At 43.7% G+C, this 57,671-nt stretch carries 39 protein-coding genes, 5 tRNA genes and 1 pseudogene (1 of these 45 cut by a window edge); 7 read left to right on the forward strand and 38 right to left on the reverse strand.

Translation table 11 applies throughout. The features are described from left to right. Positions 1-208: 208 nt before the first annotated feature. From rlpA to miaB, 18 genes are all read right to left on the reverse strand, one after another. Positions 209-1,162 (reverse strand): endolytic peptidoglycan transglycosylase RlpA, encoded by a 954-nt coding sequence (gene rlpA / locus Xbud_RS01870; protein WP_099134461.1) that lies wholly within the window; start codon positions 1,160-1,162, stop codon positions 209-211. A gap of 12 nt (positions 1,163-1,174) precedes the next feature. Then, positions 1,175-2,287 carry a peptidoglycan glycosyltransferase MrdB gene (mrdB, locus tag Xbud_RS01875; protein ID WP_099134462.1) on the reverse strand — a complete coding sequence of 371 codons (1,113 nt, stop codon included), beginning with the start codon at positions 2,285-2,287 and terminating at the stop codon, positions 1,175-1,177. Between the two features lie 17 nt (positions 2,288-2,304). Beyond that, a complete protein-coding gene (mrdA, locus tag Xbud_RS01880) occupies positions 2,305-4,251 on the reverse strand; it encodes a peptidoglycan DD-transpeptidase MrdA (RefSeq protein WP_099134463.1) in 1,947 nt (648 codons plus the stop codon). A 36-nt stretch (positions 4,252-4,287) separates the two neighbouring features. Beyond that, on the reverse strand, positions 4,288-4,758 hold the full coding sequence (rlmH, locus tag Xbud_RS01885; RefSeq protein ID WP_099134464.1) for a 23S rRNA (pseudouridine(1915)-N(3))-methyltransferase RlmH: 471 nt from the start codon (positions 4,756-4,758) through the stop codon (positions 4,288-4,290). Positions 4,759-4,760: 2 nt separating this feature from the next. Beyond that, positions 4,761-5,087, reverse strand: coding sequence for a ribosome silencing factor (gene rsfS, locus Xbud_RS01890; RefSeq protein ID WP_099134465.1), 327 nt, complete (start codon positions 5,085-5,087; stop codon positions 4,761-4,763). A gap of 99 nt (positions 5,088-5,186) precedes the next feature. Beyond that, positions 5,187-5,858: a nicotinate-nucleotide adenylyltransferase gene (nadD, locus tag Xbud_RS01895; protein ID WP_099134466.1), complete on the reverse strand. Its 672-nt coding sequence runs from the start codon at positions 5,856-5,858 to the stop codon at positions 5,187-5,189. Continuing rightward, positions 5,842-6,909: a DNA polymerase III subunit delta gene (holA, locus tag Xbud_RS01900; protein ID WP_099134467.1), complete on the reverse strand. Its 1,068-nt coding sequence runs from the start codon at positions 6,907-6,909 to the stop codon at positions 5,842-5,844. Before holA ends, nadD begins: the two co-directional genes overlap by 17 nt. Beyond that, entirely contained in the window at positions 6,906-7,451 is a 546-nt protein-coding gene (lptE, locus tag Xbud_RS01905) for an LPS assembly lipoprotein LptE (RefSeq protein ID WP_099134468.1), read from the reverse strand. The genes holA and lptE overlap by 4 nt, the downstream gene beginning before the upstream one ends. 67 nt (positions 7,452-7,518) lie before the next feature. After that, positions 7,519-10,113, reverse strand: coding sequence for a leucine--tRNA ligase (gene leuS, locus Xbud_RS01910; protein WP_099134469.1), 2,595 nt, complete (start codon positions 10,111-10,113; stop codon positions 7,519-7,521). Positions 10,114-10,307: 194 nt separating this feature from the next. Next, positions 10,308-11,033 carry an amino acid ABC transporter ATP-binding protein gene (locus Xbud_RS01915; RefSeq protein ID WP_099134470.1) on the reverse strand — a complete coding sequence of 242 codons (726 nt, stop codon included), beginning with the start codon at positions 11,031-11,033 and terminating at the stop codon, positions 10,308-10,310. Beyond that, positions 11,033-11,707, reverse strand: a complete 675-nt coding sequence (gltK, locus tag Xbud_RS01920) for a glutamate/aspartate ABC transporter permease GltK (protein ID WP_099134471.1) — start codon at positions 11,705-11,707, stop codon at positions 11,033-11,035. The genes Xbud_RS01915 and gltK overlap by 1 nt, the downstream gene beginning before the upstream one ends. A 2-nt stretch (positions 11,708-11,709) precedes the next feature. Next, complete coding sequence (locus Xbud_RS01925; RefSeq protein ID WP_099134472.1) at positions 11,710-12,450, reverse strand: amino acid ABC transporter permease; 741 nt, start codon at positions 12,448-12,450, stop codon at positions 11,710-11,712. Positions 12,451-12,537: 87 nt separating this feature from the next. Further along, on the reverse strand, positions 12,538-13,425 hold the full coding sequence (locus tag Xbud_RS01930; protein WP_099134610.1) for a glutamate/aspartate ABC transporter substrate-binding protein: 888 nt from the start codon (positions 13,423-13,425) through the stop codon (positions 12,538-12,540). 509 nt (positions 13,426-13,934) lie between these two features. Beyond that, a complete protein-coding gene (gene lnt, locus Xbud_RS01935) occupies positions 13,935-15,476 on the reverse strand; it encodes an apolipoprotein N-acyltransferase (protein WP_099134473.1) in 1,542 nt (513 codons plus the stop codon). Between the two features lie 10 nt (positions 15,477-15,486). Then, positions 15,487-16,365 (reverse strand): CNNM family magnesium/cobalt transport protein CorC, encoded by an 879-nt coding sequence (corC, locus tag Xbud_RS01940; RefSeq protein WP_099134474.1) that lies wholly within the window; start codon positions 16,363-16,365, stop codon positions 15,487-15,489. 132 nt (positions 16,366-16,497) lie between these two features. Beyond that, complete coding sequence (gene ybeY / locus Xbud_RS01945; RefSeq protein ID WP_099134475.1) at positions 16,498-16,965, reverse strand: rRNA maturation RNase YbeY; 468 nt, start codon at positions 16,963-16,965, stop codon at positions 16,498-16,500. After that, positions 16,962-17,939: a PhoH family protein gene (locus Xbud_RS01950; protein ID WP_416778747.1), complete on the reverse strand. Its 978-nt coding sequence runs from the start codon at positions 17,937-17,939 to the stop codon at positions 16,962-16,964. Before Xbud_RS01950 ends, ybeY begins: the two co-directional genes overlap by 4 nt. Positions 17,940-18,068: 129 nt before the next feature. Next, on the reverse strand, positions 18,069-19,499 hold the full coding sequence (gene miaB, locus Xbud_RS01955) for a tRNA (N6-isopentenyl adenosine(37)-C2)-methylthiotransferase MiaB (protein ID WP_099134477.1): 1,431 nt from the start codon (positions 19,497-19,499) through the stop codon (positions 18,069-18,071). Between the two features lie 213 nt (positions 19,500-19,712). Between miaB and ubiF the strand changes: the two genes are divergently transcribed. Further along, positions 19,713-20,900 (forward strand): 3-demethoxyubiquinol 3-hydroxylase, encoded by a 1,188-nt coding sequence (ubiF, locus tag Xbud_RS01960; protein ID WP_099134611.1) that lies wholly within the window; start codon positions 19,713-19,715, stop codon positions 20,898-20,900. Positions 20,901-20,979: 79 nt separating this feature from the next. Here ubiF and Xbud_RS01965 read toward each other — a convergent pair whose 3' ends face one another. The 10 genes and pseudogenes from Xbud_RS01965 to nagB form a co-directional block, all read right to left on the reverse strand. Further along, positions 20,980-21,354, reverse strand: a complete 375-nt coding sequence (locus tag Xbud_RS01965) for a helix-turn-helix domain-containing protein (protein ID WP_099134478.1) — start codon at positions 21,352-21,354, stop codon at positions 20,980-20,982. A gap of 3 nt (positions 21,355-21,357) precedes the next feature. Beyond that, positions 21,358-21,660 (reverse strand): type II toxin-antitoxin system HigB family toxin, encoded by a 303-nt coding sequence (locus Xbud_RS01970; protein ID WP_099134612.1) that lies wholly within the window; start codon positions 21,658-21,660, stop codon positions 21,358-21,360. A 182-nt stretch (positions 21,661-21,842) separates the two neighbouring features. Continuing rightward, a tRNA-Gln gene (locus tag Xbud_RS01975) sits at positions 21,843-21,917 on the reverse strand. A 13-nt stretch (positions 21,918-21,930) separates the two neighbouring features. Continuing rightward, positions 21,931-22,007, reverse strand: a tRNA-Met gene (locus Xbud_RS01980). 40 nt (positions 22,008-22,047) lie between these two features. After that, positions 22,048-22,122: transfer RNA gene (locus tag Xbud_RS01985), tRNA-Gln, on the reverse strand. Positions 22,123-22,197: 75 nt separating this feature from the next. Then, positions 22,198-22,282, reverse strand: a tRNA-Leu gene (locus Xbud_RS01990). 5 nt (positions 22,283-22,287) lie between these two features. After that, a tRNA-Met gene (locus Xbud_RS01995) sits at positions 22,288-22,364 on the reverse strand. A 154-nt stretch (positions 22,365-22,518) separates the two neighbouring features. After that, positions 22,519-23,742 carry a DNA-binding transcriptional regulator NagC gene (gene nagC, locus Xbud_RS02000; RefSeq protein ID WP_099134479.1) on the reverse strand — a complete coding sequence of 408 codons (1,224 nt, stop codon included), beginning with the start codon at positions 23,740-23,742 and terminating at the stop codon, positions 22,519-22,521. Between the two features lie 90 nt (positions 23,743-23,832). Then, a pseudogene (gene nagA, locus Xbud_RS02005) lies at positions 23,833-24,978 on the reverse strand (N-acetylglucosamine-6-phosphate deacetylase); the annotation flags it as partial. Positions 24,979-25,006: 28 nt separating this feature from the next. Beyond that, positions 25,007-25,813 carry a glucosamine-6-phosphate deaminase gene (gene nagB, locus Xbud_RS02010; RefSeq protein WP_099134481.1) on the reverse strand — a complete coding sequence of 269 codons (807 nt, stop codon included), beginning with the start codon at positions 25,811-25,813 and terminating at the stop codon, positions 25,007-25,009. A 333-nt stretch (positions 25,814-26,146) separates the two neighbouring features. Between nagB and nagE the strand changes: the two genes are divergently transcribed. The 3 genes from nagE (at position 26,147) to Xbud_RS02025 (ending at position 33,161) form a co-directional block, all read left to right on the forward strand. Then, a complete protein-coding gene (gene nagE / locus Xbud_RS02015; RefSeq protein WP_099134482.1) occupies positions 26,147-28,174 on the forward strand; it encodes an N-acetylglucosamine-specific PTS transporter subunit IIBC in 2,028 nt (675 codons plus the stop codon). Positions 28,175-28,565: 391 nt separating this feature from the next. Next, positions 28,566-30,233, forward strand: a complete 1,668-nt coding sequence (gene glnS / locus Xbud_RS02020; protein ID WP_099134483.1) for a glutamine--tRNA ligase — start codon at positions 28,566-28,568, stop codon at positions 30,231-30,233. Between the two features lie 234 nt (positions 30,234-30,467). Beyond that, positions 30,468-33,161: a beta-N-acetylhexosaminidase gene (locus Xbud_RS02025; protein ID WP_099134484.1), complete on the forward strand. Its 2,694-nt coding sequence runs from the start codon at positions 30,468-30,470 to the stop codon at positions 33,159-33,161. 115 nt (positions 33,162-33,276) lie between these two features. Here Xbud_RS02025 and fur read toward each other — a convergent pair whose 3' ends face one another. The 10 genes from fur to Xbud_RS02075 all read right to left on the reverse strand — a co-directional run bounded on the left by fur (position 33,277) and on the right by Xbud_RS02075 (position 46,983). After that, positions 33,277-33,726, reverse strand: a complete 450-nt coding sequence (gene fur, locus Xbud_RS02030; RefSeq protein ID WP_099134485.1) for a ferric iron uptake transcriptional regulator — start codon at positions 33,724-33,726, stop codon at positions 33,277-33,279. 206 nt (positions 33,727-33,932) lie between these two features. Then, positions 33,933-34,466, reverse strand: coding sequence for a flavodoxin FldA (fldA, locus tag Xbud_RS02035; RefSeq protein ID WP_099134486.1), 534 nt, complete (start codon positions 34,464-34,466; stop codon positions 33,933-33,935). Between the two features lie 174 nt (positions 34,467-34,640). Next, complete coding sequence (ybfE, locus tag Xbud_RS02040; RefSeq protein WP_099134487.1) at positions 34,641-34,931, reverse strand: LexA regulated protein; 291 nt, start codon at positions 34,929-34,931, stop codon at positions 34,641-34,643. A gap of 256 nt (positions 34,932-35,187) precedes the next feature. Beyond that, positions 35,188-35,778 carry a TetR/AcrR family transcriptional regulator gene (locus Xbud_RS02045; protein WP_099134488.1) on the reverse strand — a complete coding sequence of 197 codons (591 nt, stop codon included), beginning with the start codon at positions 35,776-35,778 and terminating at the stop codon, positions 35,188-35,190. 47 nt (positions 35,779-35,825) lie between these two features. Further along, positions 35,826-38,939 (reverse strand): efflux RND transporter permease subunit, encoded by a 3,114-nt coding sequence (locus Xbud_RS02050; protein ID WP_099134489.1) that lies wholly within the window; start codon positions 38,937-38,939, stop codon positions 35,826-35,828. 1 nt (position 38,940) lies between these two features. Beyond that, positions 38,941-40,047 carry an efflux RND transporter periplasmic adaptor subunit gene (locus tag Xbud_RS02055; RefSeq protein WP_099134490.1) on the reverse strand — a complete coding sequence of 369 codons (1,107 nt, stop codon included), beginning with the start codon at positions 40,045-40,047 and terminating at the stop codon, positions 38,941-38,943. A gap of 242 nt (positions 40,048-40,289) precedes the next feature. Next, positions 40,290-41,255 (reverse strand): GlxA family transcriptional regulator, encoded by a 966-nt coding sequence (locus Xbud_RS02060; protein ID WP_099134613.1) that lies wholly within the window; start codon positions 41,253-41,255, stop codon positions 40,290-40,292. 101 nt (positions 41,256-41,356) lie between these two features. Then, entirely contained in the window at positions 41,357-43,516 is a 2,160-nt protein-coding gene (locus Xbud_RS02065; RefSeq protein ID WP_099134491.1) for a type I secretion system permease/ATPase, read from the reverse strand. A 1-nt stretch (position 43,517) separates the two neighbouring features. Then, positions 43,518-44,873, reverse strand: coding sequence for an HlyD family type I secretion periplasmic adaptor subunit (locus Xbud_RS02070; protein WP_099134492.1), 1,356 nt, complete (start codon positions 44,871-44,873; stop codon positions 43,518-43,520). After that, positions 44,866-46,983 (reverse strand): peptidase domain-containing ABC transporter, encoded by a 2,118-nt coding sequence (locus tag Xbud_RS02075; protein ID WP_099134493.1) that lies wholly within the window; start codon positions 46,981-46,983, stop codon positions 44,866-44,868. Before Xbud_RS02075 ends, Xbud_RS02070 begins: the two co-directional genes overlap by 8 nt. Positions 46,984-47,482: 499 nt before the next feature. Between Xbud_RS02075 and rtxH the strand changes: the two genes are divergently transcribed. The 3 genes in view from rtxH to rtxA are tightly spaced (at most 34 nt apart) and all read left to right on the forward strand, a layout consistent with a single transcriptional unit that may run on beyond the window. Further along, on the forward strand, positions 47,483-47,827 hold the full coding sequence (gene rtxH, locus Xbud_RS02080) for a protein RtxH (RefSeq protein WP_099134494.1): 345 nt from the start codon (positions 47,483-47,485) through the stop codon (positions 47,825-47,827). A 34-nt stretch (positions 47,828-47,861) separates the two neighbouring features. Then, entirely contained in the window at positions 47,862-48,323 is a 462-nt protein-coding gene (rtxC, locus tag Xbud_RS02085; protein WP_099134495.1) for an RTX toxin-activating lysine-acyltransferase RtxC, read from the forward strand. A gap of 27 nt (positions 48,324-48,350) precedes the next feature. Beyond that, on the forward strand, positions 48,351-57,671 hold the 5' portion of the coding sequence (rtxA, locus tag Xbud_RS02090) for an MARTX multifunctional-autoprocessing repeats-in-toxin holotoxin RtxA (RefSeq protein ID WP_169923009.1). 4,827 nt of this gene lie beyond the right edge of the window; 9,321 of the gene's 14,148 nt are visible here — the first part of the coding sequence; its start codon is at positions 48,351-48,353; its stop codon lies off the right edge, out of view.

The following is a 57,671-nucleotide window of genomic DNA, read 5'->3' on the forward strand; positions in this document are numbered from 1 at the left end:
AGGTTGCTAATGATAAATCACAAACGGCGATTATTCCTATTTCTCTGTACTGAATATACTCCGCTAATCACATTGAGCAATTTAGACCCGTTTGCCCTGGTTGGAAGAGATGAAGATTTGCACTTTTTTACTTGGTTTTTTCTCCCCGCTGATACTAATCAGAATAACAAGTATCAGCAGGACGCAGGCTAATCAGAGAACAATGCAATCAAGGAGCAACAATAAAGGAAGATTGGTGCATTTGGTCAGTTAATTTCTTTTGCATTTGGGCTGCCTGCTGGCGGCTGCTGAAAGGCCCCAATTGAACGCGGTGAACATGATTAAACTGGGTCACACGTCCCGGTACATTAAAGCGTTGACTTAATGATTGCTGCCATTCTTTGGCTTTTTGTTCAGAACTGACAGCACCAACTTGTACCATATAACCAGAGGAAGTGGCTGAGGCTGATTCAGGGGATGTTTTCTCTGATGGTACAGCAGGTTGATTTTCTGTATTTCCAGACAGATTCTGGTTTGAGCTATTCTGTTCAGGAGAATCCGGTGTCATGTTTGTGACAGCCCCTGTTGATGGAGAATTAAGGACAGGTCTGTCAGGTAAAGCATAGCTTTGTTTGACAATAGTTGAACCAGCTGTTCCCAAACCAGAAAGTGAACCATCAGGGGCAACCTGAATGCCATCCAGTTTCACCCGACTTTGCGGCATCAAATTCAGCCGTTCGGCAACAGCGCGTGATAATTCAATCACTTTGCCTGGTTTATTGTAGGGGCCGCGATCATTAACTCTGACGATTATCATGCGTCCATTGCTTAAATTGGTGATGCGTACATAACCTGGTATTGGAAGTGTCGGATGAGCAGCCGTCAATGCATAAGGACTAGTTCGTTCTCCTATTGTTGTCAATTTTCCATTCGCTTCTTCACCAAATATGCTGGCATAGCCTGTTTGAGTAAACTGGGCAGGATCCTGAACGATATGATAGCTTTCTCCACCCCTACTGTAATCCTGGTTGGCACTTGGGTGGTAAGGCTCATATACAGGCTCTGCTCCCAATACATCACGGGTTGGAATTGGCGGAACAGAAGAAGCACCTCTTTCATTGCTTGTTGTACAGCCTGAAATTAGTGCAGCGACTATGCCAAGAATAAGCCATTGTTGACGCATGAAAATTCTTCCTCATAGACTTTTGGATAATAACTTGCGATGAGTATGTATCGACATGATAATGCCGAATCCCGCCATTAAGACAATTAATGCTGAACCTCCGTAGCTAATCAGAGGCAGAGGCACACCGACTACAGGCAAAATACCGCTAACCATGCCGATATTTACGAAGACATAGACAAACAATATTAATATTAGCCCCCCTGCCATGACACGGCCGAAGGTATTTTGTGCGTTGGTGGCAATAATCAGGCCGCGGATGATGATTAATAGGTAAAGTGCCAATAAGGCGAGGACACCGATCAATCCTACTTCTTCCGCTAAGACAGCAAAAATAAAGTCGGTATGACGTTCAGGCAAAAACTCTAATTGTGATTGTGTGCCTTGCAACCAGCCTTTTCCAAATAACCCACCTGATCCAATAGCAATTTTTGATTGAATGATGTGATAGCCTTTACCCAAAGGGTCACTTTCTGGATCTAACAACATCATGACTCTGGCTCGCTGGTAATCATGCATTAAAAAGAACCATAAAATCGGCAGGAAACAGGCAATCAGTAAAACGGCAATAGCAATTAACCGCCAGTTCATTCCTGCCAGAAACAGAATAAATAACCCGGAAACTGCTATCAGGATAGAAGTACCTAAATCAGGTTGTGCAGCGACAAGCAGAGTAGGTAAGAATATCAGTACTAATGCAATCCCTGTATTTTTCAGGGAAGGGGGACAAAGGTCACGATTTATAAAGCGTGCCACCATCAAAGGGACAGCGATTTTGGCAATTTCTGATGGCTGAAAGCGTACAATGCCTAAATCCAGCCAACGTTGGGCCCCCTTACTTATTTGCCCGAAAACATCAACAAGGATGAGCAGCATGACACAGACAATATAAAGATAAGGGGCCCAACTTTCGTATATGCGAGGTGGTACTTGAGCCAGAGCAACCATGACCACTAAACCAATGAGTACCTGCCCGATTTTACGTTCCATCATATCAATGTTTTGTCCACTGGCGCTCCACATAATGAAAAGACTATAGGCCAGCAGTGCCAGAATACATAGTAGCAGTGGAATATCTATATGTACTTTGGTCCAGAAAGGAACTTTTTTCTGCGATTCTGTCATAGCATTACTCAATTATCTTATGTTCTGGTAGCGGGTTTTTGGGTAGATCGTTTTTCGCCAACGGGTTCTGCTGTAGGCGGTTTTCTACTTTTATCAGCTGACTCAGTAGATGAAGTACTTTTATTATTCCTGATTAGAATATGATCCAGAATTTGACGCACGATAGTGCCAACAGGTGTCCCCGCTCCTCCATTCTCCAAAATAATGGAAACCGCAACGGTCGGGTTATCATAAGGAGCAAAAGCAATCATTAGTCCATGATCCCGTAGATGCTCCGCAAGTTTACTCGCATTATAGGTTTCATATCTGAACACCTGCGCCGTACCGGTTTTTACTGCGGCTTTATAAGGAGTTCCGGCAAAAAATCTGCGTGCTGTGCCATTGGGAGCATTGGCAACACCATACATGCCATCTTTGGCAATCTCCCAATACCCAGAATGAATATCTGCGATTGGTTCACTGACAGGAGGCTGATAAGGATGTATATCACCGTTTACGCGCATCCCCAGTAAAAAATGCGGTGTTTTCACCTCGCCGTCATTAATCAGTATCATCAGGGCTTTTACCATCTGCATAGGTGTGGCCGTCCAGTACCCTTGACCGATGCCAACAGATATCGTATCTCCTTGAAACCACGGTTTTTTATAACGATTTTGTTTCCATTCCCGGGTCGGCATGTTACCCGCCGCCTCTTCTTTCAAGTCAATACCAGTCAATTGACCAAAACCAAATTTTGTCATCCATTTGGAGATCCTATCGATACCCATATCATAGGCTACCTGATAGAAAAAGGTATCTGCTGATTCAACAATGGATTTATGCACATTCAAAAGACCATGCCCATAACGTTTCCAGTCACGATAACTCATATTAGAGTTAGGCAATTGCCATCGGCCCGGATCATTGATGGTTGTGTTCTTTGTGATGACACCACTATTTAGTGCTGCAACAGCGATAAAAGGTTTTACTGTTGAGGCCGGAGGGTAAGCACCTTGAGTTGCACGGTTAATCAATGGGCGGTTAGGATTGTTGAGCAGAGCTTTATAATCTTTACTGGAAATGCCATCAACAAACAGATTGGGGTCATAGCTTGGGTTGGATACCATTGCCAGAACTTCGCCGGTACGGGGATCTGTGACAACAACTGCTGCACGACTGGTTGTCAATATCTCTTCAATGTAAGTTTGTAGTTCTAAGTCTATTGACAGATAGATATCTTTACCCGCTTGTGGCGGTTGTTCATGTAACTGGCGAATAACTTTGCCACGGTTATTAACTTCAACTTCTTCATAACCGGGTTTTCCATGCAGAACCGACTCGTAATAGCGTTCAATACCTAGTTTGCCGATATCATGAGTTGCTGCGTAATCTGGCAAAATCCCCTCTTCGTCGAGTCGCTCTACGTCTTTGTCATTAATTTTGGAAACATAACCGATGACATGGGTGAGGGCAGAACCATAAGGATAATAACGGCGTTGATATCCTTTGATTTCCAACCCTAGGAAGCGGTATTGGTTGACGGAGAATCGGGCAACCTGCACCTGAGTCAGTGATGTTTTCAGGGGGACTGAGGTGAAACGGCGTGCGTGTAGCCGCTCTTTTTTGAAATTTTCGATATCTTCATCGGTTAACCCGATAATGGAACGCAGCTCATTTAAGGTTTTATCAAGGTCAATAACTTTTTGGGGCACAATCTCCAACTGGTAAATTGTACGGTTAGCTGCCAGTAGTGTGCCGTTACGGTCATAAATGAGTCCCCGGCTTGGAGCAATGGGAACAAGTTTAATACGGTTCCCATTTGAGCGCGTTTGATAATCTTCGTGGCGGGTGATCTGGAGATTATAGAGATTGGCAATCAGAACCCCTGTTAAAAGGATAATGCCAACAAACGCCACGAGAGCGCGGCGTATAAAAAGGGCTGATTCAGCCGTATGATCGCGGAAAGGGGTTCGTTTATTTTTCATCCCATTACCAGAATTCACGGTGATAGATTACCTAACTTATTCCCGATGATAAGGGTGATTAGTTGTGATGCTCCATGCCCGGTACAAGCTTTCGGCAACCAAAACCCGTACCAGAGGATGTGGAAGAGTCAGTGGAGAAAGAGACCAGCTTTGTTCTGCGGCGGCTTTACAGGCAGGCGCTAAACCTTCCGGGCCACCAATCAGCAAACTGACATTTCTTCCGTCCTGTTTCCAGCGTTCAAGCTGTTGTGCCAACTGGGGAGTATCCCAACGAGATCCGGGGATATCCAGTGTGACAATGCGATTGCCTTTACCGACAACCGACAGCATCTGTTCGCCTTCTTTTTCCAGAATACGTTTGATGTCGGCGTTCTTGCCTCGTTTTCCAGCCGGAATTTCAATTAATTCGAATGGCATTTCTTTTGGAAAACGATGCAAGTAATCAATAAAGCCGGTCTGCACCCAGTCCGGCATTTTTGTTCCTACAGCGACAAGTTGTAACTTCAAACTCAGCTCCAGAGTTTTTCCAGTTCATACATGCGACGGCTGTCTTCCTGCATGACATGTACCATCACTTCGCCGAGGTCAACAACGATCCAATCTGAAATGCCTTGCCCTTCGACACCCAGAGGCATGATGCCTGCTTTACGGCAGACATCAACAAGGTTGTCTGCGACTGACATCAGATGGCGACTTGATGTACCAGTGCAGATAACCATGCAGTCTGTAATGCTGGATTTTCCACGAACATCTATAGAAACAATATCCTGTGCTTTGGAATCTTCAAGTTTATCAATAATAAATTGTTGTAGTTCTGTGCCTTGCAAAAGGATCACCTTAATTTCATCAAATTAGTTGTGTAACGTAGAATAATAGCATGCCCGTCTCTATAAACGTAAGCGGCTCAACGGGGAAATCACATAATGATTTGACTATCAGCTATATAAATTCTGTGAATCAATATAATTTTGTATTGATGGAGGCAGTAAATCATCACAGCTTAATCCTTGTTGATGACGCTGACGAATATCCGTTGCTGAAATGTCTAATAATGGAGTTTTAGCCAGATAAATATAGCCATGTGATTTCTGGCTTAATGAGGCCGGAGTATCAATTTGGTGTTGCTCAAGCCACTTCTGCATTTCCGGGGTTGCCAGTTGTCTTGCATATCCCGGACGGGAGCAGACCAGTAGATGACAGATATCCAATAACTCTGCCCAGCAATGCCATGTATGGATAGATTGCAGAGAGTCTTGCCCTATGATGAATGCCAGCGGACATTGTTCCCCAACTTCCTCGCGGAGTGATTTCAATGTTTCGATGGTGTAAGAAGGTGTCTGACGTTGCAACTCCCGGGTATCAACCGTGAAAAGCGGGTTGTCTTGTACCGCCAGATGCACCATTGCCAACCGTTGTTGAGGAGAAGCTTCGGGTTGAGGACGATGCGGCGGAACATGATTAGGTAACAAAATAACCTGTTTAAGACCTACTTGTTTTGCTAGTGCTTCTACCGGGCGCAAATGACCATAATGGATGGGATCAAACGTGCCACCAAATAAAGCATGGATAATCGGTGAATTTAAGGATGAATTAGTGGTACGAAGCATTCAAAAAGCTCTCTGGTAATATTTTTCCGTGCGTTTTTCCGAGGGTGTTTCCGTATAGTAACAGCATAGAAAGTGTTTCCAGGTCAGCCCAAATCGATTGGCCATAATCCTGTTTGATACGCAGTTCCATCTGGGTTAATAAACGTATAGCCGAGTGTAAATCTTTCAGTGACAGCCGCTGTAATGCCATTGTCAGAAGTGTCCGGCGGTTTTGCCACACTTTATGTTGATCAAACAGTGTTTTCAAAGGTGTCGTTTTTTCCTGGCGCTTAAGTGTCAACAGTAGCATAAGTTCCCGCTGTATCGTGCGGAGTAAAATAATTGCTTCGGTATCTTCTTGTCGCAACTGTTTCAGGATATGCCATGCCCGCGTAAGCTTGCCTGCCAGCAGAGCATCAACCCAATGATAAGGAGCAAAATGTGCTGCATCATTGACTGCGTCTTCGACTCGATGAAGAGTTAGCCGATTATCGGGGTAGAGTAATGAAAGGCGTTCTAACGCTTGAGACAGTGCCAGTAGGTTGCCTTCGTAGCAATAACACAATAATTGGTTCGCTTCATCTTCCAATGACAATCCCATACTTTTAGCGCGTTGTGCCACCCATTGGGGAAGACGATTTTGTTCCGGATTGAGGCAACTGACATAGACACCATTTTTTCCAATTACTTTGAACCATGTGCTGTTTTCTTGCGCTTTGGTCAATTTGTGTCCACGTAGTATCAGCAGAATATCTTCATGTAATAGTTCGGAAAGTTTGGTTAGACGTTCGGCCATTGCCGTATTGGGGCCATTCTCAGGTAATAACAAAGTAATTGACTGACGGCTGGCAAAAAGGCTGAGTGACTGACAGAGGCTGAAGATTTCATCCCACTCAGTGTGATTATCCAACGAGAACGAGAAATGCTCTATAAAGCCGTGCTGTTCAGCCACTCTACGAATGTTGTCCTGACTTTCCTGTAGCAGCAACGGTTCGTTGCCCCATAACAGGTAGCTGCTTCGCAGCCCTTCATTGAGCTGCGAAAGAAGTTGTTCAGGATAGAGTCTGATCATTGTTTTTGTGCAGTTGCTGCTTGCTGTTTTTTAGCAGATTTTAACTGTTCTGTACTCTGAACCGTCAGCAGTTGGCGTATAAGCTGGTGGGCAGCTTGTTCACGCATTTCTTGCTGAACCAGTTCATTTTCTGCATCTTTTGCCAGAGCTTCCAACGGGTTATCGAAGAAAGCGCGATCAACCTTTGCCCGCAATGGGTAGATATTGCCATTTGGCATTAGAACTTGTGCATCAACATTGAGTACTAGCTGGCGTTCTGCTGCTTTACCATCCTGAAATACTGAAACAGTTTCTTTGTTTTCACTTGAACTTAACAGTTTCAGGATCGGAACAGAGGCACTGGCCTGTTCAACAATTTTGACGTCATTCAGACGTAGTTGCTGGCGTACTGCCCGTGCCAGTGGCCCGTATGGATCACTTGAACTCAACTGTAACGTTTGAAGTTCTTTTGGTACTTGTGTTGTGCCACGAAGGTGAAAACCGCAGCCAGCGGTGACCAGCACCGCTAACCCCAGCAACAACGTGAAAATACGATGCCGCATATTTTTTCCTATCAGATTTACTGCCACACTTTTTATCACAAGAATGGCCTCCCATTATCAGTTAATATCAGCTAACGACCAGATTTAGCAATTTGCCCGGAACATAGATGACCTTACGAATACTAACGCCTTCAAGATATTTCGTTACGCTGTATTCTTGGGTTGCCATTTCCTGAACGTACTCTTTTGTGGCATCTGCCGGTACAGTAACGCGGCCACGGACTTTACCGTTAATCTGGATGATGACCAGTTTAGTATCATCAATCATCGCCTGTTCATCAGCCTGCGGCCATTCAGCAACATCAATGTCACTTTCATTACCGAGCGCTTTCCACATAACGAAACAGGCATGTGGAGTGATAGGTGAAAGCATACGCACAATTGCTGTCAGCGCTTCTTGCATCAGAGCACGATCCTGCTCTGTTTCCTGTGGTGCGCGAGTCATTTTGTTCATCAGTTCCATGATAGCGGCAACTGCGGTATTGAATGCCTGGCGACGACCGATATCATCAGTAACTTTAGCAATCGTTTTGTGTAGATCACGACGCAAATCTTTCTGCTCTGCTGTCAAGTTAGCAATATCTAACAGTTGAAGTTCGCCTTTGTCTGCGTTTTTATTAACGTGCTCATGGACCAGACGCCATACACGTTTCAGGAAACGGTTAGCCCCTTCCACACCAGATTCCTGCCATTCCAAAGTTAGCTCTGGTGGTGCAGCGAACATCATAAACAAGCGAACGGTATCTGCGCCATATTTATCAACCATAAGTTGTGGATCGATACCGTTATTTTTGGATTTTGACATTTTACTCATGCCAGTATAGATCAACTCATGACCAGCCTGATCCGTTGCTTTTATGATGCGGCCTTTTTCATCATGTTCAACAATTGCATCGGCCGGTGACACCCAAGCTTTTTCACCGTTGCTGCCGATGTAATAGAAAGCATCAGCCAGAACCATGCCTTGACACAACAAACGTTTTGCCGGTTCATCAGAGTTAACTAAGCCTGCGTCTCGCATCAATTTGTGGAAGAAACGGAAATACATCAGGTGCATGATAGCGTGTTCAATACCGCCGATATATTGATCCACTGGCAGCCAATAGTTAGCGGCAGCAGGATCAAGCATACCTTTGTCATAATCCGGGCAGGTATAGCGTGCGTAATACCATGATGATTCCATAAAGGTGTCGAAGGTATCGGTTTCACGCAGAGCCGATTGACCGTTGATAGTGGTTTTTGCCCACTCAGGATTAGCTTTGATTGGGCTGGTAATGCCATCCATCACAACATTTTCCGGCAGGATCACTGGCAGTTGATCTTCAGGAACAGGTACAACAGTACTATCTTCCAATGTTGCCATTGGAATTGGTGCTCCCCAGTAACGCTGACGGGAAACGCCCCAGTCACGCAGACGATAGTTAACTTTGCGTTTGCCAACTCCCATCTCAACCAGTTTATCTGCGATGGCATTGAAGCCCTCTTCGTGGCTCAGGCCACTGAACTCACCGGAATTAACCAGAGCATTTTTATCGGTGACGGCAGCTTCCTGAACCGTTGGTACGTTACCATCGTTATCCAGAATAACCGCTCTCATAGGCAGGTTGTATTTAGTGGCAAACTCCCAGTCACGTTGGTCATGGGCTGGAACTGCCATAACAGCACCTGTGCCGTATTCCATCAGTACGAAGTTAGCAACCCAGATAGCGATTCGTTCATTGGTTAATGGGTGGATAACGAACATGCCGGTTGACATGCCTTTTTTCTCCATAGTTGCCATGTCTGCTTCGGCAACTTTGGTATTACGGCATTCACTGATGAATTCAGCCAGCTCAGGATTATTTTCCACAGCTTGTTTTGCCAGAGGATGACCTGCGGCTACAGCAACATAGGTCGCTCCCATAAAGGTATCTGGGCGGGTAGTATAAACGGTCAGTTTTTCTTGGCTATCAGCGACATCAAAGGTGATTTCGACACCTTCAGAGCGACCGATCCAGTTACGTTGCATGACCTTAACCTGTTCAGGCCAGTCTTCTAGTTTATCCAGATCATTTAGCAGTTCTTCCGCATAATCGGTGATTTTAATAAACCACTGTGGGATTTCTTTGCGTTCTACCTGGCTGTCACAACGCCAGCAACAGCCATCAATAACTTGTTCATTTGCCAGAACTGTCAGGTCATGTGGACACCAGTTAACAGCAGAGGTTTTTTTGTAAACCAGTCCTTTTTCATACAACTTAGTAAAGAACCACTGTTCCCAGCGATAGTATTCTGGTGTACAGGTTGTGACTTCACGATCCCAATCATAACTGAATCCCAGCATTTTTAGCTGGCCTTTCATGTATTCAATGTTGGAGTAAGTCCACGGAGCCGGAGCAGTTTTGTTTTTGACCGCAGCGCCTTCTGCTGGCAGGCCGAATGCATCCCAACCGATAGGTTGTAGTACATTTTTGCCAAGCATACGCTGGTAACGGGAGATCACATCACCAATAGTGTAATTACGAACATGGCCCATATGTAGTCGGCCAGAAGGATAAGGTAGCATAGACAGGCAATAGTATTTTTCTTTGCTGCTGTCTTCGGTCACTTTAAAAGTTTGCTTCTCTTGCCAATGAAGCTGGACTTGTTGCTCTATGTCTTCTGGACGATATTGTTCTTGCATGGCACCGATAATCCTATGGTGAGTAATAAAGCTACGCTTTTAGCGAGCGTGTTTGTTTATGAAATTTAGGATGACATAGCATAGCGGATAGGAATTGGGGCAACAACACTTGTTATAGGAAGAACACGGAAAATTACTGAATTTAGTCGAGGTTTAAAGTCGGCGGTAAAGTGTTATCCGCCGACAGCGGTAAATTAGTGCAGGATCTTCGCCAGAAAATCGCGGGCACGTTCTGATTTAGGGTTGACGAAGAACTCTTCTTTCTTGCTGTCTTCGACAATAGTGCCTTCATCCATAAATATAACGCGATGGGCAACTTTTTTGGCAAATCCCATTTCATGGGTGACAACCATCATGGTCATCCCTTCGTTAGCCAGCTCAACCATAACATCCAGGACTTCATTGATCATTTCTGGATCAAGGGCGGAAGTTGGTTCGTCAAACAACATGGCGATGGGATCCATGCAAAGCGCACGGGCAATGGCGACCCGCTGTTGTTGCCCACCGGAAAGTTGGGCAGGAAATTTATTGGCGTGATTTGCCAATCCAACACGCTCTAATAGTTTTAAGCCTTTTTCAGTCGCAGTTTGTTTATCACGCTTTAAGACTTTGACTTGAGCCAGTGTCAGATTGTCAATGATCGACAGATGGGGAAACAGTTCAAAATGTTGAAACACCATGCCAACTTTGGAACGTAGTTGAGCCAGATTTGTGCCTTTATCATTTAGTTTCGTTCCGTTTACCCAAATTTCACCTTGCTGGACAGCTTCAAGGCCATTAACTGTTTTTATCAGCGTGGATTTACCGGAACCAGAAGGCCCACAGACTACCACTACTTCGCCTTTTGTGACTTCAGTTGAGCAGTCATTCAGAACCTGAAATTGGCCATACCACTTGGATACATTTTTCAGGGAGATCATCAAATAGTCCTTTTCTTCAAATAGTTAACCAACATGGAAGCGGAAAAACTAATCACAAAATAAACAAAACCGGCAAATAGAACCATTTCAATCTGTGTGCCGTCACGCTCACCGATATTGGCTGCTGTACGGAAAAAATCTGCCAGACTCAATACGTATACCAGAGAGGTATCCTGAAATAATACAATGCCTTGCGTTAACAGTAATGGGATCATCGCACGGAATGCTTGTGGCAGAATGACCAGACGCATGCTTTGCATATGAGTCATTCCCAATGCTAGTGACGCAGATGACTGACCACGAGAAATACTCTGAATACCTGCCCGAATAATTTCGGAATAATAGGCTGCTTCAAAGAGCGAGAACGCTACCATTGCAGAGATTAAACGGATATCAGTTTTTGGTGATATGCCTAGAACATTTTGGACTAAGCTAGGCACAATTAAATAAAACCATAACAATACCATTACCAGAGGTACAGAGCGGAACAGGTTGACATATAAAGTGGCAAACCAGCTCAATACTTTAATGGAAGAAAGTCGCATAACTGCCAGAGTAGTTCCCCAGGCAATACCAATGATAATGGCGATTATGGTAATTTCAGCAGTGATGATTAACCCGTCCAACAACAGGGGCAGGCTGGGAATAATGGAACTCCAGTCAAATTGATACATTTCTATCGTCCTCCCATATTGCCCGGCAACCGTACTTTTTTCTCAAGCATACTCATTGCAAGCATGATCACGAGATTGATACCAACATATGCCAATGTGATTGCTGTAAATGTTTCATACGCATGCGCAGAATAGTCCAGTAATTTTCCGGCCTGGGCGGCCATGTCTACCAAACCGATAGTTGATGCAATTGCGGAATTTTTCACCAGGTTAAGCATTTCTGAGGTCATTGGCGGTGTAATGACACGATAGGCATTAGGTAGCAGGACATAACGGTAGGTTTGTGGCAGGGTCAGACCCATTGCCAGCCCTGCGGCTTTTTGTCCTCGTGGTAGCGATTGAATGGCTGCACGAACCTGCTCGCATACACGGGCCGCAGTGAATAGCCCCAGACAGATTAACGAAGAAAGGAAAAATTGGATATTGGGATCCAAATCCATTTTGAACCAATTACTCAGGTCTTTAGGCAGGAATTCTGGTACAACCAAATACCATACAAAAAACTGGACGATAAGAGGAATGTTACGAAACAGTTCAACGTAACAGGTTCCTAATCCTGCCAGATACTTATTCGGAACAGTACGAAGAATGCCGAAAAACGAACCGACAATAAATGCAATAGTCCAGGCGCAGATAGAAAGAGCAATTGTCACCTGCAACCCAGAAATGATCCACCCAAGATAGGTGGTATTACCAAAAGGGGCTTCTTGCAGAAAGATGCCCCAGTTCCAATCAACTGACATATACATGCTCCCTGAAGCATAAAAAAATGAGGTAGGGAACGACTACCTCATACCCGTCGTGCCAATAAAATCGGGATCTTCGGTTTATTAATTTAGCGATTTATCATTTGGTGATTTAAACAAAACTTTCATCTCATCTGGCAGAGTAAAGTTCAGATTCAAATTTTTAGGTGGAATTGGCTCTTTAAACCAGCGATCAAACATTTTTTCTGCCCGGCCAGAAGTTTGTATTTCTGCAACAGTGTCATTCAGCAACTTTTTGAATTGAGGATCACCCTTGCGCATCAGACAACCGTAAGCTTCTTTGGATTGTGGTTCACCGACGATAACCCACTGATCAGGTTTTTTCGCTTTTGCACGTTCGCCTGCCAGTAGTGCGTCATCGACCATGAAGGCAACAGCGCGGCCTGATTCCAGCGTGCGGAATGAATCGCCATGATCTTTTGCACTGATAATGCGCATTTTCATTTTCTTTTCGTCATTGAGTTTATTCAGCAACATTTCAGAAGTTGTACCTGCGCTTACAACGACATTTTTTCCAGTCAGATCGTCAAATCCTTTGATCCCTGAATCCTTATTAGTCAGCAAGCGTGTGTTGACGATAAAGATGGTATTGGAGAACGCAGCTTGTTTTTGGCGCTCAGGGGTATTAGTGGTTGAACCACACTCAAAATCAAAAGTACCATTTTGCAGCAATGGAATACGATTTTGAGAAGTGACAGGGATCAGCTTAACTTGTAGGTTGGGCGCATTAATTTTTTTCTTAATCGCTTCCACGATTAAATTGGAATGGTCCTGGGCGTAACCGACAACATTCTGTTTACCATCATAATAAGCAAATGGAACAGAAGATTCTCTGTGCCCGACAACAACAACACCGCTGTCTTTGATTTTTTTTAGTGTTCCAGTCAATTCCTCAGCATGGGCAGCCCCTACTGCGCTAAGCAACATCATGGTTAACATCAATTTACGCATATACAGCTCCTTCATCTGGTTGTTTTGCGCAATTTGTTTAGTACAGGTTGTTTTGTACAACGGGTTTTCTAAAACTGCATTGCGCAAAATTGGGTTTGCTTGCACATATTGGTGCTTCTGTTTTTTATAGAAGCGGTTTTTTTAGAAATGATTTTCTGAATTATTTTGTGTATATGTTGTAAAAAAATAATTCATAATGTTACTTTTTTTAAACCATATGTTTTCATTTCGCGAGCCACTTCGCACTAAAAATAGACAATTTTGTTTAAGTGTGATTTTGAGGTGAATAATTTTTAATCTTGCTCACAGTTTGTACTTTTTAGGATTAAATATTTTATTTAGTTATTATTTAATTTGATTTTATCTTTTATTAAAGCATTTCTGATTTCATATTAATTATGATGGGTAATATTTATTGGGGTTATCAAGGGAGGGGGAGAGTAAAAAAATATAAGCCCAGGGAATAAATTAAACCTCTGGACTTATATCGGATATTTTCTGAAATATCGTTAAATGATTAGCGAGATTTGGCGACGGTTGCTTATCAATCCGAATAAAATAAACAACACGGTTATTCCCCAAACCGGCCAATTACCGAATCGGAAATAAGGTGTAATACCACTGGCTGGTGTGACTTTAGCGTCCAATACTTGGCGAGTAAATTGTGGAATTTCGGCTTGTATTGAACCATCTGGTTTGATTACCGCTGTAATTCCGTTATTTGTCCCTCTTAACAGAGGACGACCCAGTTCAAGGGAACGCATACGCGCCATTTGGAAATGTTGCCACGGCCCAATAGAACGTCCAAACCAGGCATCATTGGAAACAGTCAGCAGAAACTCTGTACTGGGTTTGAAGTTATCACGGACTTGCTCGCCCAAAATAATTTCATAGCAGATTGCGGCGGTAATTTCATGTCCCGCAACAGAAAGCTGAGGTTGTATATAATTTCCCTGGCTGAAAGAGGACATTGGCAGGTTAAAGAAGGGAGCCAATGGACGCAGTAATGATGCCAGAGGAACAAATTCACCAAATGGAACAAGGTGATGTTTGTCATAGCGGCTAATCGCCGGATATTGGTAAGGAGTTTTTTCTCCTAACACAATAATACTGTTATAGAACTTGTATCCATCCAGTGTAGGGCGCGCATCGGGAATACCTGTAATCAGGTTAGTGTTATGTTGCCTGAGCAGAATGTCCAGTTTGCTCAGAAAATTATTCTGATTATATTCATAATCAGGTATAGCCGCTTCTGGCCAGATAATAATAGGGATTTTGCCGATAAAAGGCCGGCTATTATCCAGATAAATATCCAGAGTTTTTCCCAATACAGAGGGATCCCATTTTATTTCCTGAGGAATATTGCCTTGTACCAACGCTACTTCGGTTGATTTTTCTGGCATCAGGGTATACCACTGATAATGTCTCATTGGCCACGGCAGCAGTAACAAGATAATGGCGGTGATGGCAGATGAGCGTTTTTTATGAACGGCCGCAAAAACTAACAAACCACTGCTCATCATTAGCAGGAAGGTGATACCTTCTACTCCAAAAATCGGGGCAACTGCTTTCAATGGGCCATCAATCTGGCTATAGCCAAATTGTAGCCACGGAAAACCCGTTAATACCCAACCACGCAAAAATTCAGTGCATTGCCATAATGCAGGGCTGGCGATGATTAACCTCATCCCATTTGAGGTTGGGAAAAAGCGGTTAAGCAGCCCAGCAAACAGGGCGGGATAAAGAGCGAGATAAGCGGAAAGCAGGATCACCAAAAAGATATTAACGGCAGTGGGCATGCCTCCGAAATTTGCGATACTGACATAAACCCAGTTTATACCACTACCAAACAAGCCAAAGCCCCAGCAGAAGCCAATAAAGAGCGCTTGTCGGGTAGTCCGGTTAAGTGTCAGGATTTGCAGACTACAGAGAGAAACAAGGGCTGCGGGCCAGAAGTCAAAAGGTGAAAAAGCCAGTGTTCCACTGGCTCCGAAGAAAAGTGCCAGCAAAGCGCGTAGCCGCTGGCAACTCATTAATGAGGCTTTGTTCATCCAGATCCTATTAATCTCTATCAAGGCCAGGAACTTCAGCATTATCCGGTATTTTGACATGAACCTGGATGATTTTCCGGCTATCTGCCATTGCTACTTTGAAGTGATAGCCATTGATGTTGATGGATTCTCCACGGGAAGGCAGATGTCCAAATGCCTGCATAATCAACCCGCCAATGGTATCAACTTCTTCATCGCTGAAATTAGTACTGAAAACATCGTTAAAGTCTTCGATTTGAGTTAATGCCCGCACTGAATAAGTATGGCGACTCAAGGCACGAATATCGTTATCTTCATCATCATCGTATTCGTCCTCAATTTCCCCCACAATCAGTTCAAGTATATCCTCAATCGTGACAAGGCCGGAAACACCGCCGAATTCATCGATAACAATTGCCATGTGATAGCGTTGAGAACGGAATTCTTTCAGCAGTCGGTCAACCCGCTTACTTTCCGGCACCACGACAGCCTGACGCAGCACTTTATCAATGCTGAAAGGCTCTGTATTCGTACGCATAAATGGCAGAAGATCTTTTGCCATCAAGATGCCTTCAATGTGATCTTTATCTTCACTGATCACAGGGAAGCGAGAGTGGGCTGAATCGATAATTACATCCAGACATTCGTCCAGAGATTGATTGCGTTTTAAGGTAACGATTTGTGAGCGCGGGATCATAATGTCACGCACGCGTTGGTCAGCAATATCCATCACCCCTTCAAGCATTTCTCGGGTATCAGGGTCGATCAGGTCATTCTGTTCAGAATCACGGATCAGTTCAACCAAATCGTTACGGTTTTTCGGCTCACCGTGAAAAATCTGATTAAGAAGTGCAAAAAAGCCTTTCTTAGGACTAGGGTTATCGTTACTAGAAGGATGGTCGTCGCTCATGGCGTTTTAATTAAAATTCCTCATTAATTAAAGTTGAATACCTGTCGTCTTTCAAGTTGTAGCTTTGTTGGCTACATCCTGAGATCTATAGGGTACGATTCGTAATGTTTAACATAAAAATGTTCTTAGGGGTTATTCTTTTTCCGCGAGATAAGGATCAGGATAACCCATTTTTTTCAGGATTTCTGTTTCCAGAGATTCCATTTCTTCCGCTTCTTCATCTTCGATATGGTCATATCCAAGTAGATGAAGACAGCCGTGAACCACCATGTGTGCCCAGTGTTCTTCAACAGTTTTTTGTTGTTCTTTCGCTTCTTTCTCAACAACCTGGCGGCATATAATCAAATCGCCGAGTAAGGGCAGTTCCACTTCGGGTGGAGCTTCAAATGGGAAGGATAACACATTGGTTGGTTTGTCTTTCCCACGATAAGTGAGGTTTAATTCGTGGCTTTCTGCTTCATCAACCAAACGGATTGTCACTTCACTTTCAGCTTGAAATTGTGGCAAAACGCCTTCCAACCATCGTTGGAATAGGACTTCCTGAGGAAGTCCTATTGAGTTTTCACACGCGATTTGTAAATCTAATATAACTGAACTCATTGCGCTTCCTGTCTGCGCTTTTCGTTAAGCGCCTGTTTACGTTTTTGCTCTGTAGCTTCCCATGCTTCATAGGCGATAACGACTTTGGCCACCACAGGGTGGCGAACCACATCTTCGCTATGGAGGAAATTAAAGCTCAGCTCGTCAACTTCCGACAAGACTTCCATCGCATGGCTCAGACCCGATTTCTGGCCTCTTGGCAGGTCGATCTGGGTTACGTCACCAGTAATCACCGCTTTAGAGTTAAAGCCAATACGAGTCAGGAACATCTTCATCTGTTCGATGGTGGTATTCTGGCTTTCATCAAGAATAATAAAAGCATCATTGAGTGTTCGTCCACGCATATAGGCCAATGGAGCGACTTCAATAACATTTCTTTCGATCAGCTTCTCAACTTTTTCAAAACCTAGCATCTCAAACAAAGCATCGTAAAGTGGACGTAAGTAAGGATCGACTTTCTGGCTTAGATCACCCGGCAAAAATCCCAGTTTTTCTCCAGCTTCAACCGCAGGGCGGGTAAGAAGTATCCGGCGAATTTCTTGCCGCTCCAGTGCATCAACTGCTGCGGCAACGGCCAGATAGGTTTTACCTGTTCCTGCTGGCCCGATCCCAAATGTAATATCATGGTCAAGGATATTGGCAATGTACTGCACCTGATTAGGAGTACGGGGTTTTACAACACCCCGTTTGGTTTTGATATTCAAGGCTTTGCCGTAGGCAGGCACGCTTTCTGCTGACTGTTCCAGTACGCGACTTTCTGTGATTGCCAAATGGATCTGTTCAGGTTCAAGATCCGGTATCACGCCACGTACAGGTGCGGTTTCGACATAAAGGTGGCGCAATATGCTTGTTACTGCACTGACACACAGTGGTTTTCCCACCAATTTGAAACGATTGTCGCGGCGGTTGATCTCTACTCCCAGGCGACGTTCAAGTTGTTTCAGATTGTCATCAAGTGGGCCACACAGGCTCATTAATCGCTGATTGTCTGCGGGTTCCAGAAAAATCTCTTGTGTTGCTACTTGTGGGTTTATTTGTGTCACTGATTATCTCTATATTAGGGCCTGTCAAGGCTTGCCAATTTGTTAAAGTTGACCTATTTTTTAGGGCTGATAAATGCCAACGCCGATTTCGTCTTCCTTACGGGTACGGGCAATCACTGACTCAGGAGATTCATGGACACGTAAATCCATTTCATCTTCGGTACGGATCACCTTACCACGCAGAGAGTTGGCATAAACGTCAACAATTTCGACATCAACAAATGTACCAATCATATCAGGCGTACCTTCGAAGTTAACCACACGGTTGTTTTCAGTACGGCCAGAAAGCTCCATGATATTTTTGCGGGATGGGCCTTCAACCAGAATGCGTTGTGTGCTGCCAAGCATGGCGCGGCTATAGCTCATGGCTTGTTGGTTAATGCGCTGCTGGAGCAGATACAGGCGCTGTTTCTTTTCTTCTTCACTCACATCGTCTGGCAAATCAGCCGCAGGCGTTCCCGGACGTGCTGAATAAATGAAGCTGAAACTCATGTCGAAATTAACATCAGCAATCAATTTCATCGTTTTTTCAAAGTCGTCTTGTGTTTCGCCTGGGAAACCGATGATAAAGTCAGAACTGATGAGAATATCAGAGCGCGCTTTACGCAGGCGACGAATAATGCCTTTGTATTCCAGCGCGGTGTGAGCGCGTTTCATCAGGGTCAGAATACGATCAGAGCCGCTCTGGACGGGCAAATGCAGGAAGCTGACCAACTCTGGTGTATCTTCGTAAACAGCGATAATATCGTCAGTAAATTCGATTGGATGGCTGGTGGTGAAGCGTATACGGTCGATACCATCAATAGCTGCAACCAGACGCAGTAATTCCGCAAATGTGCAGATATCCCCGTCAAATGTTGCTCCACGGTAAGCGTTAACATTTTGACCGAGCAAGTTAACTTCGCGCACGCCTTGGGCAGCAAGTTGGGCAATTTCAAATAGGATATCATCGCAAGGACGGCTGACTTCTTCCCCACGGGTGTAAGGAACAACGCAGAATGTGCAGTATTTATTACAGCCTTCCATGATAGAAACGAATGCAGTCGGGCCTTCAGCTCGTGGTTCTGGCAGATGGTCGAACTTCTCTATTTCGGGGAAACTGATATCAACAACAGGGCTGCGGGTGCCTTTTACATGATTAATCATTTCCGGCAGACGGTGCAGAGTTTGTGGTCCGAAGATAATATCAACACTGGGTGCACGCTGGCGGATGTAATCTCCTTCCTGAGAAGCGACGCAACCACCGACACCAATGATGACTTCAGAGTTTTTGTCTTTCAGCCCTTTCCAGCGTCCGAGTTGGTGAAAGACTTTTTCTTGTGCTTTTTCACGAATTGAACATGTGTTCAGGAGTAAGATATCTGCTTCTTCGGCGATATCGGTTAACTGATAACCGTGAGTGGTTTCCAGCAGGTCGGCCATCTTGGATGAATCATATTCGTTCATCTGACAGCCCCAAGTTTTGATATACAGTTTTTTTATCGTCGACATTTTGTGCATCCGGTGTTTTCAGTGAAATAATGCATCAACACTGAAAAGCGTAGTATATGAACCAGCGTATTGAATACAGTGTATTTAGCATAATGTTGCTGGCTATTGTAGTCATTTGAGACACCAGTGACCAGACTGTAACACCGGATATTCACAGCCGGAAAGGGAAAATTCCGGTACACTTTTAATCAAGAGGTTAATAATGTGATGAATATGAATAATCCACAACAAAAATTCGATATTGTTGTCGTTGGTGCAGGTATGATTGGTGCAGCAACGGCATTAGGGCTGGCACAAGAAGGCTGGCGTGTTGCATTATTGGAACACCAGCCACCACAACCTTACAATGCAGATCATGAACCGGATGTTCGTGTCTCAGCGATTAGCTGTGCTTCTGTGGGTTTATTGAAACAGTTGGGGGCATGGAAAAATGTTTTACAGATGCGTAGTGCACCCTATCGGACTCTGGAAACGTGGGAACAGAATGACTCCAACGTGATTTTCGATGCAGAAAGTCTTGGTTTGCCGGAATTGGGGTTCATGGTAGAAAACCATATTTTGCAACTGGCATTGTGGCAGGAATTTGAACGGTATCCCAACCTCACGCTCTTTTGTCCAGCTGCATTGAAATCGATACATCGGCAACATGATCATAAAACCTGGCGGGTTGAATTGGCTAATGGCCCGGAATTAAACACACGTTTAATTGTTGGTGCTGATGGTGCCCGCTCGCAGGTTCGGCAATTGGCTGGTATTGGCAGCAGGGGATGGCAATATCGCCAGTCGTGTATGCTGATTACAGTCAAAACTGAACAGCCTCAGCAAGATATAACATGGCAGCAATTTTTTCCTTCCGGCCCTAGAGCCTTTTTGCCATTGTTTGAACAATGGGCTTCATTAGTGTGGTATGACTCTCCCGCTCGTATTCGCCAGTTACAGGCGATGTCAATGACACAACTTGAGCCGGAAATTTTTCGGGCATTTCCAGCTCGTTTAGGCAAAGTAACGCCGGTTGCCGCAGGGTCGTTTCCTCTGACTCGCCATCATGCCAGCGATTATGTACGCGAAGGTTTGGTTTTACTGGGGGATGCTGCTCATACTATCAACCCATTGGCGGGGCAGGGGGTTAATTTGGGCTATCGGGATGTTGATACTCTGCTTAAGGTATTAATCAATGCTAAAGAGTTACATGAAGAGTGGGACTCTTTGGCAGTATTGAAGCGCTATCAACGTCGCAGGATGCCGGATAATTTGGTTATGCAGGCGGGAATGGATCTCTTTCACACGGCATTCAGCCATGATTTGCCGGGATTAAAAACCATGCGCAATCTGGCATTGATGGCAGCACAACGTTCAGATGTGATGAAAAAACTGGCGCTGAAATATGCGTTGGGCGTGTGATTGTTGTTTTTTATCGAATATTTTTGAGGGTAGGAGCATTTTTTTGCAAATGCTCCGTTAGCCCAAATGTGGATTCCCTTTACGGGGTTTTATTTGTTGGTTTTATCAAAACATCGGCAGGTATTCCAAACATGCCGTGTAAATTTCGGATCATGGGTAATGTCAGGTTACGCTTTCTATTGAGAACTTCATAAACACGGTTAGATTTACCAATTGCTGGTTCTAAATCTTTCACTGTCAAACCGGATTGCTCCATTCTGAATTTAATGGCTTCAATGGGGTCTGGTGAGTCGATTGGATAATGTTCTTTTTCATAGGATTCAATCAATAACACCATGACTTCCATGTAATCGAATTCAGGTGTGCCCATTTCAGGTTGGTTATCAAATAGTAGTGCTATCGCTTTTAGTGCGCCCTGATAATCCTGCTCTGTTCTGATGGGTTTAATATTCATTGTTCACTCCAGATCTACGCTGTTGGCATCTACGGTATCGTACTGTTTATGCGTACCGATAAATTTAACATACACCCAACCTGCGGGGTAAAAGATGGAAACTATCAGACGGTAATCGTTTCCCTTAATGTTAAATAACACGCGATTATTTTTCAGGATGCTCGCATTGCGGTATTGAGCTTTAATATCAGCTGGCGTCTTCCAAGAGGCTTTTTTGGCCTCATCAAACCAAGCCTTTAGTGGTTGTTCAGCATCTGGGTGTTTTTCCCAAAGTGCTTTCAGTGATGCAACGGATATTATTTTCATAACCTTCATGGCAGTCCCGAAATGGGACTAAAACAAGTGTTTATTGTTTAATCTATGACCTGGCATATTTTAATAATGTGTATTAAGTGCTGTTTGATGAAGATATAGGGGAAATTTAGCGGCAGAAAAACAAAAAAACCACCTATCGGTGGTTGTCAATTTAGTTAACATTTTTAAAAACTTGGCTGGGGTACCAGGATTCGAACCTGGGAATGCCGGAATCAGAATCCGGTGCCTTACCGCTTGGCGATACCCCAACTGAATTTTAAATGGTGGCTACGACGGGAATCGAACCTGTGACCCCAGCATTATGAGTGCTGTGCTCTAACCAGCTGAGCTACGTAGCCATTTACATTAACTGTAAATTTTAGAAAATATTCAGGAATATGGCTGGGGTACCTGGATTCGAACCAGGGCATGCCAGGATCAAAACCTGGTGCCTTACCGCTTGGCGATACCCCATCTGAAAACAATACTAAAACTTAAACCCAAAATAACGCTATTTCAACTCGATTTAAGTACAACCGACGAAGAAAATGGTGCGGGAGGCGAGACTTGAACTCGCACACCTTGCGGCGCCAGAACCTAAATCTGGTGCGTCTACCAATTTCGCCACTCCCGCAAAGATGGTGGCTACGACGGGAATCGAACCTGTGACCCCAGCATTATGAGTGCTGTGCTCTAACCAGCTGAGCTACGTAGCCATCTTTTTTCGCTTTGCCTTCATCGGCGGTGCGGGGCGCATTATGCGTATATCAGACAAATGCGTCAACTGCTTTTTTAAAAAAATATGCATAATATCGCTTGTTTGTTTGGCTTGTAATCATGTTGATGATAAAACCAACGGGATTGGTGAAGTTATCCTCCAAGAAGATGTTGTAACAGTACACCATTGAGCATTGCGCGCTTTGTTAAGGCAAATGCACCAATTGCAGAACAGTGATTTAGTTCGGAAACAACAACGGGGAGATCTTCACGGAAGGCTTTTAACGACTGTGTGTTGATGCAGCGTTGGATAGCAGTAAGTAGAACTTGCTCAGCTTCCGTAATATCGCCAGCAACAACTATCTTCTGGGGATTAAAGAAGTTAATGGCGATGGCAATAGCTTTACCAAGATTGTGTCCTACCTGTCTGATAACTTCAACGGCCAGAAGATCTCCCTGATTAGCTGCGAAGCATATGTCATGAATAGTGCAGCTATTCAAGGTTAATTGGCTTGGAAATCCCTGCCGTAATTGATGCTGTACTTTAGCCTCTATTGCTGAGTTAGATGCAATAGTTTCCAGACAGCCAAAATTACCGCAATGACAACGTTCACCCAGCGGCTCGATTTGGATGTGTCCTATTTCTCCCAGATTGCCGCGTTTGTTGAGCAAGATATTATTATTGACGATAACTCCCGCTCCTGTACCACGGTGAACACGTACCAGAAGTGAGTCTTCACAATTGCGGGTGGCCCCGAAATAGTGTTCTGCCAACGCAAGGCTGCGAATGTCATGCCCGGTAAAGCAGGAGATATTGAAATGTTTCCGTAGGTTTTGCACCAATGGCCAATTGTTTACTTTTATATGTGGCATGTAGCGAATGATGCCGTTATCGGGATCCACCAAGCCGGGAAGAATGATTGAGATTGCGATCAGTTCACGGATCCGCCGCTGATTTTTGGCAATGAAATTCTCAATGGCGGAGATAATCCGTTTTTCGACTTCCTGTTGTGTCCTCTCTTGTACGGGGTAGTGTTCTTCGGCTAATTGTTTGGCACTCATATCAAATAATGCGATTGTCGCATCATGGCGTCCGAGCCGTATGCCAATAGTATGAAAGCGGCTGGTTTCTGTAACGATAGAAATAGCCCTGCGCCCGCCAGTAGAGGCTTGTTGGTCGATTTCTTTTATCAGGCCACGTTCTAATAACTGACGTGTAATTTTGGTGACACTGGCAGGAGCAAGCTGGCTTTCTTCTGCAATTTGAATACGGGATATTGGGCCATGTTGGTCTATCAAACGATAGACCACCGCACTATTGAGCTGTTTAACCAGATCAATATTACCGATTTGCTTTTGTGCATTATGGTTACTCATCAGGCCCTATACTCACGATAGTTCAATTTCATTTCCATTAGCGATGTTTTCATTCGCTGTTTTTTCGTTAACCACGTTTTCGTGGGCTATGTTTCCGTTAACTATGGTTTTGCAGATTTTGAAATTATGTGTGAATGCGGTCAGGTTTGCGACTTTGCCGACTTCAATCGTACCGAGGCGTTTATCAACACCGATGGCTTTGGCTGGATAAAGAGTTGCCATCCGCAATGTTTCACCCAAAGCGATACCAACATGTTCAACACTATTCTTGATACTCTCTATCATTGTGACTGAGGAGCCGCTTAGTGTGCCATGTTCATCAACACATAATCCGTCACGATAATATATTGTTTTATTGGCAAAGGTGAATTGCTCCAGAGTATTTGTCGCTGAATCAAGACCGGCAGGAACGATGGCATCTGTCACAAGAACTAATTTCTCATTTTTCAATCTTTTGGCGCTACGGATATTTGGCCATGATACATGCATGCCATCACAAATAATGCCGGCATAGACTTCAGAAGTATCGTAAATAGCGCTGATTAACCCGGGTTGACGACCGGAAATGGCAGGCATGGCATTATATAAGTGAGTAGAAAAAGTAATGCCATTGTGGAACCCTTTCCGGGCTTCTTCATAAGTTGCATTGGAGTGACCAGCAGAAACAATAATACCCGCTTCAGTTAATTGGCGAATATACTGAGCTTCGATCATCTCAGGAGCGAGAGTAATCTTGGTGATCACATCAGCATTAATACACAGATAATTGATCATTTCAGGTGTCGGCCTGCGTATGTAGGCTGGATTGTGAGTCCCTTTTTTTACCGGATTAATGTAAGGCCCTTCCAGATGTAGCCCAAGTGCCTGATTAGGATGATTGGCCAAGTAGATACGCATCACTTCGATGGCCTTAATCATCAGTTCATCAGGGCTGGTGATAAGTGTAGGTAAAAAATTGGTACAACCATGACGCTGATTAGTTTCCTGCATAGTACACAGCGTCTCTTCCGTAATATATTCCAGCCGTTCATTATATTGGACACCTCCGCAGCCATTGACTTGCAGGTCAATGAATCCGGGAGAGAGATTTGCACCGTGTAAATCGTGTTTTTCAATATTTTCCGGTAATTCGTTTTCTGGACAGACTTGCTTAATCAAACCATCTGCAATGATGACAGCATGTCCGTCCAGTCTTTCGTGCCCAGTGTAGATAATACAGTTAGTTAAAGCGTACATTCTGGTCTCCTAAGCGCCTGAATAAATACTAACTGGCGAACTCATTAAGAATTTCCGCCTCTAGCTGGTGAAAATATTTCACTGTTTTTACTCTCAACTCCATCGTTGCAGGTTCATCACAGACGATGATTGCTTTTGGGTGTATCTGTAGACAGCTTACTGTCCACATATGATTAACGTTGCCTTCAATTGCAGCTTGCAGGGCCAATGCTTTTTGGGCCCCGGTCGCTAAAATCATGATCTCCTCGGCATCCATTAATGTACCTACACCAATGGTTAAAGCATATTGGGGAACTAAGTCCACATTATTATCGAAAAAACGAGAGTTAGCTGTTCGCGTTTCTAGCGTTAATGTCTTAATCCGGGTACGTGAAGAGAGGGAGGATGCAGGTTCGTTAAAGGCAATATGACCGTCATTACCTACACCGCCCATAAATAGATGGATTTTTCCATACGACTTGATCTTATTTTCATAACGTAAGCACTCAGCATCAACATTTTCCGCATTGCCATTGAGTAAGTTAATGTTTTCTTTTGGGATATCAATGTGATTAAAGAGGTTCTGATGCATGAAAGTGTGGTAACTCTGGGGGTGATTTGTAGGAATACCGACATACTCATCCATATTGAAAGTGACGACATGCTTAAAACTGACTTTTCCTGCCTGATATAGCGCGATGAGTTCTTTATAGGTTGTCAATGGTGTGCTGCCAGTGGGCAAGCCGAGTACAAAAGGACGCTCTGCTGTTGGATTGAATTCATTGATTTTACTAACAATGTAGTACGCAGACCATCGACCTACATCACTTGTATTTGTTAGGGGGATCAGCCTCATGATGACCTCTTTAAAAATTATTCATGATTAAAAATGGAACTATACAAACAGCTGTCGAGGAAAGCCGTCTATCATATCGATTCTTTGTGATGGTTCTACTTGTCGAAAGTTGTAATGTTATTTTTTATAATAAAATAAGTTTTTGATTAAGGCCATATTTTGATTAAAAAAATATCAATTGTGGTGATTTTTATCACATATAAGAAGGATTTAATTTGTGATGAAAAATATTTTTTTTAGACTAAAAATGTTTTAACAATAAATACATAAGTGATGTCATTACATCATTCATTAAATAAAAGACTCCATTAATGGAGCTTTAAGGGGGCGTGAGTGAATATTCTAAGTTACTTACAACGGATTGGCCGGGCATTGATGGTGCCTGTGGCGATATTGCCCGCAGCGGCAATATTGGTCGGAGTAGGGTATTGGATAGACCCAACTGGTTGGGGTACTGACAATCCTCTGGCAGCATTGTTTATTTCATCAGGGAATGCCATTCTCGAAAATATGGCAATATTATTTGCGGTTGGTATTGCCTATGGTATGTCAAAAGATAAGGATGGTGCTGCCGCACTGACGGGATTAGTCGGATTTATGGTTGTCCTCAAACTATGTTCTCCCGCAGTAATCGCCATGATTAAAGGTATTCCCGTTGCTGAAGTACCAGCAGCATTTAGTAAGATCAATAACCAGTTTATTGGCATCTTAGTGGGAGTCATTTCAGCCGAACTTTATAACCGCTACAGTAGTGTTGAATTGCCTCAGGCGTTGTCATTTTTCAGTGGCCGTCGTTTAGTGCCTATATTGAATTCATTCTTGATGATCCTGCTCTCCTTTATCCTGATGTTTGTCTGGCCTGTGATTTATAGCTGGCTGGTGGCATTCGGCGAAAGTATTACCAACTTTGGTTCAACCGGGGCAGGGCTTTATGCTTTCTTTAATCGCCTGTTAATACCGATAGGTTTGCATCATGCTTTGAATTCAGTCTTCTGGTTTGATGTTGCAGGCATCAATGACACCCCTAATTTCCTGGCAGGAGCAAAATCTATTGCTGAAGGAACAGCTATTCCGGGCATTACCGGGCGTTACCAGGCAGGTTTCTTTCCCATCATGATGTTTGGTTTACCGGGAGCGGCATTAGCGATTTACCATTGTGCCCGGCCTGAAAACAGAGCCATGGTTGGTGGTATTATGATGGCAGGCGCATTTACCGCATTCTTTACTGGTGTGACGGAGCCGCTTGAATTCTCTTTCATGTTTGTTGCACCTGTACTTTATGTCCTGCATGCTATTATGACGGGGATTTCAGTCTATATTGCGGCGACTATGCACTGGATTGCCGGTTTTGGTTTCAGTGCTGGCTTTATTGACCTTTTGCTCTCTTCACGCAATCCGTTAGCCGTTCACTGGTACATGCTTATCCCACAAGGCTTAGTTTTCTTTTGTCTCTACTATGTCGTATTTCGTTTCACGATCAAAAAATTCAACCTATTGACGCTAGGGCGTGAATTGTCCTCCACCGGCCAAACGGATGGTTATGATATCGATATGGCTGCAAAAACTATTGGCTCAGATAATATTCAGGAAGAAGCGTATAAATATATCGCAGCAGTAGGGGGTTCAGGCAATTTAACGGGCATTGACTCCTGTATTACCCGTTTACGCTTATCCGTAAGAGACTCAGGTTTGATTAATGAACAGGCGGTCAAGCGACTTGGTGCTTCCGGGATTATCCGTCTGAATAAAGAGAGCGTTCAGATTATTATTGGAACCCGTGCAGAACTGGTTGCTAATGCCATGAAGAAAGTTATCACCAAAGGCCCTATTGCGGCTGATACGGAACATCAGAATTCAAAGCCTGACACTCAGGTAAAAAAAGATCGTAAGCCACAAGACAAAGCTATTTTAACCTTAATGGCTCCTGTAACAGGTGAATTGGTTAAATTAGAGGATGTTCCAGATGAAGCATTTTCCAGCAAGTTAGTAGGTGATGGAATTGCAATTAAACCGACCTCAAATACTGTTTTTTCACCGATTTCAGGTACGGTGGTGAAAGTGTTCGATACCAGTCATGCACTGTGTATTGAGGCAGATAACGGTGTTGAAGTGATTATCCACATAGGTATTGATACCGTTTCTTTACAAGGTGAGGGTTTTGAGCGTTTGGTTGAAGAAGGTGTGAGAGTAAAAGTAGGGGAGCCATTATTGAAATTGGATCTTGAATACCTAAACGCTCATGCCAAATCAATGATAAGTCCGATTGTTATCAGCAATATTGATGACTATGCAGGTGTCAGTATCATGGCTGAAAGTCATGTTATTGCTAAAGAATCAAATTTATTTCAGGTAATGAAATAGATTAATGCATTTCTCCTTCCAAGTTAACGGTGATCGTTTCGGCGATCACCGAATTATATAAAAATACCCCAGCTAGCTGGAGTGAGGAGCACATTATTTATTGTGCGGATCAGTTAATCGTCGTGCTGGAAAATCATCGCATTTGCTGATCTTACTTGGTGCTATTATTGAGCGCTTTATGAGAAAGACGGCAAGCCATTTTTTAATAATGGCTTGTCAGTATCCTTCACTGTTTTTAACGAAAATTTAACGATATTGTACATAAATCGCTTTTTAGCACTAACTTTGCTCTTTTCGTCCATTTCCCATTAACTAAGTGTTGTTTCTCGGTTCAGCTTAATAGATTATAGAGGGTTATGTTAAAGCGCTTTTTGCATTGAGGAATAAAACGATGAGTGAGGCAGATGCTCGCCCGACAAACTTTATTCGTCAGATAATTGACGAAGATTTGGCAACTGGTAAACATACATCCGTACATACCCGTTTCCCACCTGAACCTAATGGCTATCTGCATATTGGCCATGCGAAGTCGATCTGCCTGAATTTTGGTATAGCACAAGACTACCAGGGGCAATGCAACCTGCGTTTTGACGATACAAACCCAGTGAAAGAAGATATTGAGTACGTTGAGTCGATCAAAAATGATGTCCAGTGGCTGGGATTCCAGTGGAGTGGTGATATTCGCTACTCTTCTAACTATTTCGATAATCTGTATGAATACGCGCTTGAATTGATCAATAAAGGTCTGGCGTATGTCGATGAATTAAGCCCAGACGAGATCCGCGAATATCGTGGCACGCTAAAAGAGCCGGGTAAAAACAGCCCGTACCGCGATCGCAGTGTGGAAGAGAACCTTGCTCTGTTCGAAAAAATGCGTGCTGGTGAATTTACTGAAGGGAAAGCCTGTCTGCGGGCAAAAATTGACATGGCTTCTCCATTCATCGTCATGCGCGATCCGGTTCTGTATCGCATTAAATTTGCAGAACATCACCAATCCGGTAATAAGTGGTGCATCTATCCGATGTACGATTTCACCCATTGTATTTCTGATGCCCTGGAAGGGATCACCCATTCTATATGTACATTAGAGTTTCAGGATAACCGTCGTTTGTATGACTGGGTATTGGATAACATCACGATTGATTGCCACCCACGTCAGTATGAGTTTTCTCGCCTGAATCTGGAATACACGGTGATGTCCAAGCGTAAACTGAATCTGCTGGTGACAGAAAACATCGTTGATGGCTGGGATGACCCACGTATGCCAACGATTTCTGGCTTGCGTCGTCGTGGCTATACTTCTGCTGCGATCCGTGAATTTTGCCGTCGTATCGGGGTGACTAAACAGGATAACAACGTTGAAATGGCAGCGTTGGAATCTTGTATTCGTGATGATTTGAATGAAAATGCACCGCGTGCTATGGCAGTTCTTGATCCGGTAAAACTGGTGATTGAAAATATGCCGGAAGGTGAAGTCATTCTGACAATGCCTAACCATCCAAATAAACCAGAAATGGGTAGTCGTGAAGTGCCTTTCAGCCGTGAAATTTATATTGATCGCGCTGATTTCCGTGAAGAAGCAAACCGTCAATATAAACGTCTGGTACTCGGTAAAGAAGTTCGTCTGCGTAATGCTTATGTGATTAAAGCTGAACGTGTCGAGAAAGACGACGCAGGCAATATCACTACTATTTATTGTCACTATGATGAGCAGACCCTGAATAAAGATCCAGCTGATGGTCGCAAAGTGAAAGGGGTTATTCACTGGGTAGATGCTGCACATGCTGTCCCTGCGGAATTCTATCTGTATGACCGTCTGTTCAGTGTACCGAACCCGGGGGCGGAAGAGGATTTCCTGCCTACGATTAATTCAGAGTCATTAGTGGTACGTAAAGGTTTTGTTGAGCCGGGGCTGGCAAAAGCACCGCCGGAAAAAACCTATCAGTTCGAGCGTGAAGGGTATTTCTGTGCTGACAGCAAACTCTCAAGTCCTGAACGTTTAGTGTTTAACCGTACTGTAGGTTTGCGTGATACTTGGGCGAAAATCGCCAAAGAATAATGTAAATTGAATACACGAAAAAAGCGTGATTATTATCGCGCTTTTTTTATGCTTAAAAGTCTCGTAATGAAAATTAACTCTTCCTGCCAAGATTAAAAATTGCCTTATAGTCACATCTTGTATAGGGTTATTTCGCATTGATGCTATGTTGTAACCGTTGTACAAAATCGTTTTGTGATATCAAAAACAGCCTTCTGTTCTGGGCGAAAATGAGAAACTCGGACGAGGTCATTAATGAAAAGCATTAAATTACACACTTTAGCAGCAATTATCATGGCGGCAGGGTTCACGGCAGGTACTTATGCGGAAAATATTCATGCGGAAATGACATCACAGCAGATAGTGGATTCACTTAGTCAGTTAAACGTGAATTTCAGCATCGTAGACAACCAGGCCGGATCACATGGGACTGATTGTGCCATTTTAGGTGCAAATGGGGCCGCTTGTAATCGGGTTAATATCACATTGACCAATGGCGCTCAGGCAATTGATTCTGCGGATTGGGCACTCTATTTTCATAGCATTCGCCAAATTCTGAAAGTTGATAATGAGCAATACAAAATCACGCATATCACAGGTGACTTGTATAAATTAGAACCGACAGAAAAGTTCAGAGGGATCAAGGCTAAAGAAAAGGTTTCACTGCCAATTATTGGTGAATACTGGCAGATTTATAGTACAGATTTTATGCCACGCTGGTATGCCACTTCAGGTGATGCTGTTCCCAAGGTACTGACTAATACTGATACTGAGGATCTGAGTGCATTTTTATCTGATTTTAAAGGGGAGCAGTGGAAACGAACTACAGCGGATAACAATATCCTGATGACACCCGAAAGCCGTTTTGAGAAAAACAGCCAGGTGTCATTAATTGATGAGGATAAACTGCGTGGGCAAATTATCCCGACGCCCAGAAAATTGTCCATTCATTCACAGGATGTCAATTTATCTCATGGAGTGAGGTTAGAACTGGGAGGATTGAGTGACGCTTCAATTCGGATTATTCGAGAGCGTTTTGCTGACTATAACATTAAGTTAACCGATAGCGGTTATCGGATTGCGACTCAGATTAATGCTAACAAATTTACCGGTGATTGGCGGGTTAAAGGGGCTTATTCCCTGAATATCACTACTAAGGGAGCACAAGTTGTTGCTTTTGATGAATCCGGTGTATTTTATGGCCTGCAATCACTGTTTTCCCTGCTTCCGGCCAATGGTGTACCGAAAATAGCCACATTAACAGCAAAAGATGCCCCCAGATTTGAATATAGAGGTATGTTTCTTGATGTCGGACGGAATTTCCATAGTAAAGAAGCTGTTTTGCGTCTGCTCGATCAAATGGCGGCTTATAAACTGAATAAATTCCATTTCCATTTGAGTGATGATGAAGGCTGGCGTCTGGAAATTCCTGGTTTACCGGAATTAACAGAAATCGGCAGCAAACGTTGCCATGATTTAACTGAGACGCAATGTTTGTTACCACAATTAGGCTCAGGGCCAGCAAGTAATAATATGGGCAGTGGCTATTTTAGCCGTCAGGATTACATTGATATCTTGAAATATGCTAAGGCTCGTCAGATAGAGGTGATCCCGGAAATTGATATTCCGGCCCATTCCCGTGCAGCGGTAGTGTCTATGGAAGCCCGCTATAAAAAATTGGTGGCAGAAGGAAAGGTACAGGAAGCCAATGAGTACCGTTTGCTCGACCCGACGGATACCTCAAATACGACATCTGTACAGTTTTACGATCGCCATAGCTATTTGAACCCGTGCATGGATTCTTCCAAACGTTTTGTTGACAAAGTCATCAGTGAAATCGTTGCTATGCACAAAGAAGCCGGAACATCACTGAGAACATGGCATTTTGGCGGTGATGAAGCGAAAAATATTCGTTTGGGGTCGGGTTATCAGGACAAAGATGGTCCAATTGAACCGGGTAAAGGGATCATAAATAAAAAAATTGAGGACAAACCATGGGCAAAATCTCAGGTTTGTCAAAAAATGATTGCGAATGGCACCATCAAAGATGTTGATGAGCTGGCCAGTTACTTCGCGATTGAAGTTAGTAAGATTGTCAATGCTCATGGTATTAAGGCGATGCAGTCATGGCAGGATGGTCTGAAACATGCGAAATCGGTGAAAGACTTTGCTACTCAGTACGTTACGGTGAACTTTTGGGATACGCTGTATTGGGGAGGTTACGATTCCGTTAATGACTGGGCAAACAAGGGCTATCGTGTCGTTGTTTCCAGCCCTGATTATGTTTATCTGGATATGCCGTACGAAGTTAATCCGAAGGAGCGGGGCTATTATTGGGCGTCTCGTTTTAATGATGAAGCTAAAATCTTCAGTTTTGCACCAAATAATATGCCACAAAATGCCGAGACTTCGGTGGATATCAATGGCAACTATTTCAATACCACCAGTAATAAACGTTGGCCGGGGGCGTATGGGTTGTCAGGGCTATCATGGAGCGAAACGGTGCGTACTGATGAGCAAATGGAATATATGATTTATCCGCGTTTGCTGCCGCTGGCGGAACGTGCATGGCATCAGGCTGGATGGGAACAGAATTACCAGCAGGGCAGGGAATATAAAGGCGGAGTCACACGGTATGTTGAAATCGATAAACTCAATAATGATTGGCGTCGTTTTGCCAATTTAATGGGGCAACGTGAAATGGCAAAACTGGATAAGGCACATGTTGCATATCGATTACCAATACCGGGCGCAAGGATTGTGTCAGGGACATTGGAAGCGAACATTGCTTTGCCCGGGCTGGCAATTCAGTATTCGTTGAATGATGGAAAAACCTGGGAAATTTATGATGACAGACAAAGACCATATGTCGAAGGTAATGTGAAAGTCCGTTCTGTTAGCACTGATGGTAAGCGTTTCAGCCGAATTGAAGATGTATATCAAAAATAATCGCCTGTAAAAAAGCAACCTGCCGATTAGCTTTGGCTAATCGGCAGCAGCTTCTTTTGACAAGAGCCGATATCAAAAGTGAGCAGTATGTATCACTTCTTATCGTGCCTTCTTATCATGCTTTCTCATCATGTAACGTACTATCTTTACGGCAATCACCTGTAGTACAGTGACCATACAAATAGAGACTATGATTTGACAACTTGATTCCATGACGTGCAGCAATATCCTTCTGACGTTCTTCAATGGACTCATCGCTGAACTCGATCACTTTGCCGCAGTCGAGACAAATCAGATGGTCATGGTGATGTTGCTGAGTGAGTTCAAAAACCGATTTACCGCCTTCAAAATTGTGGCGAGTGACAATGCCGGCATCATCGAACTGGTTCAACACGCGATAGACAGTGGCGAGGCCAATCTCTTCACCGATATCAATCAGTTTTTTGTAGAGATCTTCCGCACTGACATGATGGCATTCTGGGACCTGTAGCACTTCCAGAATTTTCAGGCGAGGAAGTGTTACTTTAAGTCCAGCATTTTTTAATGCTTTATTGTTGTCGGTCATGCGGATTTAGTCCTGTAACTTGAGTTTAGTGAACTTGTGATACTTGGGGTATCGTGAGAGAATCATGATTCAGCTTCATGCTGTAGATTATAGGCATGGATACTGAAAATGAAAACCATGCCCACTTCGCTATCATGACACATATTTCAAGAATTATCCCGTGCAAAAGGCATTTGTTTCCTTACATACACAGAGGAGATCTTTTATTATGCGCCGAGGATTTCTGACAGGCTCATTTCAGCCTTAATCTGCTGTACCCAAGCATCAACACGCTCTTCGGTTAATTCTGGTTGGCGATCTTCATCAATAGCAAGGCCAATGAAGTGATTATCATCAGCCATACCTTTAGATACTTCAAAGTGATACCCTTCAGTTGGCCAGTGACCGACAATAATTGCACCACGAGGTTCAATAATATCGCGGATGGTGCCCATAGCGTCACAGAAATATTCTGCATAATCTTCCTGATCACCACAACCGAACAGGGCAACTAACTTTCCTTCAAAATTGATCTCTTCCAGAGTCGGGAAGAAATCATCCCAGTCACATTGAGCTTCGCCGTAGTACCAGGTTGGAATGCCTAGCAGCAGGATATCGAAGGCGTCAAGATCTTCCTTGCTGCTTTTGGCAATATCGTGAACTTCCGCAACATCAGCACCGCCCAGTTTTTCTTGGATCATTTTGGCAATGTTCTCTGTGTTGCCAGTGTCGCTGCCGAAGAATATACCTATTATTGCCATAAAGTAGATTAACCTCTTGTTCTATTAGTGTATTAAATCCATACACGTCACGCTGAAATCAGCAGGAAAAATATCAGTTTTATTAAAATGAAAAACGTTATTTTGACCAAACATCAGTGACAAGTCTGTCAGATTTGTGTGGTGACACCGCTTCACTCTGTTGAATTAAAGCCGTTAATTGGCAAGGTGATTATCTGTTGCCAGTTGAGCCAGCAACATCTGTTCAATTAATTCACTGCGGCTGATATTGCGCTGTTTTGCCAGATGGTTGAGAGCACCAACAGCATCTTCATTGAGTTTTAGTTCCACCCGACGCAGTCCTTTGACTTTATCCCGGCGCAACTGGTTGCGTTTATTGATCCTAAGCTGTTCATCTCTGGACAGCGGATTTGTTTTAGGTCGCCCTGGCCTGCGTTCATCTGCGAACAAATCCAGTGTGGTGCGATCAGTTTGTTCTTTTGCCATAAATTCGATTGATAAAGGGCGTGTACCAATAATATAGCGGGCAATGATACCTTAGCTGGACGCGTGTCGCTACTGGTTGATGGGGGAGATTGTTGGTTGATAAGAGGGATTGTCGGGTTCAGTCATAATTCAGACCTAATAATGTAGGGAAAGTGGTGTATAGCAAGTACGGTATGAAAGAGAAATAAAACGGAGAAAAGTGAATAGTGTTGGTCTGATTAAGGCATTTGCCTTAATCAGAAAGCGTTTGTAAGGGTTATGGAATAAAGGCTTTTCGTATAATATAAGTAAAAGCTTCAAGGCTTCCTCGCCACTCAAAATCAGACCCCATGATTTGCTTTCCGATAGCGCCGTCAACGGCGATCATCAACCAGGAAGCAGTCTGTTCAGCATTAAGTTTTTTATCGATTTCCCCGTTCTCAATGCCTTTATTGAGTAATAGAGTTAAACGTTCCCGGACTTTTTTCTCATTCTCGATGAATATTTTATTAATAGCCGGATTCCGGCTGGCCTCAGCGATAATCTCAATACTGAGGCGTGCATAGCCGGGTTCGTTGTAGAGCTGTATCAGCTTTGCCAACAATTTTTCTATTGTGGCAATCATTGAATTTTCATCATGACAGGCCGCCAAAATTTCGTCATAGTCGTGGCTGTCTTCTTCTGCAATCGCTTTAATAATGGCATTCTTGGTTGGATAATAATGAAACAGGTTTCCGGGACTCATACCTGCTGCTTTGCAGATTTCTGCTGTTGATGTTGCATGAAATCCCTTCTCGATAAAACAGGAGATAGCCGCATCAATAATATGTTTACGTTTGGCTTGCTGTTTTTCGGTCTGTTTTTTCACCTTATATTCCTCCAAAGGCTAGATACAGAATCAAATTGATTCATCTATCAATGATAATTGAGATCGTCTTTTGTTACCGATGACAATTTTCTAAGATATGGAATGATATAGTTTTTAAAATCATCCATATAACTGTAAATAACGGGCACGAACAGCAAACTTAGCAATGTTGAACTGAGTAACCCACCAATGACGGCAATCGCCATCGGTGCACGGAAACTGGTATCCGCGCCGCTGGTGATTACCAGAGGGATCATCCCGGCAACCATGGCAATTGTTGTCATGATAATTGGCCTGACACGCTCTCTTCCTGCCTGAATAATGGCGTCAGTTCGCGACATACCAGAGCGGGATTTTTCGAGAATAAACTCAACCAGTAAGATTGAGTTTTTGGTGACAATGCCCATCAGCATTAATATGCCGATAATAACGGGCATATCAATCGTGGCATTATAGATAAGTAAAGCGATAATGGCACCACCGATAGCAAATGGCAGGGCAATCAGAATCGTCATTGGTTGTAAGAAATCTTTGAACAGAATAATCAGAATAGCCAATACCATCAGGATACTGAGCATCATAGTGGTAGAGAAACGTTCAAACATCTCATTCATGTATTCAATATCACCATATTGGATTCTTTTAACTTCTGGTGGCAATTTTTTCAATATTGGTAATTGATTGATCTGCTCCAGAGCGGTGCCAATTGCAATACCATGAAGATCAGCCTCAATCACGGCTTTACGTTGTCTGGAAATGCGTTCTATAGTGTCAGGCCCTGAACCAAAAGAGATATCAGCGACCGATTTTATAGGGACATTAACCCCGGATGTGCTGTTAACGTACATATTACTTAGCACATTCAGATTATCTCTGTCCTCTTTGGATAATAAGACGCGGATAGGAACCTGCCTGTCTGGTAAATTAAATTTAGCGACATTAGCGTTGATTTCACCGATGGTTGCGGTTTTGATTACTGAACCAATAGCATCTGTTGTTACTCCCGCTCTGGCAGCTTCAGCAATATTCGGGGTGATGATAATTTCCCGTTTTGGTAATGGTTGCAAAATTTGGATATTCTTTAATCCATTCAACTGCATCATTTCCTGACGCAACTGTCTTGTTGTCTGAGCCAGAATTTCTGGATAATCACTGGCTAAAACAATCGAAACATCCCGGTTTCCATCACTGCTGCCAAAGGTATAGCGAATATCCGGTGTTGCCTCTAAGATAGGCGTCAGTGACTGTTCAAATTCTTTTTGTGACAATTTGCGATCATTGATGGGCACTAAATTAACGATAATAGTGCTTTTACTTTGGCTAATATCGCCGGCTGTTCCTTCAACACCTGCAATAGAGAAAATATCTACAATTTCTGGACGATCTTTAAACTGTTTAATAATCTGCTGCAAAAGTTTATCGCTTTGCGCCACCTGTGTTCCGGGTGGGGCTTCAATATCTATTCTAGCGATACTGATATCGGATTTAGGTAAAAAGCCAGATGGTAATAGCTCAAGCAGACTTAGTGAACCAAACAAAAAAACGACAGCTAGTGCTAAGGCTGTTTTGCGAAATTTTAGTGTTTTATCCAGAATGGCAACATATTTCTTGATCCATTTCGGTGTCTCGACTTTACCTGTTTCACTGTTTTGTTCAGACAATGCTTTTTTCGTTGATGCCTTTTTCGGTAATAACAGATAAGCGGACATCAGAGGAGTCACCATTCTGGCAACCAGTAAGGATGACAAAACCGCCGCGGATACGGTAATGCCGAAGGGAACAAAATATTTACCCACGAAACCGCCAACAAAGCTGACTGGCATGAAAACAGCGACAATCGTAATAGTAATTGCGATGATTGCGAACCCAATGGCATTGGATGCCTTGATCGCAGCAATATAAGGTCTTTCTCCTCTTTCAATATATTTTTCTATATTCTCTATTTCGACTATCGCATCATCAACTAAAATACCAATTACCAGCGTTAATGCTAATAATGTGATGCTATTTAATGTGTAGCCAAATAAATGCAGAATAACAAATGTGGGCAAAATAGATAATGGTAGTGCAATTGCTGCAATTAAAGTAGCACGCCAGCTTCTCAGGAAGAAAAACACCACAATGACTGTTAATATTGCACCTTCTATTAATGTCTGCATGGTGGCGTTATAACTGGCCACTGTGTATTTCACATTTGATGAAACAAGTTTGATATTAACATCAGGGTTCTCTTTTTTAATTCGCTCTAATGCCTGTGTGACCCCTTTTTCTACCACGGTATCACTTGAACCTTTAGTGCGGAACACGGCAAAACCAATAACAGGTTTACCATTCAGGCGGGAAATAGAGGTTGTTTCTGAGTGAGAGTCTTTAATCGTGGCAATATCGCCCAAAGTAATCCAGTTATTATTCTCTAAAGGAAACTTTAATTTACGCAGATAATTTAATTGATTTTTGGCCCCTAAAATACGGATAGAATGACCTTGCTCCGCTATAACCATTCTCCCGCCGGGAATGTTGACATTACTCTGGAGCAATAACTGGTTAATATCTGCAACACTGATCTTTAACGCAGCCAGTTTTACCGGATCGGGTTCAACCAGTATTTCTCTGTTTGTACCCCCTGATCGGCTTATTTTTTGCACCCCTGGCACAGTTAATAGATGCTTACTTAATTTGTCATCAACAAACCAAGATAATTCGGTTAAATTTTTATTCTTTGACTGAACGGCATAATTCAGAATAGCCCCGCCTTCGACATCAATGCGGTTTATCAAAGGCTCATCTATATTTTGAGGTAATTCTGCTCGAATTTGGGTAATTTGCTCACGAATATCATTTACGGCGACATTAGGGTCAACCTTCAAATTAAATTCAACAACCGTGATAGAGACACCATCAGTAATGGTTGAGTTAATATGCCGAATTCCCGGTAAGCCAGAAACTGCCCGCTCAATAGGTTGAGTCACTGCATTTTCTAATTCAGAAGGTGAAGCACCACTTTGTGAGACAGTTACAGTCACAACCGGAAAATTAATCACAGGGTTGGCATTAATGGGTAACTCAGAAAAGGAAAATAACCCAGCGATAGTGAGAGCCAAGAAAATAACAATAGTAGGAATTGGCTTTCTGATGGCCCATTCTGATAATTGAAACTTCATCTTATTTTCCCTGTGACTTAATGGAAACTGTATCCATCTCTTGTAGGAATGGAGATGCAGAGACTACAACTTTATCGTTTGCAGATAATCCGGACTTTATTTCAACCCATTTATCAAAAATACGCCCTATATTGACCTGTTTTTTCTCCACCGCATTGTTTTTACCAATAACATAGACATCTGCTTTGTTTCCAGCAGTGATATTCACTGCACTATAAGGAATGGCATTAATTTTTTCTGGCTTAAGCTGAAAGAGAGCATAACCGAAATCCCCCAGTTTGATATTTGTGGGAACGTTATCAAGCGTGATCCTGATGATTCCTATTTGGGTAATAGGATTAATTTTTGGCGATATATATCTCACCTTACCGGTTATTTTATCCCCTTCAGTAAGAGAAATCGCCGCAGATGAACCCACCTGAATCTGTTTTAAGTCAGCAATATAGGCTTCAGCCGAAAATTCGTACTGGTTATTGTCGATAAGCTTAAACAGGTAATTACCATCAGTGGTCATACCAACTGTGGCAACTCGTTCACTGATAACGCCTGCTTTGGGAGCTAGAATCGTTGTTTTGGCACGCTGGCTTTTTTCTTCTTGTAATTGTGCCTGCAATTGTCGGTATTCGGCTTTTGACGCATTTAAGGCTGCTAATGCGGAATTTGCCTCCATTTTATATTTTTCAAATTCACTGGCAGTAATTACGCCTGTTTTGATCAGCGGTTTTGCCCGTTTCAGGTCGGATTGTGCCCGATCGTTCATGGCCTCATTCTGTTTTATCATAGCCAAAGCTTGTTCCAGATTAGCTTTGGCTTGCTTGACTTTTTCATCCTGAATGGGCGTTTCTAGCGTAGCCAGAACATCACCTTGTTTAACATGATCGCCTTCTTCGACCAGAACATCAGTAATGATATGTTGAGTCAGTGACGGGCTTATTACAATTTCATTCCTTGCTACAATAGAGCCTAATATATTAATTGAGGGAGCAAAGGGAACTGCCTGCATCGTTGTTGCTGAGACACGCATCTGTTCTTGGGATGCCTGGGCATTTGTAGTGAAAACGAGCACAGAAAAACAAAAGCCAAGAAGAGATAACAAATTTCTTGCCATTTATTGTCCTTACTAATGACTGATGATGATCGCTTAAATTAGCGCCTATATTTTAGATAGATTAGTCTATCTAAAATTTGCGTGCAACATGTTTTAATCATGCTTTACGTTAACCATATTTTACCCGGAATCAGTCCCCAGATGATTTATTATTTCACGCGAAAGGAACGTTTAATATAGTATGTTGGTTAATTATCAAGCGCTAAAGTGGCTTGGCAACAAAAATATCACTCAATAGGAAATCAACCATTATGGTGATACTTTTGTCGATACTCTTTTGGCGTCAGGCCATTACAGCGTTTAAATAACTCTCTGAAATAACGGGTATCTTCATAACCCACTTCATGACTGATTTCTTCGATAGTTTTTTGTGATTTTTCTAGCCAGTGTTTGGCCTGTGACAGACGTATCTGTTGGATATACTGGATCGGTGTTTGTCCTGTGGCAACTTTGAATCTGCGTTTCATTTGCCGCTCACAAAGATGAATTTTATTTGCCAAATCAGCTACCGATAAAATTTCAGAAGGGGAGGAATGCATCCAATCTTGCAGCTTGTGAATGAGCGGATCTGAATGTTGGCGATAAGGGACAAAACTGACTGGATCCTGGTTCTCACTTTCTCCAAACAGGAAATGTGCACAACGTTCTCTGGCGTATTGTCCATACATCAGCTCCACAATATTCATCATGCAACGGGCATCTTCATAAGCACTGGAAATGCAGAACCGATTATTGTCACAAGTGATTTTTTTGTTGGTATACAGAGGAATATGGGGAAATAGCTCTTTGAATTCAGCAGCGAAATGAGGATGAATAGTTGCACTTGTTTTCAGTAAGCCCGCATTGGCCAACATGAAAGTGCCGGAACATATGGAAACAATAGGAATATGTTTTTCATCCATAGCTTTCAGCCAGTCGATTATTTCCTGTGAACAATGATGTGGTTGCCATTCAGGAAAGCCCAGTGAACCGATCAGAATAAGGTCGGGTTGTGTACTATGATAAAGGCTGCCCTGAAAAGTTGAGGAGGATTTAATCAACAGTTCATGGGGTTCATCCACTCCTTTCTGAGTGGGATACACAATACGAACATCAGGAATAGGGCCACCAATAGCATTAGCGGCAATAGTCAGTATTTCAATCGGCATAGTAACCGATGTGACCGAAGTATGTGAAAATACCAGAACTGTGATAGAGAATTGTTTCATATCCATATTCTCTTCCTAAAGAGCATCTTACAATTTTGTGTTAATTTTGTTATTAAGATGAAACAAGCCTCCTGTCTTCAATAAATTTTTCAGGATAATAGTCAGCTAGTTTGCTGATACCAAAGTTGTGCATAGAGTCCATTTTGTTGTAACAGATCATCATGTGAGCCTGATTCGATGATTTTTCCTTGATCTAAAACGAAGATTTTATCTGCGTGGCGAATAGTATTCAGTCGGTGAGCAATGCTGATAATTGTCCGATCCCGGCGGATCTCATGCATATTGCTCATAATGGCAGCTTCGGATTCATAATCCAGTGCGGAAGTTGCTTCATCCAGGATTAGGATCTTGGGTTCATTCAGTAATGCTCTTGCCAAAGCGATGCGTTGCCGTTGGCCACCAGACAGATTGCTGCCTTTTTCACCGACCGGATGGGCGAATTTATGGGGAAACTGATTGATAAAATTGATAGCCCCAGCCAGAGTTGCTGCCTGATAGAGTTCTTCATCACTGGCATTGGGTTTACACAGACGGATATTGTCGGCAATGCTACCAGAAAACAGAATGCTTTCTTGTAATACCACGCTCATATTACGTCGCAGCGATACCGGATCGGCAATGGCCAAATCCATGCCATCCACTAAAACCTGGCCATGTTGTGGTATATACAAACGTTGCAGTAATCGGGTCAGGGTGCTTTTGCCTGAGCCGGATGGCCCTGTGATACCGATAAATTCTCCTGCCTTGATCGACAGTGACAGATTTGCCAACACTTCGGGAGTATCTTCATGATAACGGAAGCGGATATTTTTGAATTCAATCTGACCAGCCAGCTCAGGGGAAGAAGCTAATCCTTGTTTACTGTTCTCCATGGGTTCATCAAGAATATCGCCGACACGTCTCAGAGCGATCAGAGTATGCTGGAAATCCTGCCATACTTGTGCCAATCGCAGGATCGGTTGTGTGACATGCCCTGCCAGCATATTGAAAGCAATCAGCTCTCCGGGAGACAACTCTCCTACAAGTACGCTTTTGACTCCCCACCATAGCAATAGAGCTGCGACAATTTTTTGGATCAAAGTGATCCCCTGTCCTGCGGCAAGCCCGCTTTTCTGGGCGGCAAAACGCTGGATTAACTGTCGGCTCAATACTTTTTGCCATTGGTGCAGGAAGCGTTTTTCCGTTGCTGTGGTTTTGATCGTTTCGATACCCGTCACGGCTTCCGTTAAGAAACTGGTAGCATTGGCATCAGCTTCATATTCGGCTTCTACTTTATGCCGGATGATTGGCCCTACGGTGATCCAGAGCAGGAAATAGAGTACCAGCGAGCCGATCACTATCCATGACAGCAGGCTGGAGTAATGGAACATGACACCAAGAAATAGGATGATAAAGATCAGATCGAGCAATAACATCAGGGTAGAACCTGTCAGAAACTGGCGAATTTGAGCCATTTCTCTGACACGAGCGATGATTTGCCCTGTTTGACGTTGTTTGAAATAGGGCAGAGGCAAACCTACCAGATGGCGGTAAAGTCTGCCAGAAAGTTCTGCGTTGATTTGGCTTGCCATATGTCCAAACACAGTATTGCGTAAAAAGCCGTACAAAGGTTCTGCAATGGCGAGTGCCAGCATCGCCAGACCGAGAACATGCAGACTGGAAAGGCTACGTCCCACCAATACCTTGTCGATGATATTTTCAAACAACAGAGGTGATGCCAATGCAAAAAGTTGCAGCACAATGGCCAGTAAGAAAATATCCTGTAACTGTTTTTTTTGTCTGAAAATGGATGGATAAAACCAGCTTAAGCCAAATTTGACCTGTTTTTTAGTTAGATTTTTTTCAGCGACAAGCAAAATCTTATATTGGTCATGCAAATCCTGAATTTTTTGTTTTCCCGTAATAGGATTGAGCACTGTAAATTGATCAGCGTTGGCATCCAACAGTATCCACCAGCACTGCTCCAGTTCAACCAGTGCCGGCAGAGGTAAAGTTGTAGCCGTCTCTGATGTCAGAAAATCAAATTTACTGTGTAGCCCGATAGCATCAGAAGCTTCCCGCAGTTGCCAGTCTGTCAGTTGCAGGGAATCTAATCCCAGTGCATGGTGCAATTGTCTGGCATCAGCAGCTTTGTGAAATTGTTTTCCCAGATAAGTGATACATTCCAGTGCACGATTATTAACGTGATTTTCCGTATCAGTACTATTTGTATGGGTAATGTTTTCACCAATACTATTTGTAAAGGAAAAAGTTTCTGCCATATTATTTTTCCCTCAGCGCTTCAGACTGATATTCCTGAATCGGACTGAGCAGGTAATCAATCACTCGCCGTTGGTCGGTCTTGATGTCTGCAACAATCGACATCCCTGCCGTAAGCTCGACGGGTTTGCCATCAACCATGATATTGTTCTGCTTAAGGCTGATTTGAGCCGGAAAAACCAGTCCCAATCGTTCATCGATAGTGGAGTCACGGGAAATACTTAGTAATTTTCCTTCAATAGTGCCGTAGCGTGTATAAGGGAAAGCATCGACTTTCACTGTTACCGACTGACCGGGACGAACAAAACCGATATCTTTATTCAGGATCTGGATTTCGGAGAGCTGTACATGATCATCTGGAACGATCACCATAAGATTTTGCGCGGGTTGCAGCACTGCGCCAAAAGTATGAACACTCAATTGCTGAACAGTACCTGTAACAGGAGAACGTACAACAGAAAGTTCTTCCCGCTCCTTCATTTTTGATAGCTCTTGTTTCAGTACAGCCAGTTGTATTTCGGCCTGCTTTCTTTTTTCAAACCAATCCCGTTCTTTTTGTGCTTTGAGACTTTTCAGGCGCTCTTCAAAACTCTTGTATTGAGTCATCAGGACATTAAGCTCTGATCTTTGTTGAGTTAGCAGCCGTTCTGTTTCCAGTAATTCCTTTTCCTGTTCCAGATATTCCATTCGGCTTATAACTTGCTGCTGACTCAGTGTTTTCCTTGCTTGTAAGCGTTGAGTGATATTCTGGCGCAGGTTAGTCAGCGCCTTAATATCGCTCTCTTTGGCTTTTTGGGAAGAGAGATTGACATTCATTTCAGCATAGGTATTGGTAATAATAGCGTCGAATTCCTGCTTATCATGATAGTAATGTGTCAGGATTTTCTGCTGTATAGATGTCGGCTGCTGTTGGAAAAGAGGCGAAAATTTAGGGTCATGCTTGTCCAGCAATGCCTGATAGCGGATCTTATCTTCAGTAAAATATTCGCACTGCTCAAGCAGACGTGCAATATCCTGATTCACACCGAGTGTATTTAATGTCAGTAGCTCTGCTCCCTTTTCAACATGTTGCCCGTTGGTAACATGGATCGTGATCAGACGACTCTGTTCATAAGCCTGGATCATTTGCGAACGACCAGAGACGATCAGGCGCCCGGTTGCTGTTGCCTGTACATCTAATTTTCCCAGATATGCCCACAGGAGAGCTACCATTACACCAATACTGAGTATAATCGCCGTATAACGAGCAAACGGAGAAGGTGGACGTTGTGACAATGCCAAATGGGTTGGCAGAAAATCATAATGTATTGAAGGAGCACGCAAGTGTTTTAGCCCCTTACGCAAGATGGCTTTAAACATGGGTGGGTCCCTCCTGTTTCAGTTCCTGTTGTAGTTCTTGTTGTAGCTGCCAGAGTTTTCGATAGTGTTTGCCATGCTGCAAAAGTTGCTCATGACTTCCTTGTTCGGTGATCTGGCCTTGATGCAGCACAATTATCCGGTTGCACTGACGTACAGTGGACAATCGGTGTGCGATGGTGATGACGGTTCTACCTTGTGCAATATTTGCCATATTGGATTGGATGATAGCCTGTGATTCATCATCCAATGCGCTGGTGGCTTCATCAAGGATCAAAATTTTGGGATCAGAGAGCAGGGTTCTGGCAATCGCCAGACGTTGTCTCTGTCCGCCTGACAGAGATTGTCCCCCTTCTGCGATAACGGTGTCATACCCCAGCGGTAGTTTGAGAATGAAATCGTGAGCACCGGCCAGTTTTGCAGCTTCAATGACATCGGACAATGCGGCATCCGGCCGCGATTGCGCAATATTTTCCTGTACGGTTTTATTGAACAGAAAGTTTTCTTGTAGCACGATACCTATTTGCTGCCTTAATGAGGCAATATCAATCTGTTGCAGCGGGATACCATCTAATGTGATTTTTCCGTGTTCCGGGGTATAGAGACGCAAGAGCAAGCGGGCAAGGGTGCTTTTTCCTGAACCGGATGTACCAACAATGCCAAGGGTTTCTCCTGCCCTGATATTCAGCGTGAAATGGTTAATGGTAGGAGAAAGATCAGGTTGGTAACGGAAGACGATATCGGAGAACGAAATTGCACCCTGTAATGTTACCTGCTCTTTACCAGATTGCTGCTCTGTTGGTAAGTTCAGCATATCCCCTAATTTATCGATAGCAATGCGTGAGCGGATAAATTGTCCCCAAAGTTGTACCAGTTTGGTCAATGGTTGTTCGGTATGATTTACCATCATATTGAAAGCAATCAATTGACCGATAGTCATGTGCAGGGAAAGAACTTCTGATGCACCAAGCCAGATAATAATTGCGCTGGTTACTTTTTGTAGCAGCATCACCAGATGGCTGGAACGGTTGTCCCATTGCTGAACTTCATAACTGGTACTGACCATATTTTCGGTCTGGTTATCCCAGCGGTGCGTAAAACGTGGCTCAGCAGCAAGGCTTTTCAGCGTTTCGGCTCCTGCAACGGTTTCAGTCAAAAAAGAGGTATTGAGTGCAGCATGAGTGAATTGTTTCTCTACTGCTTTTTCGATCTTGGGCGTAACCCACCAGGCAAGTAAGGCATAGAACGGTATAGTGAGCAAAAAGATCAGGGTTAATGTCCCGGAAATCAGACTCATAACGTAGATGAAAACGAACATGAACAGGACATCAATACATAATGTAAACATCGAACCTGTCAAAAATTCCCGGATAGTTTCTAGTTCCCGTACCCGCGTGACAATTGCCCCCACCTGGCGGGATTTGAAATATAGCAAAGGCAGGCCAAATAGGTGCTTGACCAGCTTCAGCCCCAGTTTAATATCAATCCGGTTAGCTGTGTGAGCATACTGGTATTCGCGCAATCCTCTCAGGATAACTTCAATCAGTCCGGCGACCACTAAACCAAATACTAAGACATCCAATGTAGAAAGCGCCTGATGTACTAATACCTTATCCATGACAACCTGAAGGAATAAAGGAGAAATCAGGGCTAAGATCTGCAAGACGAAAGAAAACAGCAATATCTCAGACAGATTTTTCTTCTGTCTGACAAATTCTGGAATGAACCATTGGATATTAAATTGGCTACTGTTTTGTTTTATTTTTATCCAACGGCCACTCCATGAATTGATAAAGTCTACCTTATCTAATATTTCTGGTTTTTCTTGATGAGGTTTTTGAATTAACACACGATGTTCATCGGATTTTGCCAGAATAGAAGGATTTCCGTTATTATCGAACAGAATAGCTGGCAAAGATAATGTATTAATTTTCTTATTTATTGAGCGCTTATTTTTAATGGATATATGGTGTTTTTTCTTTAATTTATTCAAAGAAGTATGATAATCATCATCATTGCTTATGTTTCCATCAGATATAATCGAGTGCTCGTCATTAGATATCATTATTATTAACTTAATTAATGATAATGTCGTTTTTTCTATTTCATTCATGCATGGATATCTATTTGTAAAAAAAGACAAAACTCAAATTAAATAAGCAACCAGAGAGATAAAGTGGTATTTTTCGATAAAACAATCTTAATAAATTTAATAATGAATATTATCTGCTATTAATGGGGATATTAACGTGGGTAATTGGGACAAAGTGCAGTGGTTAAATAGACATTTTAATATTTATATGTTGATTTTAAAAAGCAAGCAGATATATTTTCGATCAAAATAGCCGATGGATTACTTGGTTTTTTTCTCCCTTGTTTTACTTGCCATTTTGCAATTTATGTTGAAGTGTATGTCTGTTTGCAACCTTCAACACTCATTAATTAATTCATGTTGTAACAGTGCCTTGGTGCTACTTAATCTATTAGATTGCTGTAAAAAGAGATTAAATGATAAATTAACCCTATCTGGTTAGGATTTCATTTATCATTAAATCCTTTTTGTTTTAATGTATTTTTAACATTTGATTAATATTTATTTAATGGATAATGGTATGTCTGAAAAATTCGTTCAAACAATTTCAAGCGTTAATTACAATAAAGGTGTATTTTCTCTTTATTTTGTTGGTCAAGATCCTCATCGAATGGCAAATGGTGTACTGGCGGAAAATGATAAGGAATTGGAGTTAAAACAAGTTATCCATATGCCGATATCAGGTTTTATGTATATGGTTTCTATGGTGAAAAGTATGCTCGAAGATCCGCGTATGGAAGCTGAAATCAATAAGCTGATTGCTGCCGGATTTTTGCCGATAACAGAGGTGAACGAAAATGCAGCACCTGTTGAAGCTGAACAGTCTGTAAAACCGGCAGCACGTAACACGAAAAAATCAAAATAAAATCAGTAAAATCCTACCAGATAGTTGCTCGATTATGATGATCACACATCAACCAGCAACACTGAGTCAGACTGAAATACAAGCATTAATTGGTGGGGTGATGTTACTTTGTCAGCATTCTCCCCTGCATCGACGCTATTTAGTTGCAGAATGGCAACAACGTATTTTACCGTCATTTCAGCTCAATCAGTTTTGCTATTACGAAGATCAATACCAACGCCCAGTTGCTTTTTGTAATTGGGCTTTTTTGTCTGACAGCAGTCGGGATGCAATCCTTTCCGGTGATCGGGAAATCATGCATGAAGACTGGCGCTCTGGTCAGCATATCTTTTTTCCAGAAATGATAGCTCCTTTCGGACATGCGCGTGACATTGCCTGCGATCTGCGCCGACGTGTTTTTGCAGCGTGGAAAGGGCAGAAAGCCTGTACTGTCCGGGGCATTCTGGATATTAAAAATGACCGCTGTATCCGGCGGGTGCAGTGGTTTACTGTTTAATTTTTTTGCCCAACACCAGGAATATTTATGGGGAAATCATCTAACCGAAGTGCTGAATACTTCTTTACCGGTAAATACGAAGATGATAATGACGGCAACACAATACACGCCATCGGCGTTGGTGGCGTCATCAATGCTTACGGTGGTAATGATTACATTGTCGTCGGATCGATTGGGGCTACAGTCAATACAACGTTGGGACATGATACTGTTGTTGGTGGCGCTGGTTACCTGAATATCAACGACACAAGTGGTTTCCTGACCGTAAAAGGCGGTGCGGGATACGCTACTATTAATAAAACACATAACGGAACGGTGGAGTTTGTTGGGGCTGCCGGTGGGTTGCAAATCAACCACACAGGTAACGATGGTGCTATCAATTACTCTGGTATATCTGGATACAATGGTATCACCCGCAAAGGTGTGCAGGGAGATATCCAGTTTAAGGGTGCTGGTGGCGGTAACGTTATCAAATCTAACGTGACAAAAGGTAATGTCTACTTTAATGGTGCCGGTATTGCCAATTTTATTGAACATACTTCCGAATTCGGTAACACAGAATTTAATGGTGCTGGTGGCGCAAACGTCATCATCAAAAAAGGCAAGGAAGGAAACCTGAGCTTTAATGGTGCCGGTGTTGCCAACGTACTTCTTCATCAGGGGAAGCACGGGGATATGGAAGTCAATGCTGGCGGGGCGGCAAACGTACTGATTCGCGTTGGTGATGGACGCTATCTTGCTCATCTTCTGGCGATCGGCAATATCTCTATCCACAAAGGTAACGGCAATAGCCGCGTTTCAATGGGAGGGGGTTTTAATACTCACACTCAAATTGGTCATGGGGATGCGTTCTGGTCTGCTGTTGGTGGTGCCAATGTCCTGACCAAAATGGGACAGGGCCATATTTCTTCTATTCTGGCCGGGGGAGCCAATATCCTGACCAAGATAGGGGAAGGTGATCTCGAAGCTGGCTCGTTCGGCGGTGCCAACATTATTACCCATATCAGCAGTGATAGTGATGCTTCTAATCCACTTTCTTCTGATACAAAAGCAATCGCATTGGGTGGTGCCAATATTCTGACCAAAAAGGGTAAGGGTAACCTCTCGGCTGTTATGGGGGGTGGTGCTAACGTCCTGACTCATGTTGGCGATGGAACAACTTCCGGCATCATGTTAGGTGGTGCGAATATTCTGACCAAAGTTGGCAATGGCGATACAACCGGTATCATGTTGGGGCTGGGTAACGCCTTGACCCATGTTGGTGATGGACAAACATTGGGTGTGATGGCTGCGGCGGGTAATATCTTCACTAAAGTGGGAGACGGTGACACTATTGCCGCCATGCTGGCAGTCGGCAATATTTTTACCCATGTCGGAGAAGGGAATGCGTTCGCAATGATGGCGGGCGGCGGCAATATCTTTACCAAAGTGGGTAATGGTGATGCGCTGGCGTTAATGTTGGCATTTGGCAACGTCTTTACTCACATTGGTGATGGCACCAGCGTTGCTTTGATGATCGCCAAAGGTAACATTGCGACTAAAGCCGGTAATGGTGACGCACTGGCTGCGATGATCGGCAAAGCCAATATCTTTACTCAGATTGGTCACGGCTCCACTTTTGCAGCCATGATTGGCGGTGCAAACGTTCTGACCAAAGTCGGTAATGGTTTGACGGCGGCATTAATGGTGGGCAAGGCCAACATTTTTACTCATGTTGGTGAAGGAACTAGCATCGGTTTGTTTGCCGGTACGGCTAACATCATGACCAAAGTCGGTGATGGCACAACATTAGCTGCTATGTTCGGCAAGGCCAATGTCATGACTCATGTCGGTGATGGCCTGACGGGTGTGCTGGCATTGGGTAAAGCCAATATCGTGACAAAAGTCGGTAACGATTTTCTGGGCGTCGTTGCTGCTTCAGAGGCCAACGTGGTGACCCATGTTGGAGAAGGAACAACGGCCGCTTTGTTGAGCGGCAAAGGAAACGTTCTGACCAAAGTCGGTGATGGAACCGCTGTCGGTCTGTTGGTTTCTAAAATCGGCAACATTATGACTCATGTTGGTGACGGAACCACAGTCGGATTTGCCAAAGGCGAAGCCAACATCATTACCAAAGTGGGTGATGGTTCGGGCGTCAACGCAGTTTGGGGTAAAGCTAACATTCTGACTCATTACGGTGATGGAGATCGCTACAACTTTGCCAAAGGTGAAGCGAATATCATCACTAAGGTAGGTGAAGGTCAGGAAATTACTGTTGTTCAGGGGCAAGCCAATATCGTTACTCATGTCGGTAATGGAGATGATTACACCGGAGCCTGGGGCAAAGCGAATGCGATCACGAAAGTGGGCGACGGACGTAATGTCGTGTTTGCCAAAGGTGATGCCAATATTGTCACCCAGATCGGCGAGGGCGATAGCTTCAACGCGTTGTGGAGTCAGGGCAATCTGGTCACAAAAGTGGGCGACGGTACACAGGTAACAGCCGCTAAAGGCAAAGGCAATATCATCACGACAGTCGGAAACGGTCTGAGTGTGGCGGCTACTCATGGCGACCTGAATGTGAACACCAAAGTCGGTGATGGAGTCTCTGTCAACGTAGCTTGGGGGAAATTCAACGTCAATACCCGTGTGGGTGATGGTCTGAATATCTCCGTCATGAAAGGGACAGGCAATGCCAATATCCGTGTTGGCGACGGCCTGAACATCAATGCTTCTTATGCGCGAAACAATGTAGCAGTTCAGATAGGTAACGGCGATTTCTACAGCCTTGCAGTGGCAGAAAGCAATACTCAGAGCAATAAACTGGGTGCACTGTTTGATAACATCAAACAGACATTACTGGGCACCGCTGGCAGTCAGGGCATTAACTATCTGGTGAATGGTGATGAAGCCAACACATCGGGAACCCATAAAGGGCGTGGTGCTATTGATTTGCCGGAAATTTCCTCTCTGAATGGTTTCAAGCTGACAGAAATTGATGAAGTGACTTCTGAGTTACATAACAACCTGAAAGGTAGTGTGTCAGAAGTGGGTACGCCAGACACTGATGCAATCCAGAATGCTTTGAGCGATGAAAAACACGTCTATCCGAATCAGGTACGCAATTTAATTACCAATGGTGATTTTGAACAGGGTTCTGTGGGATGGCTGTCCACGAATGGGGTTGAAGCTGATTTTTCTGCTGAGTCTTATGGGTTAAATAAAAAGGGGCACGGTGAGCGCGTCAGCGAACTTGATACCAATACCAATACCCGTATTTACCAGGATATCAATGACCTTACCGAAGGAGAGTCCATCACAGTTAGTTTTGATTTCGCAAAGCGTACCAATATTTCCGCTGACAATGGAATGTATGTACTCTGGAATGGCGAAATTGTTTTTTCAGTTTCCGCAGGTGATGCTGTATGGAGTAACAAAACTTTAACCCTGAAAGCACAAGAGGGAATTAACCGACTCGAATTTGCAGGCACTGGTAAAAGTGATGGTTTGGGTTACGTTTTGGATAACATTGTTGCCCAATCTGAACTGTCAGGCAGTGATATTGCTAAGCACGTGAAACAGAATAAGGCAGCCCGGAATGCCTTACAGGATAAAGAAAAAGCAGAAGCCGATCGTCAACGCCTGGAGCAGGAAAGAGATAAACAACTGACAGCGGTTTCTGGTACTCAAGCGCAACTGGAAAATACCGATCTGGATGCACTGGAGACTAATGGTCAATCGCAGCGTGATTCTATTAATGATGAAGCGCAGGCAATTACCAAAGAGTTGATGGCACAAACTAAAGGATTAGAAGTGCTGAATGATCATGCGGAGCATCATGGACAATCCGGTAGTCAGTGGCGTGATCAGTTTGCTGGTGGTTTGTTGGGAAACCTGCAATCCCAACTGGACAGCGCAAAAGAGACAGCACAGCAGCAACTAGAGCGCTCTCAGCAAGCATCTTCAGAACGTCTGGGGGATATGAAAGACGCAGTCACCAAATCTGAGTCAGGTGTCCTCAAAGGGGAACAAAACCATCAGCAGTCTCTACAGGACATCGAAAAGACCCGTGCCGACATAGAATTGCGGGAACAAGAAGCTATAGCTCGCATGAAACAGGCTGAACAGGCTTCCCGTGATGGAAAAACCGCAGTACAAAAAGCAGAACAGCGTGGTCAACATGCAGTGTCTGCGGCGGAGATAAAAACGGCACAAGTGCAATCTGATGCTAAAGGCGCGAAACTTGATGGCAATAGCCTGCCGAACCGTACGCAAGCAACGGGAAACGGGTTGTCAGTTAAAGGGCAATCCGCTACTTATGCTGGAAACGCGTTTGAAACAACGGTCGAGAATCACGCCGAGAAAGCCAATAGCCATATTGATTCCGACTCTTCTGTTGAAACAGAGGAGGGACTCAGTATGGAGTTGCAATATCTGGAGGAAGATCTGAACGAACTTGACGATGCAAAAGAAGCGTTGGATCGTTTACAGATTAATGCCGGAGTGCGTATCAGAAAGCGACATACTGATCTGAATGCCCAAAGTGAGGAAATCGCGCAGCCATCGGCTGATAGCAAAGTTTCCGACAATATTTCTGTCAATACATCTACCGGGACATCTACCGATACATCAGTCAGCAGCATGGCTGATATGCCTGTCAGTTCTGTCAGAAAAGAGCAGAAAATTTCCGGTTTGGACCTCAGCGGGCTGAAAGCACTGGGAGAAATTCAGGCGGAAGAAACTCAGACGCAGCCAGAACCAGCAGAGACATCAGCAGACCCTGGGGCAGCGATCAGAGCACAGAAAGTGGCTGACGTTTACCGCTGGCTGGACAGCGATAACGATATGGTGACCGAAAACTATATTCCCGTACCGGGCTTTGAACGTGTGGATGCGGATATCCCTGACGATCTCAGGCAAAAAATGGTGAATTTTGTTGAAGGTTACCTGAATGGGACTGAAAACAGCGTACCGGAAGAACAGAGATCTTCACTGGCGAAACTGTTCGTTGATGCCACAATCGACTATGACTGGGATAAGCGGGTCGAGTTTATTTCAAGACTTGAACACTATGGCTATAGTTTTGAGCCTACACATGGTGATAAAAGCATTGTGTCGTTCTGGTCTGGCAAGAACTTTAAACAATATCGCGACATTCTGGATGCAGCCCAAACAGACGGTAAAAAGGTCGTTTACAATATTGATGTAAAAGGTAACTCTTTTGCCATTGAACTCAACAAGACGTTGGTGCGTTGGGGTGGCATTTTCCTTGATTCAGATAATGCACAGCAGAATGCACTGCAATCAGTCATTAATGCCTCTGCGCGGAGTAATACGGGTTTTTGGAGTTCCGTGTATGCAACCGGATCACGTGATGATGTCTATGTCATTGCTGAAGGTGGTCTGCGTTTGGGCAACTATTTCTGGAATGTTGAATTACCAGTACTGCGTCAATTACAGCGTGAAGGATTAGTGGGAGAAATCCGCCTGCTGGATAAAGCAGCCAAAGAGTACCAGGGCGTACCGCCTGACGAGATTGGCCGTAGGCTGACAGAAGCGGGCGTCTCCGTAAAAGCGCGTTTTGACTTACTTAGCCTTAAAGAACAGGAAAAACTCCTTGCGTTAAACCCTGACAGATATAAGCCGGATACACTGATTGATCTGAATATCAAAACCAGCGCCATCGATAATCTGCTAAATCAGGCATTGCCATTCTATGGATTACGTGTAGAGCGCAACTTGCTGGTACATGAATCTGATGATGAGGAAGGTTTTGAAGTCCGTCCGTGGCCGGGCAAGCGTGATGATGGTTCTGAGAACGAGAGCTTCAAGACCATTATTGTGCAAGATCAGGATGATACAGCTCAGATTAGAGCTATTGAACGCTTTATCCTCGCCAACTATGACAATTATGCTCAACTGCCTGATGCGTTGCACCTAGTGGATGATCGCATTGTTTCTCATGATAACGGACGTACCCGTATTCTGGCTGAAAAAGTGGAAGGTAGCTGGCGTTACCAACCGAGAACTGACCTGATGTCTGTCAGTGAATTGCAAGAAGCGGCTTACGTTAAAGGCAAAATCCGTGGTGACAGTTATCAGAATATACTGGATGCGCTTAGAAGCTATGAAAATGTGCTGCAAGAAAGTAAAGATTATGACCTGCATACCATTGAAAAACTGGCTGCTTTGCGTCATCAGGTGGAAGGCTATCTATTGGGACATCCGGATTCAGAACGTGCGCCAACACTGAAAAACCTGTTGTCACAAATTAATGTGCGGATTAATGAGTCAACGACGCTTGCAGAATCTACCGTGGAAAGTTCCGGTAAGGGTAGTTTCAGTGAGCTGTATAACAAACTGGGCAATGCCAACCTGAAAGATTCGAAACATCTTTATATTGATGAGCAGGGAGATTTTGTTACCCGTGGTAAATCCAATATTCAGATTGCCACGAAAGCAGAAAGTGCAGAAAAAGCGATTGAGCAAGTCAAGGCATCTGTCACCAGAGAATATGGTCAGTCAGTGACAGAAGCTGTTTTCTCAAATCTGAATACCCGTGACCTGGCGAAAGATGGCAAAGGAATCGATGTCTCTGGTTTGAAAAAAATACATCAGGCCATTGAACAGCAGTTATCTCCGATCAGCGCCACTCTGTTTATCTGGAAGCCAAGTGATCACAGCCGGTTAGGACATGCAGCCCTGCAAATCGGACATGGACGTATTGAAGTCAGTGCAGAAAATGCCGGGGAATTTAATGAGAAAAACTATGTCAGTTGGTGGCCAAAAGGTGGCAAATCAACCAACATTAGCCGCATTTTTGATGTCTCCACGAGCGAACATTCGGACGTAAGACTCCGCTGGCGTGACCTCAGCCAACCGGCAGCACAACATGACGCGCTGGCGCTGGATATTGCTTCCGAAGAAAATGATAAATTTGACACGCGCAAGCGGGAAAAATTTATTGAAGAATTACAGGTAGTACAAAAAGGCATTGATGCAAGATTTAAAGACATCAGCGAAGGTTTTGCTATGGCTGCTTTGGCGAATCCTAATCTGTTGAAATCTGCCGGCATACCGGAGCATATCTCGCGCCCGTTTATGCAACAGTGGGAAGATAGCAGCATAGATATGCTTGAAGTGGGTAAGAGATTTGCGGAAGCACTACGAACAGCCGCGAAACGACAGACACCTGAACTGATTGAGGAGGATATTGTTGATGTTATTCGTCAATTTGCAGAGCATGAACTGAGCAATATTCAGGACTTTCAGGCCAGTGAACCCGATCAGGGACGTGTCTTCCGTATTAATCTGGCAGGCTTGGATGCGGCAGCGATGCAGGCGGAATGGCATAAAATTAGCCAGAATCCTGACGCCCGTTACCAGTTACTGACAGGTAACTGCTCAAGTATTGTTGCCAGAGTTCTCAAAGCGGGGGGAGCGGATCAGGTCATCGGACATAAATGGCGACCACACTTTGGCGTTTGGACACCAACTGAACTGTTCAATTATGCACAGGCATTGCAGGTAGCTCAGGTTGAGCACATAGTCAGGAAGCCAAACCGTCTGATCGGTGAAAATTTGACAGAGCCGGGTAACAGCGAAAGCAAAGATAAAAACAAGGTACTGGAAAATGTCGCCATTGATAATGATGGTACGCCACCACGTGAGCGCGAACCATTTAACCCGATAGCACGCTTTCTGAATAACGAACTTTATGGTGCCAAAGATGCCCGCCGTAATGTCAATGAAGATACCCAGATATTGCTGGATCACGCGGTTAATAACGGTACAGTAGATAAAGTTACATTACGTGGCAGTGCCGGACGCCTGACAGGCTATTACCATCTCTCTGCTCAGGAAACAGAGGCATCTACAGAACAATGTATAACGAAAAAAGTTGTACTTTTCATTCATGGCTCCGGTTCATCAGCGGAAGAACAAGCCGGTGCAATCCAGCATCACTATCAAAAACAGGATATTGATTTGCTGGCGGTCAATATGCGGGGTTATGGTTCCAGTGACGGACATCCGAGTGAAAAAGGGCTGTATCAGGATGCTCGTACGATGTTCCATTATCTGGTGAATGATCGTGGCATCAAACCGGAAAATATCATTATTCATGGCTACTCAATGGGAGGCCCGATTGCGGCAGATCTGGCCCGTTATGCAGAACACAGTGGACAGCCAGTATCCGGCTTGTTGCTTGATCGCCCAATGCCGAGTATGACCAAAGCCATTACAGCCCATGAAGTACCAAACCCTGCGGGGATAACTGGGGTGCTGGCAAAAGCGGTGAATGGTCAGTTTTCGGTTGAAAAAAATCTGCAAGGTATCTCGAAACAGACACCAATCATGTTGTTGACCGATAACGAAGGATTGGGGGCTGAAGGTGAAAAACTGCGTACCAAACTCAAGCTATCGGGCTATTCGGTATCGGGTGAACATACTTTTTATGGGCATGAAGACAGCAACAGATTAATTAAGCAATTTGCGCGGCAGATTGTGACTAATCTGTTTGATATGCAACACCAGCCTGATAAACCAGAAATACTTAAAGACATCTGGGGTGAATTGAAAAACGTTGGCGAAGTGCTGAAACCACAGGTAAACAAAGCAGGCATAACCACGCATGATATCCGCACAACAGAAGATTTTCTGGCAGGTTATAAGCAGGGCCATGCCAAACAGATCGTGGATGGATTCCGTTCAGACATGAGCATCAAGCAATTGGCGGATCTGCTGGTTAAAGGAAACTGGAGCGCAGAACAAAAAGGTGCTTTGACATGGGAAATTGAAAGTAGAGCCGTGAAAGTCACTTTTCAGGATAAGGCTGAGAAATTCAACCTCCTGTTCCGTGATGTTGCTTCTACGGGTATTGCTGATGCTAAGGCGAGTGAACAGCTTGCACCACAGTCATTGTTCCTGAATCTGTCCAATGATGGCTACGGTGGGCGTTGTGACCCATTATCGAAGCTGGTTCTGGTGGCGAAACAGCTTGAAAATGACGGTCAGGACGGCGTTGCCCGTAAGCTACTGGAAAAAATGTACTCCACAGCCGCCGTACTCAGTAATCCAGATCTGTATTCAGACACTGAACTTGCTAATGCCAATAAGTTCTTGGGATCTTTGGCAGCTCTGCATGCCCGTAATCCGATGTACGAGACATTCATCAAAGTATGGGAAGAGAAACTGGAAGGCGAGCGGGCACTGACTGTCAATGGCGTAATTAATAAAGTGACTGCGGCAAATGCCGATGGTAAATCGGTTCTGCTTGAACTGGATGTACCCGGTCATGCGATGAGTGCGTGGGCGAAAGGCAGCGGTGAAAATCGTGTCTATGGTTTCTATGACCCGAATGTCGGTATT

The sequence above is a fragment of the Xenorhabdus budapestensis genome, from assembly GCF_002632465.1.
Classification (GTDB): domain Bacteria; phylum Pseudomonadota; class Gammaproteobacteria; order Enterobacterales; family Enterobacteriaceae; genus Xenorhabdus; species Xenorhabdus budapestensis.

What these genes read in the sequence shown, in the direction of transcription:
- rlpA (WP_099134461.1), bottom strand. Translation starts at nt 1,162, where the DNA reads ATGCGTCAACAATGGCTTATTCTTGGCATAGTCGCTGCACTAATTTCA.
- mrdB (WP_099134462.1), bottom strand. Translation starts at nt 2,287, where the DNA reads ATGACAGAATCGCAGAAAAAAGTTCCTTTCTGGACCAAAGTACATATA.
- mrdA (WP_099134463.1), bottom strand. Translation starts at nt 4,251, where the DNA reads ATGAAAAATAAACGAACCCCTTTCCGCGATCATACGGCTGAATCAGCC.
- nadD (WP_099134466.1), bottom strand. Translation starts at nt 5,858, where the DNA reads ATGCTTCGTACCACTAATTCATCCTTAAATTCACCGATTATCCATGCT.
- holA (WP_099134467.1), bottom strand. Translation starts at nt 6,909, where the DNA reads ATGATCAGACTCTATCCTGAACAACTTCTTTCGCAGCTCAATGAAGGG.
- lptE (WP_099134468.1), bottom strand. Translation starts at nt 7,451, where the DNA reads ATGCGGCATCGTATTTTCACGTTGTTGCTGGGGTTAGCGGTGCTGGTC.
- leuS (WP_099134469.1), bottom strand. Translation starts at nt 10,113, where the DNA reads ATGCAAGAACAATATCGTCCAGAAGACATAGAGCAACAAGTCCAGCTT.
- Xbud_RS01915 (WP_099134470.1), bottom strand. Translation starts at nt 11,033, where the DNA reads ATGATCTCCCTGAAAAATGTATCCAAGTGGTATGGCCAATTTCAGGTT.
- gltK (WP_099134471.1), bottom strand. Translation starts at nt 11,707, where the DNA reads ATGTATCAATTTGACTGGAGTTCCATTATTCCCAGCCTGCCCCTGTTG.
- Xbud_RS01925 (WP_099134472.1), bottom strand. Translation starts at nt 12,450, where the DNA reads ATGTCAGTTGATTGGAACTGGGGCATCTTTCTGCAAGAAGCCCCTTTT.
- Xbud_RS01930 (WP_099134610.1), bottom strand. Translation starts at nt 13,425, where the DNA reads ATGCGTAAATTGATGTTAACCATGATGTTGCTTAGCGCAGTAGGGGCT.
- lnt (WP_099134473.1), bottom strand. Translation starts at nt 15,476, where the DNA reads ATGAACAAAGCCTCATTAATGAGTTGCCAGCGGCTACGCGCTTTGCTG.
- corC (WP_099134474.1), bottom strand. Translation starts at nt 16,365, where the DNA reads ATGAGCGACGACCATCCTTCTAGTAACGATAACCCTAGTCCTAAGAAA.
- ybeY (WP_099134475.1), bottom strand. Translation starts at nt 16,965, where the DNA reads ATGAGTTCAGTTATATTAGATTTACAAATCGCGTGTGAAAACTCAATA.
- Xbud_RS01950 (WP_416778747.1), bottom strand. Translation starts at nt 17,939, where the DNA reads ATGAGCCTGTGTGGCCCACTTGATGACAATCTGAAACAACTTGAACGT.
- miaB (WP_099134477.1), bottom strand. Translation starts at nt 19,499, where the DNA reads ATGTCGACGATAAAAAAACTGTATATCAAAACTTGGGGCTGTCAGATG.
- ubiF (WP_099134611.1), top strand. Translation starts at nt 19,713, where the DNA reads ATGAATAATCCACAACAAAAATTCGATATTGTTGTCGTTGGTGCAGGT.
- Xbud_RS01965 (WP_099134478.1), bottom strand. Translation starts at nt 21,354, where the DNA reads ATGAATATTAAACCCATCAGAACAGAGCAGGATTATCAGGGCGCACTA.
- Xbud_RS01970 (WP_099134612.1), bottom strand. Translation starts at nt 21,660, where the DNA reads ATGAAAATAATATCCGTTGCATCACTGAAAGCACTTTGGGAAAAACAC.
- nagC (WP_099134479.1), bottom strand. Translation starts at nt 23,742, where the DNA reads ATGAGTAACCATAATGCACAAAAGCAAATCGGTAATATTGATCTGGTT.
- nagB (WP_099134481.1), bottom strand. Translation starts at nt 25,813, where the DNA reads ATGAGGCTGATCCCCCTAACAAATACAAGTGATGTAGGTCGATGGTCT.
- glnS (WP_099134483.1), top strand. Translation starts at nt 28,566, where the DNA reads ATGAGTGAGGCAGATGCTCGCCCGACAAACTTTATTCGTCAGATAATT.
- Xbud_RS02025 (WP_099134484.1), top strand. Translation starts at nt 30,468, where the DNA reads ATGAAAAGCATTAAATTACACACTTTAGCAGCAATTATCATGGCGGCA.
- fur (WP_099134485.1), bottom strand. Translation starts at nt 33,726, where the DNA reads ATGACCGACAACAATAAAGCATTAAAAAATGCTGGACTTAAAGTAACA.
- fldA (WP_099134486.1), bottom strand. Translation starts at nt 34,466, where the DNA reads ATGGCAATAATAGGTATATTCTTCGGCAGCGACACTGGCAACACAGAG.
- ybfE (WP_099134487.1), bottom strand. Translation starts at nt 34,931, where the DNA reads ATGGCAAAAGAACAAACTGATCGCACCACACTGGATTTGTTCGCAGAT.
- Xbud_RS02050 (WP_099134489.1), bottom strand. Translation starts at nt 38,939, where the DNA reads ATGAAGTTTCAATTATCAGAATGGGCCATCAGAAAGCCAATTCCTACT.
- Xbud_RS02055 (WP_099134490.1), bottom strand. Translation starts at nt 40,047, where the DNA reads ATGGCAAGAAATTTGTTATCTCTTCTTGGCTTTTGTTTTTCTGTGCTC.
- Xbud_RS02060 (WP_099134613.1), bottom strand. Translation starts at nt 41,255, where the DNA reads ATGAAACAATTCTCTATCACAGTTCTGGTATTTTCACATACTTCGGTC.
- Xbud_RS02065 (WP_099134491.1), bottom strand. Translation starts at nt 43,516, where the DNA reads ATGGCAGAAACTTTTTCCTTTACAAATAGTATTGGTGAAAACATTACC.
- Xbud_RS02070 (WP_099134492.1), bottom strand. Translation starts at nt 44,873, where the DNA reads ATGTTTAAAGCCATCTTGCGTAAGGGGCTAAAACACTTGCGTGCTCCT.
- Xbud_RS02075 (WP_099134493.1), bottom strand. Translation starts at nt 46,983, where the DNA reads ATGAATGAAATAGAAAAAACGACATTATCATTAATTAAGTTAATAATA.
- rtxH (WP_099134494.1), top strand. Translation starts at nt 47,483, where the DNA reads ATGTCTGAAAAATTCGTTCAAACAATTTCAAGCGTTAATTACAATAAA.
- rtxC (WP_099134495.1), top strand. Translation starts at nt 47,862, where the DNA reads ATGATGATCACACATCAACCAGCAACACTGAGTCAGACTGAAATACAA.